54 protein-coding genes (1 of these 54 only partly in view) are annotated in these 57,671 nt (G+C 57.7%); 27 read left to right on the top strand and 27 right to left on the bottom strand.

The features are described 5' to 3' along the window. Nucleotides 1-757: the 3' portion of an ABC transporter substrate-binding protein gene (locus CR254_RS08970; RefSeq protein WP_097929499.1), read on the top strand. 404 nt of this gene lie to the left of the window's left edge; only the last 757 of its 1,161 coding nucleotides appear in the window; its start codon lies off the left edge, out of view; its stop codon occupies nt 755-757. Nucleotides 758-988: 231 nt separating this feature from the next. Beyond that, complete coding sequence (locus CR254_RS08965) at nt 989-2,101, top strand: TauD/TfdA family dioxygenase (protein WP_097929498.1); 1,113 nt, start codon at nt 989-991, stop codon at nt 2,099-2,101. Between the two features lie 192 nt (nt 2,102-2,293). Here CR254_RS08965 and CR254_RS08960 read toward each other — a convergent pair whose 3' ends face one another. After that, nucleotides 2,294-2,701, bottom strand: a complete 408-nt coding sequence (locus tag CR254_RS08960; RefSeq protein ID WP_245851525.1) for an excalibur calcium-binding domain-containing protein — start codon at nt 2,699-2,701, stop codon at nt 2,294-2,296. Nucleotides 2,702-2,940: 239 nt separating this feature from the next. Then, nucleotides 2,941-4,968 carry an ASKHA domain-containing protein gene (locus tag CR254_RS08955; RefSeq protein ID WP_097929496.1) on the bottom strand — a complete coding sequence of 676 codons (2,028 nt, stop codon included), beginning with the start codon at nt 4,966-4,968 and terminating at the stop codon, nt 2,941-2,943. Nucleotides 4,969-5,179: 211 nt separating this feature from the next. Between CR254_RS08955 and CR254_RS08950 the strand changes: the two genes are divergently transcribed. Continuing rightward, nucleotides 5,180-5,827 (top strand): hypothetical protein, encoded by a 648-nt coding sequence (locus tag CR254_RS08950; protein WP_097929495.1) that lies wholly within the window; start codon nt 5,180-5,182, stop codon nt 5,825-5,827. 46 nt (nt 5,828-5,873) lie between these two features. Here CR254_RS08950 and CR254_RS08945 read toward each other — a convergent pair whose 3' ends face one another. From CR254_RS08945 to CR254_RS08935, 3 genes are read right to left on the bottom strand one after another with little or no spacing between them, the layout of a single operon-like run. After that, on the bottom strand, nt 5,874-6,830 hold the full coding sequence (locus tag CR254_RS08945; protein WP_097929494.1) for a methyltetrahydrofolate cobalamin methyltransferase: 957 nt from the start codon (nt 6,828-6,830) through the stop codon (nt 5,874-5,876). A gap of 19 nt (nt 6,831-6,849) precedes the next feature. After that, the gene (locus tag CR254_RS08940) at nt 6,850-7,773 is read right to left on the bottom strand and encodes a methylenetetrahydrofolate reductase (RefSeq protein ID WP_097929493.1); all 924 of its coding nucleotides are present in this window, start codon (nt 7,771-7,773) and stop codon (nt 6,850-6,852) included. Between the two features lie 51 nt (nt 7,774-7,824). Then, complete coding sequence (locus CR254_RS08935) at nt 7,825-8,121, bottom strand: virulence factor (protein ID WP_097929492.1); 297 nt, start codon at nt 8,119-8,121, stop codon at nt 7,825-7,827. A gap of 210 nt (nt 8,122-8,331) precedes the next feature. Between CR254_RS08935 and metF the strand changes: the two genes are divergently transcribed. From metF to CR254_RS08915, 4 genes are all read left to right on the top strand, one after another. Next, on the top strand, nt 8,332-9,204 hold the full coding sequence (gene metF, locus CR254_RS08930) for a methylenetetrahydrofolate reductase [NAD(P)H] (RefSeq protein ID WP_097929491.1): 873 nt from the start codon (nt 8,332-8,334) through the stop codon (nt 9,202-9,204). A gap of 52 nt (nt 9,205-9,256) precedes the next feature. Further along, entirely contained in the window at nt 9,257-9,619 is a 363-nt protein-coding gene (locus tag CR254_RS08925; RefSeq protein WP_097929490.1) for a DUF1304 domain-containing protein, read from the top strand. Between the two features lie 254 nt (nt 9,620-9,873). Beyond that, on the top strand, nt 9,874-11,010 hold the full coding sequence (locus CR254_RS08920) for a Ppx/GppA phosphatase family protein (RefSeq protein WP_097929489.1): 1,137 nt from the start codon (nt 9,874-9,876) through the stop codon (nt 11,008-11,010). Next, nucleotides 11,003-11,749 (top strand): RlmE family RNA methyltransferase, encoded by a 747-nt coding sequence (locus CR254_RS08915; protein WP_180955947.1) that lies wholly within the window; start codon nt 11,003-11,005, stop codon nt 11,747-11,749. Before CR254_RS08920 ends, CR254_RS08915 begins: the two co-directional genes overlap by 8 nt. Here CR254_RS08915 and CR254_RS08910 read toward each other — a convergent pair. The 4 genes from CR254_RS08910 to CR254_RS08895 are packed head-to-tail and all read right to left on the bottom strand — an operon-like array spanning nt 11,746 to nt 16,559. Then, the gene (locus CR254_RS08910; protein WP_097929487.1) at nt 11,746-13,395 is read right to left on the bottom strand and encodes an ABC transporter substrate-binding protein; all 1,650 of its coding nucleotides are present in this window, start codon (nt 13,393-13,395) and stop codon (nt 11,746-11,748) included. The genes CR254_RS08915 and CR254_RS08910 overlap by 4 nt on opposite strands. 59 nt (nt 13,396-13,454) lie before the next feature. Continuing rightward, nucleotides 13,455-14,651: a cytochrome P450 gene (locus CR254_RS08905; RefSeq protein WP_342744478.1), complete on the bottom strand. Its 1,197-nt coding sequence runs from the start codon at nt 14,649-14,651 to the stop codon at nt 13,455-13,457. Then, nucleotides 14,648-15,799: a trans-sulfuration enzyme family protein gene (locus CR254_RS08900; RefSeq protein WP_097929486.1), complete on the bottom strand. Its 1,152-nt coding sequence runs from the start codon at nt 15,797-15,799 to the stop codon at nt 14,648-14,650. The genes CR254_RS08905 and CR254_RS08900 overlap by 4 nt, the downstream gene beginning before the upstream one ends. A 55-nt stretch (nt 15,800-15,854) precedes the next feature. After that, nucleotides 15,855-16,559, bottom strand: a complete 705-nt coding sequence (locus CR254_RS08895) for a GntR family transcriptional regulator (protein ID WP_180955946.1) — start codon at nt 16,557-16,559, stop codon at nt 15,855-15,857. Nucleotides 16,560-16,640: 81 nt separating this feature from the next. Between CR254_RS08895 and CR254_RS08890 the strand changes: the two genes are divergently transcribed. From CR254_RS08890 to CR254_RS08880, 3 genes are all read left to right on the top strand, one after another. Then, nucleotides 16,641-16,928 (top strand): UxaA family hydrolase, encoded by a 288-nt coding sequence (locus CR254_RS08890; protein ID WP_097929307.1) that lies wholly within the window; start codon nt 16,641-16,643, stop codon nt 16,926-16,928. 11 nt (nt 16,929-16,939) lie between these two features. After that, the gene (locus CR254_RS08885) at nt 16,940-18,118 is read left to right on the top strand and encodes a UxaA family hydrolase (protein WP_097929306.1); all 1,179 of its coding nucleotides are present in this window, start codon (nt 16,940-16,942) and stop codon (nt 18,116-18,118) included. Between the two features lie 83 nt (nt 18,119-18,201). Further along, a complete protein-coding gene (locus CR254_RS08880) occupies nt 18,202-19,233 on the top strand; it encodes a YeiH family protein (RefSeq protein WP_097929484.1) in 1,032 nt (343 codons plus the stop codon). Nucleotides 19,234-19,270: 37 nt separating this feature from the next. Here CR254_RS08880 and CR254_RS08875 read toward each other — a convergent pair whose 3' ends face one another. From CR254_RS08875 to CR254_RS08860, 4 genes are all read right to left on the bottom strand, one after another. After that, a complete protein-coding gene (locus CR254_RS08875) occupies nt 19,271-20,029 on the bottom strand; it encodes an ABC transporter permease (RefSeq protein ID WP_097929483.1) in 759 nt (252 codons plus the stop codon). After that, entirely contained in the window at nt 20,026-20,826 is an 801-nt protein-coding gene (locus tag CR254_RS08870; RefSeq protein WP_097929482.1) for an ABC transporter ATP-binding protein, read from the bottom strand. Before CR254_RS08870 ends, CR254_RS08875 begins: the two co-directional genes overlap by 4 nt. Further along, on the bottom strand, nt 20,823-21,824 hold the full coding sequence (locus CR254_RS08865; RefSeq protein WP_097929481.1) for an ABC transporter substrate-binding protein: 1,002 nt from the start codon (nt 21,822-21,824) through the stop codon (nt 20,823-20,825). Before CR254_RS08865 ends, CR254_RS08870 begins: the two co-directional genes overlap by 4 nt. A 165-nt stretch (nt 21,825-21,989) precedes the next feature. Beyond that, nucleotides 21,990-22,907 (bottom strand): LysR family transcriptional regulator, encoded by a 918-nt coding sequence (locus CR254_RS08860; protein ID WP_180955945.1) that lies wholly within the window; start codon nt 22,905-22,907, stop codon nt 21,990-21,992. Between the two features lie 103 nt (nt 22,908-23,010). Here CR254_RS08860 and CR254_RS08855 point away from each other — a divergent pair, with 103 nt between their 5' ends. Both CR254_RS08855 and CR254_RS08850 read left to right on the top strand, forming a co-directional pair. After that, on the top strand, nt 23,011-23,490 hold the full coding sequence (locus CR254_RS08855) for a CMD domain-containing protein (RefSeq protein WP_097929479.1): 480 nt from the start codon (nt 23,011-23,013) through the stop codon (nt 23,488-23,490). Then, entirely contained in the window at nt 23,487-24,050 is a 564-nt protein-coding gene (locus CR254_RS08850; protein ID WP_097929478.1) for a peroxidase-related enzyme, read from the top strand. The genes CR254_RS08855 and CR254_RS08850 overlap by 4 nt, the downstream gene beginning before the upstream one ends. A gap of 60 nt (nt 24,051-24,110) precedes the next feature. Here the strand turns inward: CR254_RS08850 and CR254_RS08845 are convergent, their stop codons facing one another. Genes CR254_RS08845 through CR254_RS08835 form a run of 3 tightly spaced genes read right to left on the bottom strand, consistent with a single transcriptional unit; the run spans nt 24,111 to nt 26,970 of the window. Continuing rightward, the gene (locus CR254_RS08845) at nt 24,111-25,400 is read right to left on the bottom strand and encodes a TRAP transporter large permease (RefSeq protein WP_097929477.1); all 1,290 of its coding nucleotides are present in this window, start codon (nt 25,398-25,400) and stop codon (nt 24,111-24,113) included. Next, complete coding sequence (locus CR254_RS08840) at nt 25,397-25,966, bottom strand: TRAP transporter small permease (protein WP_097929476.1); 570 nt, start codon at nt 25,964-25,966, stop codon at nt 25,397-25,399. The genes CR254_RS08845 and CR254_RS08840 overlap by 4 nt, the downstream gene beginning before the upstream one ends. A gap of 8 nt (nt 25,967-25,974) precedes the next feature. Further along, nucleotides 25,975-26,970: a TRAP transporter substrate-binding protein gene (locus CR254_RS08835; RefSeq protein ID WP_097929475.1), complete on the bottom strand. Its 996-nt coding sequence runs from the start codon at nt 26,968-26,970 to the stop codon at nt 25,975-25,977. 275 nt (nt 26,971-27,245) lie between these two features. Here CR254_RS08835 and CR254_RS08830 point away from each other — a divergent pair, with 275 nt between their 5' ends. The 4 genes from CR254_RS08830 (at nt 27,246) to CR254_RS08815 (ending at nt 32,980) form a co-directional block, all read left to right on the top strand. Beyond that, on the top strand, nt 27,246-28,682 hold the full coding sequence (locus CR254_RS08830) for a flavin-containing monooxygenase (RefSeq protein ID WP_097929474.1): 1,437 nt from the start codon (nt 27,246-27,248) through the stop codon (nt 28,680-28,682). 21 nt (nt 28,683-28,703) lie between these two features. Then, nucleotides 28,704-29,690: a dipeptidase gene (locus CR254_RS08825; RefSeq protein ID WP_097929473.1), complete on the top strand. Its 987-nt coding sequence runs from the start codon at nt 28,704-28,706 to the stop codon at nt 29,688-29,690. Nucleotides 29,691-29,903: 213 nt separating this feature from the next. Next, nucleotides 29,904-32,066: an esterase-like activity of phytase family protein gene (locus CR254_RS08820; RefSeq protein ID WP_097929472.1), complete on the top strand. Its 2,163-nt coding sequence runs from the start codon at nt 29,904-29,906 to the stop codon at nt 32,064-32,066. Between the two features lie 185 nt (nt 32,067-32,251). Then, the gene (locus CR254_RS08815; RefSeq protein WP_097929471.1) at nt 32,252-32,980 is read left to right on the top strand and encodes a FadR/GntR family transcriptional regulator; all 729 of its coding nucleotides are present in this window, start codon (nt 32,252-32,254) and stop codon (nt 32,978-32,980) included. 104 nt (nt 32,981-33,084) lie between these two features. Here CR254_RS08815 and CR254_RS08810 read toward each other — a convergent pair whose 3' ends face one another. From CR254_RS08810 to CR254_RS08800, 3 genes are all read right to left on the bottom strand, one after another. Continuing rightward, entirely contained in the window at nt 33,085-34,395 is a 1,311-nt protein-coding gene (locus CR254_RS08810) for a TRAP transporter large permease (protein WP_097929470.1), read from the bottom strand. Next, nucleotides 34,392-34,883 (bottom strand): TRAP transporter small permease, encoded by a 492-nt coding sequence (locus CR254_RS08805; RefSeq protein WP_245851517.1) that lies wholly within the window; start codon nt 34,881-34,883, stop codon nt 34,392-34,394. Before CR254_RS08805 ends, CR254_RS08810 begins: the two co-directional genes overlap by 4 nt. Before the next feature lie 88 nt (nt 34,884-34,971). Continuing rightward, nucleotides 34,972-35,961, bottom strand: coding sequence for a TRAP transporter substrate-binding protein (locus CR254_RS08800; protein ID WP_097929468.1), 990 nt, complete (start codon nt 35,959-35,961; stop codon nt 34,972-34,974). A 543-nt stretch (nt 35,962-36,504) separates the two neighbouring features. On the opposite strand from CR254_RS08800, the gene CR254_RS08790 reads away from it, so the two are divergent. From CR254_RS08790 to CR254_RS08780, 3 genes are all read left to right on the top strand, one after another. Then, the gene (locus CR254_RS08790; protein WP_097929466.1) at nt 36,505-37,791 is read left to right on the top strand and encodes a sulfatase-like hydrolase/transferase; all 1,287 of its coding nucleotides are present in this window, start codon (nt 36,505-36,507) and stop codon (nt 37,789-37,791) included. 96 nt (nt 37,792-37,887) lie between these two features. Beyond that, on the top strand, nt 37,888-38,427 hold the full coding sequence (locus CR254_RS08785) for a cytochrome b (protein WP_097929465.1): 540 nt from the start codon (nt 37,888-37,890) through the stop codon (nt 38,425-38,427). Nucleotides 38,428-38,503: 76 nt separating this feature from the next. Next, the gene (locus CR254_RS08780) at nt 38,504-39,709 is read left to right on the top strand and encodes a Bcr/CflA family efflux MFS transporter (RefSeq protein WP_097929464.1); all 1,206 of its coding nucleotides are present in this window, start codon (nt 38,504-38,506) and stop codon (nt 39,707-39,709) included. A 4-nt stretch (nt 39,710-39,713) separates the two neighbouring features. Here the strand turns inward: CR254_RS08780 and CR254_RS08775 are convergent, their stop codons facing one another. Then, on the bottom strand, nt 39,714-40,148 hold the full coding sequence (locus CR254_RS08775; protein ID WP_097929463.1) for a MarR family winged helix-turn-helix transcriptional regulator: 435 nt from the start codon (nt 40,146-40,148) through the stop codon (nt 39,714-39,716). Between the two features lie 127 nt (nt 40,149-40,275). On the opposite strand from CR254_RS08775, the gene hmgA reads away from it, so the two are divergent. Further along, nucleotides 40,276-41,628 (top strand): homogentisate 1,2-dioxygenase, encoded by a 1,353-nt coding sequence (hmgA, locus tag CR254_RS08770; protein WP_097929462.1) that lies wholly within the window; start codon nt 40,276-40,278, stop codon nt 41,626-41,628. A 41-nt stretch (nt 41,629-41,669) separates the two neighbouring features. On the opposite strand, the gene CR254_RS08765 is transcribed toward hmgA, so the two are convergent. Next, complete coding sequence (locus CR254_RS08765; protein WP_097929461.1) at nt 41,670-42,683, bottom strand: 1-aminocyclopropane-1-carboxylate deaminase; 1,014 nt, start codon at nt 42,681-42,683, stop codon at nt 41,670-41,672. A gap of 156 nt (nt 42,684-42,839) precedes the next feature. Here CR254_RS08765 and CR254_RS08760 point away from each other — a divergent pair, with 156 nt between their 5' ends. Continuing rightward, a complete protein-coding gene (locus tag CR254_RS08760) occupies nt 42,840-43,298 on the top strand; it encodes an Lrp/AsnC family transcriptional regulator (RefSeq protein WP_245851514.1) in 459 nt (152 codons plus the stop codon). Nucleotide 43,299: 1 nt separating this feature from the next. On the opposite strand, the gene CR254_RS08755 is transcribed toward CR254_RS08760, so the two are convergent. The 3 genes from CR254_RS08755 to CR254_RS08745 all read right to left on the bottom strand — a co-directional run bounded on the left by CR254_RS08755 (nt 43,300) and on the right by CR254_RS08745 (nt 48,780). Then, nucleotides 43,300-44,505: a Hint domain-containing protein gene (locus CR254_RS08755; RefSeq protein WP_180955944.1), complete on the bottom strand. Its 1,206-nt coding sequence runs from the start codon at nt 44,503-44,505 to the stop codon at nt 43,300-43,302. A 214-nt stretch (nt 44,506-44,719) separates the two neighbouring features. Continuing rightward, nucleotides 44,720-46,027: a short-chain fatty acid transporter gene (locus tag CR254_RS08750; RefSeq protein WP_097929458.1), complete on the bottom strand. Its 1,308-nt coding sequence runs from the start codon at nt 46,025-46,027 to the stop codon at nt 44,720-44,722. 239 nt (nt 46,028-46,266) lie between these two features. Beyond that, nucleotides 46,267-48,780, bottom strand: a complete 2,514-nt coding sequence (locus CR254_RS08745) for a cation:proton antiporter (protein ID WP_097929457.1) — start codon at nt 48,778-48,780, stop codon at nt 46,267-46,269. 143 nt (nt 48,781-48,923) lie between these two features. On the opposite strand from CR254_RS08745, the gene CR254_RS08740 reads away from it, so the two are divergent. Further along, nucleotides 48,924-49,571, top strand: coding sequence for a glutathione S-transferase (locus CR254_RS08740; protein WP_097929456.1), 648 nt, complete (start codon nt 48,924-48,926; stop codon nt 49,569-49,571). Here CR254_RS08740 and CR254_RS08735 read toward each other — a convergent pair whose 3' ends face one another. After that, entirely contained in the window at nt 49,572-51,173 is a 1,602-nt protein-coding gene (locus CR254_RS08735) for an AfsR/SARP family transcriptional regulator (RefSeq protein WP_097929455.1), read from the bottom strand. A 182-nt stretch (nt 51,174-51,355) separates the two neighbouring features. Between CR254_RS08735 and CR254_RS08730 the strand changes: the two genes are divergently transcribed. Next, nucleotides 51,356-52,453, top strand: coding sequence for a phosphatase PAP2 family protein (locus CR254_RS08730; RefSeq protein ID WP_097929454.1), 1,098 nt, complete (start codon nt 51,356-51,358; stop codon nt 52,451-52,453). Nucleotides 52,454-52,455: 2 nt separating this feature from the next. Here the strand turns inward: CR254_RS08730 and CR254_RS08725 are convergent, their stop codons facing one another. Next, on the bottom strand, nt 52,456-54,357 hold the full coding sequence (locus CR254_RS08725; RefSeq protein WP_097929453.1) for a S8 family serine peptidase: 1,902 nt from the start codon (nt 54,355-54,357) through the stop codon (nt 52,456-52,458). 218 nt (nt 54,358-54,575) lie between these two features. Here CR254_RS08725 and CR254_RS08720 point away from each other — a divergent pair, with 218 nt between their 5' ends. From CR254_RS08720 to CR254_RS08710, 3 genes are read left to right on the top strand one after another with little or no spacing between them, the layout of a single operon-like run. Beyond that, nucleotides 54,576-55,184 (top strand): hypothetical protein, encoded by a 609-nt coding sequence (locus tag CR254_RS08720; protein ID WP_145996726.1) that lies wholly within the window; start codon nt 54,576-54,578, stop codon nt 55,182-55,184. Next, on the top strand, nt 55,181-55,534 hold the full coding sequence (locus CR254_RS08715; RefSeq protein ID WP_097929451.1) for a hypothetical protein: 354 nt from the start codon (nt 55,181-55,183) through the stop codon (nt 55,532-55,534). The genes CR254_RS08720 and CR254_RS08715 overlap by 4 nt, the downstream gene beginning before the upstream one ends. Before the next feature lie 41 nt (nt 55,535-55,575). Further along, nucleotides 55,576-56,178 (top strand): hypothetical protein, encoded by a 603-nt coding sequence (locus CR254_RS08710; protein ID WP_097929450.1) that lies wholly within the window; start codon nt 55,576-55,578, stop codon nt 56,176-56,178. On the opposite strand, the gene ftrA is transcribed toward CR254_RS08710, so the two are convergent. Next, entirely contained in the window at nt 56,141-57,160 is a 1,020-nt protein-coding gene (gene ftrA, locus CR254_RS08705) for a transcriptional regulator FtrA (protein ID WP_097929449.1), read from the bottom strand. The genes CR254_RS08710 and ftrA overlap by 38 nt on opposite strands. Before the next feature lie 95 nt (nt 57,161-57,255). Between ftrA and CR254_RS08700 the strand changes: the two genes are divergently transcribed. After that, a complete protein-coding gene (locus CR254_RS08700) occupies nt 57,256-57,645 on the top strand; it encodes a nuclear transport factor 2 family protein (protein WP_097929448.1) in 390 nt (129 codons plus the stop codon). The last annotated feature ends 26 nt before the right edge of the window (nt 57,646-57,671 follow it).

Here is a 57,671-nt window from a genome sequence, read left to right as displayed (position 1 = left end):
CGAGGGGCCGGAGGAGTTGCGCTACACCGCGACCGCTTCGTATTATGATGGCGTGCGCGCCGCCGCCGGATTTCTGATCGAGGGGCAGGGGATCGAGACGGTGTGCTCCATGTATATCCCCTCCGATTTCGGTGAGGAAATCCATGAGGCGACCGTTGATGAGGCCGAAGCCCGTGGCGTGAACTACGCCGCCGAAACCACCCACCGCCCTGACGAGAGTGATTTCACCGGCGCGCTTGCCCGTCTGCGTGAGGCTGGGTGTGAGTTGATCACCGTCGCGCTGACCATCCGCCCGACAATTACGGTTGTCGCAACGGCCAAGCAAATGGGCTGGGACGACGCCCGGTTCCTCGTGTCCTCCGCCGGTTTCCACACTGCAATTGCAAAGGTGCCCGGCGGCATTACTGAGGGACTATATGCCGGTGCAGGTTGGCAGGATCTAGAGGCCCGCATGGAGACGCCAGAGGTTGCCGAATGGGTCGCCACGATGATGGACCGCACCGGAGAATTCCCGGGAACAGGTGCTTTGCTGGGGCAATCTGCGGCGCATGCTCTTGTTAACGCGCTCGAAATTGCGGGCCCTGATCTGACATTGGAGAGCTTTACCGCCGCGATGGAAACCTTGGATTATGATGATCCGATCGCTGGAAACCATATGCAGATGGGGCCGGGCGATCATGAGGGTGCGACTGAGATTTTCATCTCGCAGATTCAGGATGGCGGCTGGGTTCTGGTCGATACTGTCGAAACAGATTGATCCCGGGACAAGGCATTGCAGCGGCCCGTCTTGATGGCGGGCCGTTTCTACGCTTGCTGTGCGGGCGGTGGCTCCATAATGTCAGCCTATGAAAAAGGACGTTTCATATACTTTGCTAGGGGGCCGCGCTGCCGGTTCCCCCTATGGCAAAACGCAGGAGTGGTGGCCGCCGCCCCACCGTTGATTGACTGCAATCAACGTTCCAAACATATGAAACGATTAGGTTTTTAAATGACTGTTCAATCCTTGACGGTCCGCTCCACCACGCTTGACGTGATGTGGGCGGATGGTGCTATCTCGCAATTTCCCACGATATGGCTGCGCGACAATTGCCCCTCGGGCCTGCATCCGGAAACGCAAGAACGCATGCTGGATTTGCTGGCACTAGAAGATGAGCCAGAATTAATTTCAGCTGAGATCAATGAAAATATTGTCGATCTAAAATATGATGATGGTCACATCAGCTATATGCCGGTTGCGTTGCTTAGTACACATCGGCCTGGGCAGCGTGAATTTGATGCTGGTGATGTTCCTGCCAACCTTTGGCGTGGTGATTTAGGGAAGGTGGGCGTTCCCCGTCATACCGCGGCACCAGTTTTATCTGAAGATAGCGCCTTAAACGCATGGATGATGGATACTGCGAGTTTGGGCTTAGCTATTGTTGAGAATCTAGATGATAGAGTTGAGGCAGGTGTTGAGATAGCTCAGCGAATTGGCTTTCTGCGTCAGACTAACTTTGGAACGACATTTGAGGTCATAAACAAGCCTGATCCGAATAACTTGGCGTATACATCCGTTGCATTGCCGTTGCACACTGATTTGCCCAATCAAGAGGTTCCTCCGGGGTATCAGTTCTTGCACTGCCTCGCGAATGAGGCGACGGGTGGTGGATCGCTATTTGCGGATGGATTTGCGATGGCGGAGGATCTGCGGTTGGAGGATCCGGAGGCGTTCCGATTACTGTGTGAGGTGTCTATTCCGTTCCGGTTCCATGACGGTGATGCGGACATTCGGGTGCATAGGCCGGTCATCACTCTTGGTGCTGGCGGCGAGGTCATTGAAATCCGCTATAATGCTCATTTGGCTGGCATTTTTGATATGCCGACCGAGATTATGCCTGCATATTACCGCGCCTATCGGGCCTATATGGCGAAGACACGGGACGCGAAATATCGGGTCGAGCTAAAGCTGAAAGCGGGCGAGATGGTGGTGTTTGATAACCGCCGCGTGCTGCACGGACGGGACTCTTTTGACCCATCGACGGGCTTCCGCCATCTGCATGGATGCTACGTGGATCGCGGCGAATTTTTCTCCCGTCTACGGTTGCTGGCAAGTAATGGTTAGGGCTGCTTAGGTTCGAATACTTGATGCAAAAACAGGCTGGAAAGCGGCTGCTATGTGGCTGCTTTCTGGCTGGCAGATTTGGCGTTGGTGTCGGTACAGCCATACACCTTAAGTCGGTGAAAACCGATCAATCCCTTTTTGTAATGTGTGAATAAAAAAATGTAGAGCGTGCATATTTTTGCTCACTGCCTGCTAGCACCCTCCATAGTTTCGGTTTCCGCTGGCAGTTATTGTATAACGACCACCCCTTGGACCGGTGTAACATCTTGAGCTTGAGGACCTTGGTCGAACTGGCGTTATTTCTGGCGGACGATAAGTGGATAATTGTCTGGCTTGCGTACCCCATTCACATGCTAAGCCGTCACCGTCGCTATCCAAATTGTTGGGGTCTCTTGTGGGTCCACCATTGGCCAAAAAGAAACTTTGTGCCTGCGCGCCGCTGGAAAAATCATCACAGTTTCGAAGATCACTGGGTGAAGTCGGATATGATGCGTTGGGTCGGGGATAAAGTGCTAACCCAATATTCGCAGCGCTGTAAGTACCGTAGTTTGCTCCCAAACACTGTCTTTGGTTGCGTGCAGCAAGCTCAGTTTCAATCATCAATTTTGTTCGATTTGGAACAGCTTCGCTCCGATAGGCACTACATAGGGTCGAAGATGATTGCGTTGTGATGTCAGGCCAACTGGCTGTTGGTGTGTGAGATTCTAAAATCGCACTACATGACGTCAATAATATAAGTGCCGGATAAATTGACTTCATCATATATAATCCAATAATGTTTCGGTATTATTGGAGTATATAAAAATGAAATCAATGGGCGTATGCGGTTTCATTGGGCTCTAACCCCGCCGACGTCTGCGCCGACCGCCTTCCTCGCCATTTGTGTTGAAGCTTACATCAGGCAGTGGCGCAATCGCGCGTAGTTTTGCGTAGGCGTCTGTTGCGTGGGGGATGTTGCTGGCGGCTACGAAGTGTTCCTGGAATCTTGGCTCGACGGCTGTTTCAACCTTTACGATTTGGCGGACGGTGCTTTCGACCTCGCGGCGGGCGGCGGCGTTGAGTAGGGCGATGCGGGCGCCGGTTCCGGCGGCGTTTCCGGCGCTGGTTACTTTCTCGACATCACAATCGGGGATCATGCCCAGTACCATGGCGTGTTTGGGCGAGATATGCGCGCCGAAGGCACCGGCCAGCACGACGCGGTCTACTTCATCTACGCCCATCTGGTCCATCAGCAGGCGGGCACCGGCATAGAGGGCTGCCTTGGCCAACTGAATTGCGCGCACGTCGCCATTGGTGACGGTGATGCGGGGTGAGGTTCCGTCGCCCTCAAATAGTACATATTCATGGGTGCGGCCATTGGGCATACAGCGTTCTGTGCCGGTTTGCGCGGCAGAGCCGATCAAGCCGCTAGGATCGACGAGGCCCGCCATCCGCATTTCTGCAATCGCCTCGATAATGCCGGAACCGCAGATGCCGGTGATGGTTCCGGCTTCCTCGGTGAAGCCGTCCTCATCCGACCATTTTTCGGAGCCGATCACGCGGAAGCGGGGTTCCTTGGTCACGGGGTTAATCTCCACTCGCTCGATTGCACCGGGGGCGGCGCGTTGGCCGGATGAGATTTGTGCGCCCTCAAATGCGGGACCGGTGGGGGACGAGCAGGCGAGAACCTTATGCTTGTTCCCCAGCAGGATTTCCGCGTTGGTGCCGACATCCACGATCAGGACGAGGTCCTCGGACCGGTTCGGAGCTTCGGATAATGCAACGGCGGCGGCGTCTGCGCCCACATGGCCCGCGATGCAGGGCAGGATGTAAATGCTGGCCGAGGGATGCATGGTCAGGTCGAGCTCGGACGCCCACAGGGTCATACTGTCGGAAGTGGCCAGCGCGAAGGGAGCTTGCCCCAGCTCAACCGGATCAATGCCCAGCAGCAGGTGGTGCATGACGGGGTTGGCGACGAAGACAGCCTCAACAATCAGGGCAGGGTCAATGATCGCCTCTGCGGCGACGGTGTTAACCAAAGCTTGCAGCGCGGTGCGCACGGCGGTTGTCATCTCGGCCGCGCCGCCGGGATTCATCATGGAATAGCTGACGCGGCTCATCAAATCCTCACCAAAGCGGATTTGCGGGTTCATGATGCCCGAGGAGGTCAGCACTTTGCCGGTTTGCAGATCGCATAGATGCGCCGCGATAGTGGTTGAGCCGAGGTCGATGGCGAGGCCGTAAATCGTGCCCTCGTAATAGCCCGGCCAGACGTGAATGATGCGCGCCTCGCCCAGGCCCTTGCCCTGATAAACGGCGACTGTGACCTTCCATTTACCCTGCCGCAGCGCAGGTTGCAGGTGTTGCATGATCCGCAGGTCGGAGGTGGTGTTGGGCAGGTTCCATTGTTCGGCCAATGCCTTGCTCAACCGCTCCAGATCGCCGGAGGGTTCGTGCATATCCGGCTCCTCAACCTCAACGTAGTAAAGGCGGGTGGCAGGGTCGAGCACGATCTCACGCGTATCGGCGGATTTACGGACGACCTGTTTGTGCACTTGGCTTTCAGGGGGGACGTCGATGACAACATCGCCATTGACCTGCGCCTGACAGCCCAGACGGCGACCGTCGATCAGGCCGCGAATGGATTTGTACCGCTCCTCAACCGCGTTCCAATCGCTGAGCGCGTCGGGCTGCGAGGTAATCCCGTGCTTGGAGAAATCCCCAAAGGACGGCTGCACCTGACATTTCGAGCAGATGCCCCGTCCGCCGCACACAGAGTCGAGGTCAACGCCAAGCTGGCGCGCCGCGTCCAGCACCTTCGTTCCATTGGGGAAATGCCCCCGCTTACCAGAGGGCGTGAAGATTACGAGTGGATCATTCTGGGACATATCAGGGGCGCCTTTGCTGCACGTAATGCCTTGATATGCCAGCAGCGAGGGCTGTGAAAGGTGCAAGCCGTCGCAGGGCGGGGGAATTGCGACATTGGAGGCCGCAAGGGTGCAGCCTAAGCTTTATACCAAGGAATGAGATTATTTCTTCATCGAATATAGTTTGATGAAATAGGTGGTGTATATTGTGTCCCAATTTGGAGGTGGGTAAATGGCCGATAATTATCCAAAAATTGATAGCGTAGTCGGAGATTTAAGGATTTGCGCCGAAGCTGTTGCCAAATTGGGCGATAATATTGAATTTGAGAAATTATTTATCTTAGCTGCCATACGCAGAACGTTATCGTTAATAGAGGCGTTTCAGCATTCTGTTGAAGTTAGTAATGAGCAGATTTTAACGACGATATTGAGGCTGAATCTAGATACTTTGGCGAGATTTTACGCACTTTTTTGGGCTGAAGATACCGATGGAATGGATGCAGAAATTTTTGCCAAAAAGGTTTTTGATGGTGAGCGGATTAATCAAATGAAGCTTCGCAATCAAAACGAGAAGGCTACTGATGCATGGTTGATGAAACAGATCAAACCACTTGGGTCATGGATTGATCATGTTTACAAAAATTCTTCAGGAGCGGTGCACCTTTCAGATTTCCACATGAAGAGAGTCTACGCACAGATTTATGATAGAGAGACTGTGGAGGGTGTAGGGCTAAAAGTCAAAATGGCGTTCGGTGGGACGGAAAAAAACAGTAGTCCTGATGATTATCGAGACGCCGTATTGGGCTTTACGCATATATGCTTGCTGTTAGTTGATGCTATCAAGGATCGATGTGGATTGCTCGATCGCAGTGCAGAGTGAATAGCCCATAGATGGCGCAGCCCCGCAGGGCCGCGCCTAATGTATCTTACGCTGGCCGACGGCGGCGGCCACCTGCGCGGCGGCCGCGGGCGCCTGCTTCGGCTTCGCCCTCGGCTAGGACCGGTTTGTTGGCGCGGATCCATTCGGAGCCGTGCGCGTCGTTGTTCATCAGGAAGTTGGCGGCGCGGATCGCCTCCATTTCCTGCGGGCGCACGGGGTTCATAATGGCGGAGGTCATGCCCGACGCGATGGCCATGGGCAGGAACGCCGCGTTGATCCCGTGGCGGTTGGGCAGGCCGAACGAGACGTTGGACGCGCCGCAAGTGGTGTTGACGCCCAGCTCCTCACGCAAACGGCGAACCAGCGCGAAAACTTGCAGGCCAGCCGTGCCCATTGCACCGATTGGCATGACCAGCGGGTCAACCACGATGTCATGGGCGGGGATGCCGAAATCGGCTGCACGCTCGACGATTTTCTTGGCCACGGCGAAGCGGACATCGGGGTCCTCGGAGATGCCGGTATCGTCGTTGGAAATCGCCACGACAGGGACGTTATATTTCTTAACCAATGGCAGAACCAGTTCCAGCCGCTCCTCCTCGCCGGTGACGGAGTTCAGCAGGGGGCGACCCTCGCAGGCCTCCAACCCAGCCTCAAGCGCGCCGGGGACCGAGCTGTCGATGCACAGTGGCACATCGACCAGCGCCTGCACGCGGCGGATCAGTTCTGGCATCAGCATCGGCTCAACAAAGTTGTTGTCGGCGTAGCGTGCATCCTCGGCCATTTTGTTGGTGAAAACCGCGCCGGAATTCACGTCCAGCATGGTTGCGCCACAGGCCACTTGCTCCAGCGCGTCACGCTCAACGGTGGTGAAATCGCCAGCCTCCAATTCGGCAGCCAGTTTTTTGCGGCCTGTGGGGTTGATCCGCTCACCGATCACACAGAACGGCTGGTCGAAGCCGATGATCGTTGTCTTCGTCTTGGATTCGACAATGGTTCTGGTCATTTGGAGGAATTCCTTAAAGTTATGCGTTTGCGACGTGCGCAGCCGGTTGGCCGTGCAGGTCGGTATACTCGGCGGTCTTTTTGATGCCGCCAAGCGGGAATAGGTGGACGCTTTCAACGCCGAAGCCCGGATGCGTCGCCTTGTGCCGCGCCAGATCGGCGAGAAACTCATCCGGTGTAAAGGGCAGAACCAGTTTTGTCAGGTCCGCCGCGCGGCGTTGCAGCACGCGCAGCGACGCGCCAACGCCACAGGCCAGCGAGAATTTGATGAGGGTTTGCAGCTTGGCCGGACCCGCGACGCCGATATGGATCGGCAGGTCGATGCCCTCCGCTTGCAAGCGGTCGGCCCATTCGATGACGGGCTGGGCCTCGAAACAGAACTGGGTTGCGACGGCCATTTTAGCGTCGGTACGGTCCGAGAATTTCTGCTTCCACCGCAGGGCATCCATCACGTTGCGGTCGGAGCCGTCGGGGTCGATATCCTTGTTGCCCTCGGGATGACCACCGACATGCAGGCGATCAAAGCCGGCTGCATCGAACAGGCCGGTTTCCAGCAGATCCATCGAGCAGTGGAAATCGCCGCGCGGCTCGGTCACGCCGCCGGCAATCAACAATCCCTGATTAACGCCGATATCTGCATAGCGGCTGATCCATTCGGCCAGCGTTGCCTTGTCCGCGATGATGCGCGCCGGGAAGTGCGGCATGGCGGTAAAGCCCTGATCGGTTAGGCGCGCGGCGGTGGCGACCATGTCCTCGATCGGGGTGCCGTCAATATGGGCGATATAGACGCGGGTGGATTGGGGCAAAATGGCGCGGAAATCTTCGATCTTTTCCGCTGTACGGGGCATTACCTCGATCGAGAAGCCGTTCAGAAACGACGCGATTGAGGGGTCACCGGCGGTACTGGCCGGTTTGCGCCGCATGAACGAGAGGATGTTGCTCATTGTCTTCTCCACCAAAGCAGGGCGTCAGGCCCGCATCACCATGGCGGGCTGTCAGGCCCGACCTCCATTTGCGATCAGGGTCAGGATGCGGTCCTTGTCGTATTCAGCGTCGAGGCGCGCTGCCTCGGCCGCTGCGATTTCGGCCTGCTCACCGTCAACCACGTAGGGGTCCGCCTTGCGCCAATCGGCAAGGTAGTCATCCGTGGAGGCGGCGCCCGTTTTCATCGCGGCGCGGTCGATTGCCTGCTCGAAACGTTCGGGCAGTTGTACCTTGGCGGCGCGACGCCCTTTGCCAACGATGACCTGCGCAGGAATGTCGCGCCAGTAAACTATGGTCACATCGGGCATTGGGGGGCGTCCTTGTTTCTGATCCGTATAACCGTGATAGCGTGCACGGCACCGGTGGTGTGCATTGGCGCGACCTAGAATGCGTCATTCCCGACATAGATATGCATCGGAAGCTGTCGGAAAACAGCGCTGGTCGCTTTTTCATCTTGTTGCGTCGCATATAGTGCCTTAGTTCAGAGGGCAACTGGTGTGTTCACGAGGAAATTGAAAATGCGTCCGACACTGTCCTTCGAGTTTTTTCCGCCCATGTCGCCTGCGGCAAACCTGCGGCTGTGGACTTCGGTTGAGCGGCTGGCACCCTTGGCGCCCAATTTCGTCTCCGTGACTTATGGTGCGGGCGGTACAACCCGTGCGCGGACGCTGGCGGCGATTTCCACCATTCGTGAGCGTGCGCGGCTGAACGTTGCGGGCCACCTGACCTGTGTTGGCGCCACGCGTGACGAAACGCTGGAGGTTGCTCGCGGTTTCGCCAAGCAAGGCGTGCGCCGTATTGTTGCGCTGCGCGGTGATGCCCCAAAGGGCGCGGATAAGTTCGAGCCACATCCCGATGGTTTCGTCAGCGCGGCTGAACTGGTCGGGGCGCTGCGCGAGGAAGGGTTCCGCGATATCTCCGTTGCGGCCTATCCCGAGAAGCATCCAGAGGCGACGACGCTGGAAACCGACATCGATAACCTGAAGCGTAAGCTGGACGCTGGCGCGACCGATGCGATCACGCAGTTCTGCTTCGACACGGACACGTTCTTTCGCTTCCGCGATGCGGCGGCAAAGGCGGGCATTACCGCGCCAATCGTCCCCGGCATCCTGCCCGTTGAGAATTTCGCCAAGATGAAGAATTTCGCGGGCCGTTGCGCCGCAGCCGTTCCGGCGTGGATGGATCAGGCATTCGGCAACGTAGAAACCGACGCCGAGGCGCATTTGTTGAGCGTTTCAATCGCGGCGGAGCAATGTTCCGAGATGATGGCGCAGGGCGTGGATCACTTGCACTTCTACACGCTAAACAACCCCGATCTGACCTTTGACATCTGCACGGCCATCGGGATTGAGCCGATTGCGATGCAGGGTGTTGTTGGCGGAACTGCCTGACATAAGGGTTTTCGCGGTGTATGGGTGACGCCTGTTAACCGAAGGTGATCCCATGCCCACGCTTGCCATTGTCCTGATCGCGATCATCGCGGTGCTGCATTTGTATATCTGCTGGTTTGAAATGTTTGCGTGGGAATCGCGAGGGCCAAAGGTATTTCGCAGCTTTCCCAAGGGCCTATTCGCGCAGACCAAACCGATGGCGGCAAATCAGGGGCTGTATAATGCGTTCCTCGCAGCGGGTTTGATTTGGTCGCTGCTGATTGGTGATGCGGATTGGGCGGGTAATGTTGCGCTGTTCTTTCTTGGTTGCGTTACCATTGCGGGCGTTTATGGCGCGGCGACTGTGTCACGCTCCATCGCTTATGTGCAAACTGTGCCAGCTGTTTTAGCTATTGCCGCTGTTCTGTTTGGTTGAGTGATAATGCAGCGCGGTCACAAAAACGTTTGATTGCCAGATTCGCGGCAAAGTTCCGGTTTTAGGCGCTGCTTGCCGGAAAATGATGTGCAGGGCGGTGCATTGCGCACTGCCTAGCCTAGAATTTGTGCATTTAGCGGCAGATGCCGTGACGCAACGGCTGGGCGTGGCTTGCAGGTGGACCGGTGAAGGGATAAATCAGGTCAATGTCCGGCGTTTCTGTGCGTGGCATCAGAAATGGAGCACCTCTTCAAATGCGCGCCCAAGGCCACACTCACAACCGCAAAGGCGCGCGCGGCAAGGGCTTCGGCAAGGGTCGCGCTGCGCATGGCAGTGACCGGCCATTATATGCCGCGCTGGATCTGGGCACAAATTCCTGCCGAATGCTGATCGCCGCCCCGCATGAGGCAAGCTTTCGCATTGTTGATGCGTTTTCAAAATCCGTAAAGCTGGGCAAAGAGTTAGAGCGCACAGGATCGCTTTCCCAAGCGGCAATTGCGCGGACCTTGGGTGCATTACAGGTTTGCGCGACAAAATTGCGCCGCCACGGTGTAAAGCGGTTCCGGCTGGTCGCGACGGAGGCCTGTCGGCGGGCTGAAAATGGCGATGCGTTTCTAAAACAAGTCACGCGGCAGACCGGTTTGAAGCTGGAGCTGATCGATCCGGCGGAGGAAGCACGACTGGCTGTCGTTTCCTGCGCGCCGCTGGTCGATCCATCCGCGTCGCAGGTTTTGGTGATCGATATCGGCGGCGGCTCGACCGAACTGGTCTGGCTGGACATTGGCGATGTGCCGCCAGCCGAGCGGCGTGCCGCCATTATGAAGCTGCAATTGGCGCGTAAGCGCGGGGCGGATATCGCCCTAGCTGCCGGTCATTTGCGCGTTGTGGATTGGATCAGCGTACCGCTGGGCGTGGCCACATTGCATGAGCGGTTTTCGGATGTTGAGGATCGCCGATCCCGCTTTGCATTGATGAGTTGGTATTTCGAGGAGCAGATGGCGGAGTTCACGCCCTATATTGATGCGGAACTTCCTGACTACCTCGTGGGTTTCCAGATGATAGGAACATCCGGCACCGTCACAACCGTTGGCGCGGCGCATCTGGGGTTAACCCGTTATGATCGCACCGCCGTTGATGGGATGAGCCTGACGGGTGATGAGATTAACACCGTGATTGACGGTTTTCTGGGACAGGGGTTCCAGACCCGCATTGGTAAGCTGGGAATTGGATTGGATCGTGCGGATCTGGTCATTTCCGGCTCTGCCATATTACAAACTTTGTTGCGCATTTGGCCGACTGATCGGTTGAGCGTGGCGGACCGAGGACTGCGCGAGGGGATGCTCTACGCGATGATGAGCGCCGATGGTGTGCTCACCCAGGAGGATGGCTAACATGCCAGCGAAAAAACCAGGCGGAAACACCTCAGGGCGCGGAACGCGCGACCTGCATGTGAAGGTGAAAACCGCAAAGGGCCGTAAGATCAGCTCGAAACTATGGCTGGAACGCCAGTTGAACGACCCCTATGTCGTGGCGGCGCGCCGTGACGGGTATCGTGGGCGTGCGGCATATAAGATTCTGGAGCTGGACGATAAGTTCCGCTTCCTCGTCCCCGGTGCACGGGTTGTCGATCTGGGCAGTGCGCCCGGCGGCTGGGCACAGGTTGCGGTACGGCGGGTCAATGCGCTGGCCGACCGGAAGTCCAAATTGCAGGGCACCGTTCTGGGCATCGATTTGCAAATGATCGACCCTATCCCCGGTGCGGAACTGCATGTCCTTGATTTCCTCGAGGATGATGCAGATGAGAAGGTGAAGGGCTGGCTGGGCGGTCAGGCCGATGTTGTCATGTCCGACATGGCGGCCAGTGCGTCGGGACATAAGCAGACCGACCACCTGCGCATCATGTCATTGTGCGAGGCCGCGGCCTATTTCGCCATCGACGTTTTGGACGAGGGTGGCACATTCGTGGCCAAGGTTCTGGCCGGTGGTGCCGAAAACGACCTGCTGAATATGCTCAAGAAAAACTTCACCAAGACGATGCACGTTAAGCCGCCATCCTCGCGGTCGGATAGCTCTGAGAAGTTCGTGATTGCCACCGGCTTTAAGGGCCGCCCGGATCAGGGCGAGGGTTAAGCCTCGGGCTCCAACCAAACGTTATTCAGGTGCATCTCCAGCAGGGGGTGCACCGTATAATTGTGCACGTTTTGCGCGCTATGGGCAAAAACCGACCGCCAATAGGGCTGGATGATAACGCCAGAATCCTGCAACTTACGCTCCACCCCGGCCATAATAACCCGCCGCTGATCCGCATCGGGCAGGGCGAGAGCGGCGTTGAGCAGCGCGTCAAATTCCTCATCAGCATAGCCGGTTTCGTTCCACGCCTCACCACTGCGATAGGCCAGCGCGAGGTTTTGCACGCCCAGTGGACGGTGGTTCCAGTCCGTCGTGGAAAACGGGTAATTCGCCCAGTTTTGCGCATAGGCATTGCCCGAAATGATCGTCCGTTTCACCCGAATACCTGCGTCCATCAACTGGGCGGCAATCGCGTCAGAGGTCATGGTGCGCCAATCCCCATCGGTTGAGATCAGCTCGAATTCGGTGTTCAGATGACCCGCTTGCACCAACATAGCGCGGGCGCGGTCGGGATTTGGGGCAATTCGGGGCAGCGCGGCATATTCAGGGTGCATCGGCCCAACGTGGTGGTTCTCCGCCGGAGTACCGTAATTTCCGTGTCCCAACTCCAGCACGATTGCATTATTGACGGCCAGTTGCAGGGCGTTGCGCACGATCTTGTTGTCATAGGGCGGGTGCGTGACATTCATGCGGGCGACAATTGTCGCGGCGGTGTCGATATGGGTGCGGGCGAAACCGGCCTGATCCAGACGCTCAACAAATTCGTGCTGAGTCTGATCGTTTACGTCAACCTCACCGGCGAGGAAGCCCTCAAGCTGCGCAGTTTTGTCGGCGCCGTAATCGCGCATCTCGATCCGGTCTAGGTATACTTCCTGCCCCCAATAGGTGGCGGGATCGCGTTTTTCAAAGGTCGCGTGATGGCCCACCGCCAGCTCGATCAGGCGGAAGGGGCCGGTGCCTATCGCGCCCTCGCTCAACGGGACGGACCCGTCAAAGGACCGGTGCACGATCAGCGCGGGATAGTCGGACATGCCCGGGATCAGCGTGATATCAGGGCGGGGCAGGGTCAGCGTGATGGTATAGGCGTCCTCAACCCGCATCACTCCATCGGCCAGCTGGTTGGTGTCGGGATCAATCAGCGTGCCCATGCGCGCCGCCATTGAATTGCCTGCTGCGTTGCGGTCGCACCAGCGGCGGATATTGTGGGCGACATCCTGCGCGTCAAAGGTGGAGCCGTCAGACCACAGCACCCCCTCGCGAATATGCAGGACGTAGCGGGTTGCGTCCTCGTTCGCCTGCCAACTGTCCAGCAGCATGGGTTGGAAGGTCATGTCGTTGCTGTAACGGACAAGGGTTTCCAGCACTTGCCGACCTAGATTGCCCATATCAGGCCAGTCAAACAAGCGCGGATCGTCCATTTTCATGACGTTCATCGCGGCGCGCAATGTGCCGCCCATCCGGCCAGTGCGGGGCTGTGCCGCCATTGGTGTGGCACCGATCAGGCCATAGGCCGCTGCGCCGCTGACACCCAATGCGGTTGCTGTTGCCAGAAATTCCCGCCGCGATAACGTGCCCAGTCTCTCCTCACGCGCCAATTGTTTGGCACGGGGGTGAAGCGACGGCTGGGCGGTGCGGGGCGCTGGCATGTCGTGTCCTTCCTGACGGCTGGTGAGCAGGGTAGCATGCCCACCAGCCGCGATTGCTATCAAATGCCCGTCATTGCGGGTTTTTTAGTGGTGAATGTTGCGATCAACCGGTGCAGCCCGTGGAAGTGCCAGCGATCAGTAAATGTGGGTTCCTCGGTCAATGTCAGGTCCGGCAGACGTGCGATCAGGATTGGCAGCGCGATGGAGATTTCCAACCGTGCCAGCGGCCCGCCCACACAGAAATGCAGACCCGCGCCAAGCGCCAGTTGCGGACCCGGTTCGCGGGTCGCGTCAAAGCGGGTGGGATCGGTCCAGACGGCGGGATCACAATTTGCAGCGGCCAGCAGCAGGCCGACCTGTTCCCCCTTGGCAAAGTGATGGCCGAACACCTCCACGTCCTGCATCGCATAGCGCGAGAACAGGTGTAGGGGCGGGTCGTGGCGCAGGATTTCCTCGGTCAGTTTGGCGGGATCGTGGGCGTGCCATTGGCCGGTTTCGGTTAGCGTCTTGATCCCGTTGCCAAGCGCGTGGACTGTCGCCTCATGCCCCGCATTCAGCAGCAGGATGCAGGTCGCGATCAGTTCATCAGCGGAGAGCTTTTCGCCGCCTTCCTCCGCCGCGATCAGGGCGCTGATCAGGTCGTCACGTGGTGCCGCACGGCGTTCGGCCAGATAGGTTTCCAGAAACGCGCGGAACGCATTGGTGGCGGCAACGGCTGCATCCTCAATCGCGCGATCACGGCGGATTTGATACATCGCAACCATGTCATGCGACCACCGCAGCAGGTCGTCGGCGCGATCCTCTGGCACGCCCAATAGGCGGCAGATGACGATGACGGGCAAACGTTCGCAAAACTTGGCGAGCAGGTCGTCTCCCGGTTGAAGATCGTCGATTAGTTGATTGGTAAGGCTGAAGATATCAGGAGACATTCCCTCGACCGTGCGCGGGGTAAAGGCGCGGGTAATCAGGCGGCGCAGGCGCGTATGCTCGGGCGGTTCACGGTCCAGCAGGGACAACCGGTCGATGTCGTAGAACGGTGCGACATGGGGTGGAACCTCAACCGGAAACGGGTTTTCGCGGCCAAAGCGTCGGTCGCGCAGCAGGGCGTTTACCTGCTCGTGACCGGCGGCGACGGGCATCGAAAGCTCGTCCCACATGACCAGCGGACCGGCGGCGCGCAGGGTGTCATATGCTGGATACGGGTTCTGAACAAAGGCCGGATCAAGCGGGGATTGGGAGAAGGTCGGCAGGCTCATGGTGCGTTCTCCAGCGCTTGCTCCAGATCCGCGATCAGGTCGGAAACGGACTCGATGCCGATGGACAGGCGCAGCAGCTCGGGCGCGACGACGCTATGCGGCCCTTCAACCGCGATGCGGTGCTCGATCAGGCTCTCGACTCCCCCCAGCGAGGTGGCAGGAATAAAGACCTGTGTGTGGGTCGCGACGTGGTGCGCTGCCTCACGGCTGAGGGCGACCAGCGACAGCATTCCGCCAAAGCCGTTGGTCATTTGCCGCGCCGCAATTGCGTGGCCAGGATGCGAGGGCAGGCCGGGGAACAGCACGGCGGACAGTTTGGGGTGGTTTTCGAAATGCTTGGCAATTGCCATCGCGCTCTCGCTCGCACGCTCAAACCGCAGATGCAGGGTGCGCAGGCCACGGATTAGCAACCACGCCTCGAACGCGGCCATAACGGTGCCCTGCAAGGTGCGGATCATCCGCAGCTCATCCGCAAAGGGACCTGTTTCGGACAGGGACAGCACGCCACCAGTAATGTCGGAGTGGCCGTTCATATATTTGGTGGCTGAGTGAAAGGCGATATCCGCGCCCAGTTCTAGCGCCTGTGTGGTACAGGGCGAGGCAACGGTGCAATCCACGGCCAGTTTTGCTCCGGCGGCGTGGGCTAGCTCCGCTGCCTCTGCAATGTCGGTGATGTCCCAATTGGGGTTGGTCGGCGTTTCGATCCACACGATTTTCGTATCGGGGGTGATTGCCGCCGCCAGCGCGCCGTCTTGCGTCGCGTCGTAGAAGGTCGCCTTGACCCCCCGCTTTTCAACCAAGCGGTGCAGCCAGCCAATGGTGCCGTGGTAGCCGACGATGGGGCAGGTGACGTGATCGCCCGCCTCCAGCGTTTCGAACAGGGCGACGGCTGCGCTCATCCCCGAGGTGAACAGCAGTGAGGACGCAGCCCCGTCCAGATCAGCGAGGATCGCCTCCGCATGTTCAACGGTCGGGCCGCCATCGCGGGCGTAAACCGCGTTGCCGATGGGCATGTAGTCGCCATCGCGGGCAAAGGTCGAGGCCGGCTCAATCCCCGGCACAACGGCGCCATGCACCGGATTGATGAAGTGCAGGGCCTGAGCGGTGCGTGTGGCCGGTGAAAGGCTGAGTTGGCTGGGCTTCTTCATTGGGCACTCCTAAATATGTCACCCGTGTTATTACGTAGGGCGCAAAGGGGTGCAATCACCTGAGTGTTACGGAATACCCAAAACCGTCCGTTCTGAAATAACTCTCACGGGTTTCGGCCAAACGGCCCGACAGATCGAACGCATCGCGGCGCACCAACAGGACCGGACCACCGACCGGAATGCCAATCGCCTCAGCCACGTGATCGGGGGCTGCGACGGCACTGATGAAATCCTCGGCCCGCACGATAGAGACGGAATAACTGCGCTGGTAATGGGTGTAGAGCGCGTTGGGCAATGGTTGCCCGTCCGCAGGCAGGGGCAGGTGTTTCGGGTCCAGCCAAACGTCCTCCAACGTGGAGGTCACACCGTTCAGCGCGCGCACCCGCCGGATTCGCACAGCAGGTGCCGAGGTCGAAATTTCAAGGCGCTGTGCAATACGTTTCGGTGCAGGACGACGTGAAATTTCCTCGCTTACCGGCTCGGGTATCAGGCTTTCCCCATTGGTGCCGGTTAGGCGGAAAAACTGGAATAGGGCGCGTTCGGTTGTTGTTTCGGGAACAAAGGTGCCAAGCCCCTGACGACGCATAACCAAATTATCATTTGCAAGCGTGTCCAGTGCCTTACGAACTGTTCCCTGGCTAACGTCCAGCTCCTTTGCCAGTGCAAATTCCGAGGGTAGCGGCTGCCCGGGGCGGAATGTTCCGTCGGCCATGCGGGCCAGCAATGTCTCACGAATTTGAAGGTAGAGTGGTTTTGGCATCTGAAAATCTCTTGCAACTCTTCTATAAGACATCTTATATAAGACTTAATGAAAACACAAACCTGAATGTGAGGAACATCCATGTCTCATCCACATCTTCTGGTCCATGACCGGGCTGACAATGTCGGTGTTGTAGTTGTTGAGGGTCTGACGGCGGGCACCGAGATGCTGTGCGTTGTCACCCATGACAATTCCGACTTCACGCTGACTGTTAAGGCGGACATTCCGATCGGCCATAAGGTCGCTCTGAAGGATCTGGTCGAGGGCGATACCGTCATGAAATACGGCGAAGATATCGGCAAGATGGTTGGCCCTGCCGAAATCGGCGGCCACGTTCATACCCAAAACTGCAAAACCAAGCGTTGGTAAGGAGACCGATCATGCTCGATTCAGCAAATCAGACTGTAATGGCGTGGCGTCGTGAAAACGGCCGCGTCGGTGTTCGTAACAACGTGGTGATCCTGCCGGTTGACGATATCTCGAATGCGGCATGTGAGGCCGTCTCGAATAACGTCAAAGGCACGCTGGCCCTGCCGCACGCCTATGGCCGCCTGCAATTCGGCGCGGATCTTGACCTGCACTTCCGCACGATGATCGGCACAGGTTCCAACCCCAACGTGGCCGCTGTGGTCGTGATCGGGATTGAGCCGGAGTGGACCAAGGTTATCGCCGACGGCATCCGCAAAACCGGTAAGCCTGTTGCCGAATTCTCCATCGAGCAGAAGGGTGATTTCGAGACGATCCGCGCCGCGTCGTGGAAAGCCAAGGAATTCGTCCACTGGGCGTCCGAGCTGCAAAAGGAAGAATGCCCGATCACCGATCTGTGGGTTTCGACCAAATGCGGTGAATCCGACACGACAACCGGCCTGTCCTCATGCCCGACCGTCGGCAACATGTACGACAAGCTGATCCCCCACGGCCTGTACGGCGTGTTCGGTGAGACATCCGAAATCACCGGCGCCGAGCATATCTGTGAAAAGCGTGCCGCAACGCCAGAAGCAGCCGAGAAGTTCATGAAGATCTTCAAGGCCTATTCCGACGACGTGATCTTCGCACACCAGACCGACGATCTGTCCGACAGCCAGCCGACCAAGGGCAACATCCTGGGTGGTCTGACCACGATCGAGGAAAAAGCGCTCGGCAATCTGGAGAAGATCGGCCGCGAATGTACCTATATCGACGCGCTGGATGCAGCCGAAGCACCTGAAAAGGGCAACGGCCTGTACTTCATGGACACGTCCTCGGCTGCTGCGGAATGCATCACACTGATGGCGGCTGCGGGCTACGTCATCCACACCTTCCCAACTGGGCAAGGCAACGTGGTCGGCAACCCGATCGTTCCGGTCATCAAAATCTCGGGCAACCCGCGCACCCTGCGCACCATGTCCGAGCATATCGATCTGGACGTCACAGGCGTACTGACCCGCGAGCAGACCATCGACCAGGCCGGCGACGCCCTGATCGACATGATCCGCCGCACCGCAAACGGACGCGCAACAGCCGCAGAAGCCCTCGGCCACCGCGAATTCGTTATGACCAAGCTATACCGCTCAGCTTAAATTTATTGCATTAAGGCGGCGCGCATATTTTGCGCGCCGCCTTTCCATTTAAAAATACATTCCCCCATCATCAAGGATTAGCCATGACTGCGCTGGCCACTCGTATAACCGCCGGATTTGCACTGGGACGCGCCGTTGCACCGGGCCTTGTTCTGGCAAGCACGGTAGCGCTCGCAAGCCTATTTATCTCCGAGCATTACGGCGCACCGTCCATGTTGTTGGCATTGCTGCTGGGCATTGCATTGAATTTTCTGTCCGATGATGTGCGCTGCGCACCAGGCATCGCCTTTGGCGCGCGTACGGTTTTACGCATTGGCGTGGCCTTGCTGGGCCTGCGCATCAGCTTTGACATGGCGTTGGATCTGGGCTGGCCCGTTGTGATTATGGTCGTAGGCGGCGTTTTCGCAACAATTGCATTTGGTATGTTTATCGCGCGTTTCTTTGGCTTTGGCCCGCGCTTTGCTGTGTTGTCCTCAGGCTCAGTGGCGATTTGTGGGGCGTCTGCGGCGCTGGCCATTGCGGCGGTGCTGCCGCAGGATAAAAACTCGCAGGATCAACTGGTATTTACCGTGGTTGGCGTGACTATCCTGTCCACGCTTGCCATGATCATCTACCCGATCCTCGGCTCCTTTGTTGCGCCGACCGATACCACCATTGGCATCTATCTGGGGGCAACGATCCACGATGTGGCACAGGTTGTGGGTGCCGGCTTTTCCGTATCCGAAACGGCGGGTGAAACGGCGACCCTCGTCAAGCTGATCCGTGTTGCCATGCTGGCCCCCGTTGTGGTTGTGATCGCGTTGGTTGTACGCAGCAAGATGGGCGCAGGCGCTGAAACCATGGGGGCCAGCCAGCCGATCGTGCCGTTCTTTCTGATCGGTTTTATCGTGCTGGCCACGCTGAATTCACTGGTCACCTTGCCCGAGGCAGTCACCACACTGGCCGCCGATGCATCGCGCACATTGTTGCTCGTGGCGATTGCGGCTGTTGGCCTGAAAACCATACCCAAAGATTTGTTGAAGGTTGGTAAAGTCGCCGCGCTGCTGCTGGTGGTGGAAACGGTGTTTCTGGCGACCTTCACATGGGTTGGTCTGATGATGATCGGCGCTATCTAAGGGTTTGGGCCGCCACATTATGCGGCGGCCCAAACTTTTAAACCGTGCGGTCCGCCCAACCTGCAAAGGTTTTTTCCAGCGCGACCACGAGGTAGTATAAAACGATCCCCAAAAACGCGAGCGCGATGAGAACCGCAAACATCAGCGGGTAATCCGAGTTCGTCTTGCCACTATCAAACAACGCACCCAGACCACGCCCGTGGGGGGATACGATCTCCATCAGATTGGTGCCGATAAAGGCCAGCGTGACCGATACCTTTAGCGCGCCAAAGAATTCCGGCAGGGTTTTGGGCAGGGCAATTTTCCAGAAAATCGTGGCTTGCGATGCGCCTAGCGACCGCAAGATATCCCGATACTCCGGCTCCAACGTGCTGAGGCCAATCGAGACAGACACCGCAATCGGGAAAAAGCTGATGATGAACGCAATCAGCACCGTATTGAAATCGTGCCAGCCCACAAACATTAGCGCCACAATCGGCACCACTGTCGCCTTTGGCACCGCATTGAACCCGACCAGTAGCGGATAGAGCGCATCACGCATCGTGCGCGAAAAGCCCATGACCATTCCCAGCGCAGTGCCAAAGATCACGGCCAGAACCAGCCCGACAACTGTGCGCCATAGGGTTTGCCAGCCCATGGTCAGGAACAGGCCCCAATACCGCTCATATGCCGGCAACAAATCACTAGGCGAGGCCATTTTGTAATTGGGCCAGCCCATGCTCCAGACCAAAGCCTCCCACGCGATCAGGAACACAATTACCGCGACCAAGGGGACGAGGATTTGACGCAGCTTCATGTAACAGCCTCCGCGGGGATGCGCCCTTGGGCGACCTCGATCTGATGGCGCAGGATGTTCAATCTCTCCGCCGCGATGGGCGTGTATAGATCATCCAGGGTGCGCAGGCCGGTATCGGGAATATCCAACACGAATTGCGTTTTTGCAGGACGACCGGACAGCACAACCACCTGATCGGCGAGGAAGATCGACTCGCGCAAATCATGGGTGATCAGGATACCGGTAAAGGGTTCCTCCGCCTTGACCCGATGCATGATCTGCCACAAATCCTCGCGGGTGAAGGCATCCAGCGCGCCGAATGGCTCATCAAGGATCAGCACCTCGGGCGAATGGATCAGTGCACGGCACAGCGAGGCGCGTTGCTTCATACCACCGGATAGCTCGGAGGGGCGTTTGTTCTCGAAGCCCTCCAACCCGACAAGAGCCAGCAGCTTGCGCGCGCGCGCCTCACCTTCGGCCTTGGTCAATTTGGTCGGTACGATTTCCAGCGGCAACAGCACGTTTTGCAGGATCGTGCGCCATTCCAGCAAAACCGGATTTTGAAACGCCATGCCCACATTGGAACGCGGCGCGGTGATGCGGCTGCCATGCACCCGCACCTCGCCCTCATCCGGGATCAGCAACCCGGCCACCAGCCGGGTTAGCGTAGATTTCCCGCAGCCGGACGGCCCGACGACGGCGACGAAGCCGCCCTCGGGTACGCTCAGCTCCAACCCGTCCAAGACAGGCAACGGGCCGGAGGCGGTGCGGTAGGAATGCCGCACCGCCTGAATGTCAATCAAAGCGTCTGACATCATTCGCCCAGATCGAACCCGCCCTCGGGCAGATAGGCATCGGTGAAATACAGCGATGCATCAGGCGTGGTCGCAAATTCGTAAGTCGTTGCGATTTGCTCCAACGCGCCGGCCATGCGGGCGTCGTCAATGATGCCAAAGCCGTTTTCCAGAACCCATTCTGTCGCCACGTTATCGGTGATGGACAGTTCCAGACGGCGCTGCTCCAGCTCCGGATCGGCGGCAGGGTTACGCTCGATCAGCATCGGGATCACGGCGGCAGGATCAGCGATCGCAGCGGTCCAACCCTCAGCCACACCGGCTAGGAAGTTGCTGATAACCTCGGGATTCTCAGCCGCATATTCAGTGTTCACAATGATGACGTTGCCGTACAGATCAACGCCATAATCAGCCATCAGAATGGTTACCAGATCGTCCTCTGGCACGCCCAGACGGGCCGCGTTCAGATAGGATGTGAACGAGAAGCCGGTGATCGCGTCAACCACGCCCTCGGCCAGCATCGGCTCACGTGTCGGGAAGCCAACAGGCTCAACCGTGATCAGGCCCATATCCAGACCGTTTTCTGCGGCAAAGATCGGGAACTGCGCCCATGCGCCATCGGGCGGAGGCGCGCCGAGGATGTGACCCTGCAAGCTGGCCGGATCGGAGATACCCTGCGAAGCGCGGCCGATGACAGCAAAGGGCGGCTTGTCATAGATCATCATCGCGCCGATGACGGGGGCACCGGGGTTCTGGTCGAGGAATTTGATCAGGCTGTTAATATCCGCCATGCCGACAGGATAGGCGCCCGTCGCAACCTTTGGAATCGCGTCGAGCGAGCCGTTGCCCGCCTCTACCGTTACCGACAGGTCATATGCGCCGAAGTAACCGTTATCCACGGCGGCGAAATAGGGGGCTGCGGGGCCTTCGAATTTCCAATCCAGCGCGAATGGCAGTTCGGTTTGTGCGTGTACGGCGCTGGCCCCCAACAGGGTCATCGCGATCAGGCTGCGAGTGAACATCGGTTATCCTTCCTTAAAATTTTAGTTCACATCATTGTGTGAGGTGCGCGCCCCATCGCGCCACTCAAAACGTCAGCTATCACCGTAGACGAAGTCGATTCCAAAGCGAGTGCTTAATTTTCGTACAATTTGCACAATGCAGCAGCACGGCAGAACTTCGCCAAGTCAGGAGCCATCCACGACTCCGCCCAGTTGCTGTGCCACACGCCGGAATTGCGCCATTAGCGGGGCATCCAGTTCAGGCGTCTCAGCCTGCGTGCGCCGGAACAATCCCCACTCATAGGGAATGCGCACATCCACCGGCAGCGCCTTAACCCCCTGCAAACCGATCCCCATAGCTGAAACAGGGTCCACCAGTGCGACGCCCAGATCGGCAGCGGCAGCCGCCATCGCATTCAGCGAGTTATTCGTCACCAGCTCGGCCAGTGGCTCGATGCCCGCCTGTGTTAGCGCCGCATCAATCTTGTGCCGGATGCGATAGCTGTTGCCCAATGTCAGCAATCGCGTTGACCGAAATGTTGACAGGGAAACGCGGTCCTCGGGGTAGGAGTCCGGCACGACTGCGAACAACTCTCCCCGTGCCATTTCCAGACAGTCCAGCCCAGCATGCGATAGTGGCAGCGCGGATAACCCGTATTCCGCCTCACCCGATTGCAATGCCTGCGCCAGATGCTCTGCGTCCATCGTTGTGACTGTCACCAGCTCGGGCAAGTCAGCCGCAAGCTGCTGCATCATCTTGGGCAACATTCCTGCCGCCATGGTCGGCGTTGCAGCCAAGGTGATGGATTTGGCCCGCGCCCCGCGCAGCGTCGCCGCACGCTGCGCCACATGGGCATAGCTGGTCAGCAGCCGCTTGGCGTCCTCGTGAAACAGTACGCCCTTTTGCGTCGGGGAAATGCGAGGGCCGTTACGCTCAAACACGGTGAAGCCCAGCACTCCCTCCAGATCGCGCACCAGCCGCGTGATGGCCGGCTGTCCGATGCCCAACCGTTTCGCCGCCGCCGTCATGGAGCCTGATGCCATGACAGCAACAAAGGCTTCGATCCCGCGCATGTCCGGCCTGTCAGTATTCTTAATTGACATATTCGAGCCCTCATGATTTTTGTTTAGCATCAAGCATTGCTAATTATGCATTTTCTGAATGTAGGCATAGCCGCTTACTGCGGTGCAGAGCAAAGAGGTTATTTTGACACACAGACCCGATGCCATCAGTTTGGCCGCAGGGCTGGCAAATGACAGCCCCCTACATACCGTCCGTTCCTTTCGTCCCGAATTTGTTGAGGGCGCGCAGGCCTGTCGTGCGGCTGTTTTGACACCCGAGGACGATCTGGGCCTGAATCCCGAGCTGCGCAACGCAATTGCACGTCGTGTTGCATTGGGCGCGGATAATCCCGAATTGCTCAGCGGCTATCCCATGCCGAAAACAGCCGAGCTGGCCGCGTTGGCACAGGGGCGTATCGTCACCACGCCCGCCTTGATCGCGCTGGCCCATCATACTGATATGATCGCCGCAAATCCGGGTAAGGCCACCGCCGCCGATCTGAACACTTTGCAACAGGTCGGGTATAGCACTGCGCAAATCGTCGCGCTGTCGGAATTGCTGGCCTATGTCTGCTTTCAAATCCGCGTTGCCCATGGCTTGAAGCTGCTGGAGCGCACAAAATGACGGCTATTCCGCAAATCACGCTCAAGCCTTTGAAATGGACGCCCCACCTGCCACCGGTTGAGATGGCTGATGCTACACCACGTCAACTGGCCGCGATGCAGGTCACACCCTCGGCCAAGAAGGTGTCGGCCTATGTGCGCACCCTCGCCCATGATCCGGACAGTTATGTCGCCCGCACTACATTGTTCAACGCGATCATGTACGCGCAGGACGGTCTGCCGCGTGAGGATCGGGAGCTGGGTGCACTAGGCGCGTCCCTTATCAATGGCTGTCGCTATTGCGCCAATGTCCATGCCCGTCAGCACGCGCGGTTGTCAGGCTCTACGGCTGTTATCTCGGCGCTCTATGCCGGTCGTCGTGATGGGCTGTCGGAACGTGATGCTGCAATCCTGACCTTTGCCGAGGCATTGACCGCCACGCCCCCTACCGCCGATGCCAGCCATATCGCCGCCCTGCGCGATGCAGGCATGGATGATGTGCAAATCACCGACCTGATCCACGCCATCGCGATTTTCGGCTGGGCGAACCGGCTAATGCACCCGCTAGGCCATTCCGACTAAACATAACAGTCGCGCATAAAAAACGCCGGAGTTTGCATCGCAGGCTCCGGCGTTTTTGGTTTAGCGTGGACCCATTACCAGATCCGGTAGCCACAGTGTAATTTCCGGTATGCTGGCAATCAGGATCAGCACAATGATCGGCGGGATCAGCAACGGCAGGATCGCCACCGCCAGCTTTTCAAATCGAACGCCAGACACGGCGGACATCAGGTACAGCCCAACCCCCAGCGGTGGTGTGGCAATACCCAGCAGCAGTGCCAGCGTGATAACCATACCGAACTGCACCCGATCAATCCCGAACGCATCAGCGGCGGGCAGCAGCAGGGGCAGCAGGATGATCTTGGCCGGTGATGCCTCCATAAAGCAGCCGATCAGCACCAGCAGCACGATGGTGAAGGCCATGAAGACCCAGCGCTGATTGATCGTCTCCAGAATACCCGAGGCAAAGGCCTGCGGAACCTGCTCGAACGCGAACAGCCAGCCCATAATCTGCGAAAACCCGATAATCATCATGATCAGCGCCGACAGGATTGCGCTTTCCTCCAGCGCCTTCCACGTGCCTGACCATGACACCGTGCGGTAAAACAGCCCGATCAGGATCGAGTATCCGCAAGCAATCACCCCTGCCTCTGTCGCAGTGGCAAAGCCGAAGATGATCGCGCCTAGAATGATACCGGGGGCAACAATCGCGGGCAGCCCCTCGATCACCGCTTGGCGAAATTCCTTGAGCGTCGCGCGTGGCTCACGCGGCATGGGCGTCCATGTGGACACAACGCGGATATATAGAATGAACGACAACGCCACCAAAATACCCGGTACGATGCCCGCTAAAAAAAGTCGCGCCACGGATTCGTTGGCCAGCCACGCATAGACAATCAAACTGATCGAGGGCGGCACGATTGGTCCCACCAGCGATGTCGCCACCGTCAGCGCCGCCGAGAATTCCGGGGAATAGCCACGCGCGCGCATGGCCTTGACCTCCAACTGCCCCAACCCAGCAATATCCGCCGTCGCAGCGCCGGAAACACCTGCGAATAGCAGCGAGGCGATGACATTCACATAGGCCAGACCTGCCCGAAAATGCCCCACAAAGGCCAGGCACAGATTGAAAATCCGATCCGTCAAACCGACCGAGTTCATCAGATTGCCCGCAAGGATAAAGAACGGGATCGCCAGCAGCGCAGGCTTGGCCGCGCCGTCCAGAATTTGCTGGGGCACCACAATCACCAGATCGCCAAAGCCCGCAAAGTAGAGCCCGCCAATCGCACTGGCCGCAATGGCCATGGTGACAGGCACGCCCAGCAGCATCAGCAGGACGAAACCACCGATCACGATGAAACCAAGGATCATTCGATTGCTCCCTTTTCAACGGCATCGTCTTGGCGTGGAAATGCCTCGACCCAACCACAGGCGATACAGATGAAATCAAGCGTGAAGTGCAGCAGGATCAGCGCCGCCGCGATGAACAGCGGCAGCGAGCGCACATAAATCGGCAGGTCGATTGTATCCATCATCGCGGTTTGCAACTGCAACAGTGCAGGTGCCCCGCGCAGGATAGCCAGCATGACCGCTATCCCGACTACACAGGTAAACAGCCCCGCCACCCGCCGCAGCATCGCAGGCAGTCGCGCCATAAAGATGTCCACGACCACATCGCGCCTATGCCGGATAAAGACGTACAAACCCAGCAGCAGCATCCACGCAAAAATCAGCATGGTCCAACTAAATATCCAGCCATAGGCCACGCCGAAAACCGAGCGTGAGATCACATTATACAGGTTCAGCACGACCATCACGGCAAGGCAGGCAGAAATCGCCACCTTGAACACAAATGCAATACCGTCGAGCCAACGGTTCAGCGCCCTGACCAAACGGGGTAATTCGGTTAGGGCTGAGGAGGTGGAGGGCTGCTGCACGCCGGACCCTATTCGGCGCGTGCGGCGTCAACCGCGCTCATCAAGCCTTCAGGCAATTCACCCTCTGCGTCCCGCTCCATATAAAACGTCTGCATTTTGGTGACGAGGGATGAGGCGTCGAAGTCAAAATTCACGGTCACGCCGTCTTTGCTCTCCAAATCAGTCTGCAACGTGGCCGAAGCCTCGGCCAGCAATTCGCGCGCATAGGCTGCGGCATCCTGATGGGCGCGGGTCATCGCGTCCTGCAATTCCGGCGTCAGCGCATTCCATGCCGCATCATTCATCATCCACGCAACAGCCTGCGGGTATTCGTCGGTGCGCACGATATAGGGCGCAACCTCGTAAAAACGCATCGATTCAATGGATTCCGCAGGGGCCGTTACGGCATCAACGATACCGCGATTGATGCCGTCATAGACCTCACCCCACGGCAGAACGCGAACCTCAGCACCCAGATGGGTCCATGCATCAATTACCAGATCATTCTGGAATTGACGGATTTTCAGGCCCTCAATATCGGCGGCGCTTTCAATCGGAGTGTCGGTCAGCAGCGTGCGGAACGAGCCGCGCGGCATGTCCGGAATCTCGCCCAGGATCGAGATATTCGATTCAGCCGTGACTGTTTCCATCCACGATGAGAAGAGCGGGCCGTTGATAAAGCTGGACCAGTGGTCATAGCCGTCGAACAGGAACGGCGCGCCGGCATAGGTGATGCTAGGCTCCCACCGCGACATGAACGACACGGCAGATGGGGCGAGCTGGATCACGCCTTGGCTCAATTGCTCGACCACGGAATCCATCGAGCCGATTTGCTCGTTCGGATAAATGCGAACGTCGATCTCGCCCTCTGTATATTCCTCAACCAGATCAGCGAATTTCTGATAGGCCATCCCCTCGAAACTATCGGGTGTCATCATCGAGCTAAGGCGCCACGTATCGGCATGGGCGGGGAACGCGGCAGCAACCAAGAATGTTGCACCAGTTAGGCGGGCAATGAGGGACATAGCGGAACTCCTGTTGTCGGGACGCGCCTGTTTGGACGCTGCGGCTGGAAGGCGTTTAGCGATTTCTACAATCCCATATTCTGGGGTTGCTACCACACGTAATTTGGATAATAGTTGCATCATAATGTCAACAACGAATAATAAAACTTCTACGCAAGGGGTTTGCATACTAATACATAGCCCCAAAACTCGCCTAGCAGGCAACATGGTGCGCGCAATGTGCCCCTCACTGCAAAACTGCTGGCACCGAGCGAATTTATGCTGAGGACCCGATCATGACATCACCCACCGGCCTTGCCTCGCTTGAGGTGGATCTCAAGCGTCAATTCGAGCTGCTCAATCTGCCGCCAAAGCCATGGTTGCCGCAGGTTCGCGGCCCGCAGGACGCTCCGGTACTGGATGTTGCGATTATCGGCGCGGGCCTATGCGGGTTGGCCGCAAACACCGCCCTATGGATGGAGGGCATCAGCAATGTGCGCCTGTTCGACCGCGCCCCGCAGGGACGTGAGGGACCGTGGATCACCTATGCGCGGATGGAAACCCTGCGCACATCCAAGGAGACAGCAGGCCCCGCCATGGGCGTACCGGCGCTAACCTTCCGCGCGTGGTTCGAGGCGCAATGGGGCACGCAAGCATGGCAGGATATGGGGCTGGCCCCCCGTCCGATGTGGATGGACTATATGCTGTGGTACCGGCAGGTCACCAATGCCGATATCGTCAATGATTGCGACGTGACGGCGATCACTCCCATCGCAACACCGAACGGCATGTTGATGCGCCTGACCACAACCACCGGCAGCTATTATGCCCGCCGCGTTGTGATCGCCACAGGTCTGGACGCCATCGGCGCACCCCGCCTGCCCGCTGCGGCGCAGGGCATTGCCAAGGGGTTGGTCTATCATTCCGCCGATGAGTTCGATGAGGCGACGCTGACCGGAAAACGGGTTGTGGTGGTGGGGGCTGGTGCCTCCGCCATGGATAATGCCGCCGCCGCGCTAGAGGCTGGTTGCGCGCGGATGGACCTGATGGTGCGTCGCCCCAAAATCCCCACTGTTGATAAATTCAGCGGCACATCGTCCCGCGGCATGGCCGCAGGCTTTGTCGCACTGCCGGATTCCACGAAATGGGCCATTATGGATGCAGGCGATCACGCCCCCGTGCCGCCGCCCAAACATTCGGTAAAGCGGGTGATCCGTCACCAAAACGCCCACCTGCATGTGAACGCATCCGTCGATAAGGTTGAGGAGATCAACGGCGCCCTGCGCATCACCACCCCCCACCGCGTGATAGAGGCGGATGTCGCGATTTTCGCCACCGGTTTTGGCGTCGCGATGGAGGAACGGCCAGAGCTTGCCACCTTTGCCCCGCATATTCGCACATGGGGCGATGTAATGGGACCGCAGACCGCCGCCACCAACCCGTCGCTGGCCTCCTATCCCTATCTGGACGTGGACTTCACCTTTACCGAGAAGGTCGCCGGCACCTGCCCTGCATTGGCGCATGTCACCTGCTTTGCCTTTGCCGCGACGCCCACCCACGGCAAGGTCACGTCGGGCATTCCATCCTCAACCGAGGGTGCGCGCCGTCTGGCCACGGGGCTGACCCGCTCACTGTTTGCCGAAGATGCCGAAATCCATCTGGCGCGGTTCAACGATTACGAGACTCCCGACATGCCCGACAACATCTGGCTGCCCGACAGCCCCGCCTGCTGAACTGATCCCGAAGGATTCGCCATGACCGATCTGCACACAAATTCCATCATTATCGACGCGCTGCAAAGCTCCGATTTCAACCGCGAGATTTTGCTGGAGGCACAAAGCGGCGGCGTCACCGCGATCTCCGCGTCCTCCGTTTTATGGGAGAATTTCGAGGGCGGCATGGAGTACATCACCATGTGGCGCGAGAAACTGGCGGAAAACGCCGATATCGCCATGCTGATCCGCACCACCGCCGATATTGAGCGGGCCAAGGCCGAGGGCAAGGTGGGCATCATGCTGGCATGGCAAAACACTTCGCCGATCGAGGATCGCCTGGACTATTTCGCGATTTTCAAGGATCTGGGCGTCAACATCATGCAGTTGACCTACAATACCCAGAACTTCTTTGGCGCGGGCTATCTGGAGCAAAACGATAGCGGCCTGACAGGTTTCGGGCGTGAGGCAGTGGACGCCATGGCGCAGGCGGGCATCCTGATCGATCTCAGCCATGTTGGCATCAAAACCTCTCTGGACACCATCGCCTATTCCAGCAAGCCGGTTGCCATCACGCATTGCCTGCCCAGTGCGCTAAAGGATGTGCCTCGCAACAAACCCGATGAGGTGTTCAAGGCCTGCGCCGAAAAGGGTGGCGTGATCGGCACCTCGCTATTCGCCCCCGGTCTGGCCGCAGGAAACGATGCCACCGTGGCCGACGTTATCGACGCGATGCAGCACACGCTGGATTTGGTGGGTGAAGATCACGTCGCAATCGGCACCGACTTCAACCACAACCGCGCCCGCCCCGGCCCATGGTTGCTATGGGCGAACAAGGATAAGGGCACTGGCCGCACCCTGACCGAATTTGGCTCGTCCAAGATCAGTAAGCCTGAGGGCATCCGCCACAACAACGAATTCCCCGCCCTGACCGCCGAAATGCAGCGCCGTGGCTGGAGTGATGCGCGGATTGCCAAGATCCTCGGCAGGAACTGGATGCGCCTGTTCGGGCAAACTTGGGGCGCGTAACCCCCACTGGCGGGCCGCATCAGGCCCGCCGCCACGACCAGCTTCACAAAACTGATACAGGCCCCGCATAGGCCTACGCCCAGACGCATCACACGCTGGGATCGACTATGCACATGACAGCCCCTTCCCACATGGCTGCACCCATCTATGGCGACGTGAATGTGTTTGTCCTTGGTTCCACGCGGAACCGGTTATCCCTCAAAGGAAACGAACATGAAAATCGCTAATCTTGGCTTGACCTCGGCGCTGGCGCTGTTTGCGGCAACGGCTGTAACGGCACAGGAAATGTCGTTTAACCGCATCGCGTCCTTCCCTGTTGCGTCGAATTCCGATGGCGCAGCGGAAACCTCGTCCGAGATCATTACCGCGTCGGGCGACGGCATGACGCTGATCTATTCCGACAGCCCGCTGGGTGTGATCGGCTTTATCGACATTACCGACGCGGCCAACCCTGCACCGCTGGGCACAATCACCATGGACGGTGAGCCGACTGCCGTGTCCGCCGTGGGCAACAGCGTAATCGCAGGCGTGAATACGTCCGAGAGCTATTCCGCCCCGTCCGGCTTCGCCGCCTCCTTCGCCATCGACACGATGGGCGAGACAGCGCGCTGCGATCTGGCCGGTCAGCCCGACAGCACCGCAGTCGCCAAGGACGGCTCGTTCATCGCCATCGCGATTGAAAACGAGCGGGACGAGGATGCAGGCGACGGCCGTATCGGCCAGATGCCCGGTGGCACCGTCGCCCTGATCGATCTGGATGCAGATGGCGTGCTGGTCTGCGACACCATCCGCTTTGCCGAAGTAACCGGTCTGGCTGAAATCGGCGCAGATGATCCAGAGCCTGAATTTGTTGACATCAACGATTTAGGCGAAGTTGTTGTTACCATGCAGGAAAACAACCACATCGTTGTTCTGGATCGTGACGCGGCTGTCATCAGCCATTTCTCCGCAGGCACCGTTGATCTGACCGGCATTGACGCCACGGATGAGCGCGCAGCGATGATCTTCACCGAATCCCGTTCCGACATCGCGCGTGAGCCGGACGGCGTGCAATGGATCGATGACACCTATCTCGCCATGGCCAACGAGGGCGATATGGACGGCGGTACCCGCGGCTGGTCCGTGTTCCATAAGGATGGCACGCTGGTTTGGGACAGCGGCACCTCGTTCGAATATGCAGTGATCGAAGCAGGCCACTACCCCGACAAACGCTCCGACGCCAAGGGTGGTGAGCCCGAGGGCATGGAATTCGCCACCATCAACGGCACCCCAATGGTGTTCATCCTGTCCGAGCGTGGTTCGCTGGTTGGCGTTTACGACGTGACTGACCCGACCAACCCAGTTCTGACCCAGCTGCTGCCATCGGGCGTTGCACCCGAGGGCGCTGTTGCGATCCCGTCGCGCAACCTGCTGGTCACCGCGAACGAGGCCGATTTAGCCGAGGATGGCGGCGCACGCAGCCATGTTATGCTGTTTGAATTTGCTGAGGGCGCGGCGAGCTATCCGCACCTGACCTCTGCCGGTGCGGATGAGCTGATCGGCTGGTCCGCGCTGTCCGGTTTGGCGGCTGATCCTGAGCAGAACGGTACGTTCTACGCCGTGAACGATAGCTTCTATGGCTATCAGCCCACGATCTTTACCATCGACGCGACGCAGACACCGGCCCGCATCACCGATGCCCTGCCCGTCACCCGTGGCGGTCATCCTGCGCAAAAGCTGGATATGGAAGGCATCACCACCGATGGTGAGGGCGGATTCTGGATCGCCTCCGAGGGACGCACCGACCGTATGATCCCGCACGGCATCTACCACGTTGATGCCGAGGGTGAGATCACGACCGAAATCCCCTTCCCCGCTGAATTGCTGGCGGTCGAGGCGCGCTTCGGCTCCGAAGGCATCACCATGATCGGGTCGCAGCTGTGGATCGCGATCCAGCGCAACTGGGCTGATGATGCGGATAATATGGTCAAGCTGGTCTCCTACGATCTGGAGACCGAGGAGTGGGGCGCGGTGTTGTACGAGCGTACGGTCCCCGAAACCGGCTGGGTTGGCCTGTCGGAAATTGTTGCCCATGGTGATTACGTTTACCTGATCGAACGTGACAACCAGATCGGCGATAATGCCGTGACCAAGCTGATTACCCGCGTGCCAATGTCCGAAATGGTCGCCGCCCCGTTGGGTAGCGAACTGCCGGTCGTCAGCCACGAAGTTGTTCTGGACCTGATCCCCGCCCTGTCCGCCACCGGCGGTTATGTCGTGGATAAGATCGAGGGCATGGCCTTTGACGCCGATGGCAATGCATGGATCGTCACCGATAATGACGGTGTTGATGACAGCTCAGGCGAGACATTGTTCCTGAACCTTGGTGAAATGTAATCACCCTGCTCCCTAGCGGGGGCGAATAGATTGCCAAAAGCACCCCTCATCGCAGGGGTGCTTTTTCGTTTCTGACCGCCGCGTCAGCGCATTGACAATCCCGACCAGAATTTTACAAAATATTACAAATGCTGGCATGTGCATCACAACACCTCCCGCAGCTAATAAGCATCAAAGGCAGACCCATGCGCGACAATCCCGCCAGCACTTTTGAAAACGATGTTGGCGGTCGTGACCGGACCCTTGCCGATCAGGCCTATGAGCGGATTTTGTCAATGATCGTCGATGGCACGATCCCCGTCGGTGGCAAGTTGCCCACTGAACACAAGCTGAGCCAGCAATTCCAGATGTCGCGCCCCGTACTACGCCAAGCGTTAAAGCAACTGCGCGAGGATGAGGTGATCGTCTCACGTCAGGGCTCCGGCTCCTATGTGATGCGTCGCCCTGATGGCGCGGTGCTGGACTTTGCCCCTATCGGATCAATTGCCGATATCCAGCGCACCTTTGAGTTTCGCGCCGCAGTTGAGGGTGAGGCCGCCTTTCTGGCCGCGAAACGACGCTCGGATGCCGATATAACGCGCATGCGCGACGCGTTACAGGAACTGGATCGCTGCATAGCAGCGGGGGAATTGGGCGTTGATGCGGATGAGGCATTCCACGCCGTAATCTGCGGGGCGTCAGATAATCAGTATTTCGTAACCGCCCGCACCTCCATGACGCAAAACATCACCACCGGCATGAACCTGACGCGCAGCCTGTCCCTGACCAAGACGCATGACCGCCTCGCATTGGTACAGGCGGAGCATTACGCGATCTTCGAAGCGTTGCGAAATCAGGATCAAAATGCAGCCCGAACCGCGATGCGGGCGCATATCGAGAATGCGCGCAAACGGATTTTTGACGGCACGCTCTAAGCCCCCTCCAAATTAAAACGCCCACCCACAGAAAACCTGTGAGCGGGCGTTTCGTTTAGGTCAGATCGCGCGGGCAATGGTGGCCCAAACATCCCGCGCTGCTCTTACCTGAACGAGTCCGGCATGATCGCCTTGGGCAACCACAGCACCATTTCGGGGAACAGAATGATCAGGATCAGGATCACCAGCATCGGAATCAGGATAATCACCACATCCCGCAGCACTTGCACCACATTCACCCCACCAATCGCCGCTGATATCAACAAACACAGCCCATAGGGCGGCGTGACCAGTCCAAAGGCCAGCGAGACGATACCGATAATCGCAAACACCACCGGATGAATATCCGCCGCCGCCGCAACCGGCATTAGCACCGTGCCTAGGATGATAATCGTCGGGATCGCATCAATGAACAGGCCGAAAAACAGGAACAGGAAGGCAATAATCAGCGCCGTGCCAAATGGCCCCAGATGTGCACTGGTCATCACATCCACAATCAGGCGCGGCACGTTGAAAAACGCCAACATCCAGCCGAAGGCAGACGCCGTTCCAATGGCGAACAGAGAGATTGAGGCAAAGCGCCCCGTCTCGTACAAAATGCCACCCAGATCACGCACACTGACCGTGCGATAGACAAACATGCCTAGGAACAATGCATAGGCCGCCGCGATAATCGCGCTTTCCGTTGGGGTAACGATACCGCCAACGATACCGCCAATCACCAACATTGGTGTTAACATGGCCAGTGCAGCGCCCTTGAACGCGCGCCAAAATTCGCCCAGATCAGGACGGCCCGCCGTGGGATAGCCATAAACCTTGGCATAACCATACACCGTGCCCATCAGCGCCAGACCGATCAGCAGCCCAGGCAATGCACCCGCCAAAAACAGCGCCCCGACGGAGATTTGCATAACCCCGCCCCAGACAACCATCAGGATCGAGGGCGGGATAATCACCCCCATCACGGACGAACAGGCCGTAATCGCCACGGCAAAGCGGGTGTCATATCCCTCCTTAACCATTGCGGGGATCAGGATTTTACCACACCCCGCCGCATCAGCGGTGGAGGAGCCGGAGATACCTGCAAACAGCATCGACACAGCCACGTTCACATGACCCAAACCGCCCGGCATCCAGCCGGTTAGGACACGGGCCAGCTCAATCAATCTGTCGGTAATCTTACCCGAATTCATCAGGTTTGCCGCCAGCAGGAAAAACGGAACCGCCAGCAAAATAAACGAGTTATAGGACTGGAACATCCGGTCCATCACGATAAACGGCGTCAGCCGGACATCCAGAACCACGATCGGCAGGGTCGCAATACCCAGCGCGAATGCTACCGGCACGCGGATCAAAACCAGCGCGATAAACCCGCCAACCAGAATTGCGCAGGCCATAACGGTAGAGATAATCATGCCTCCGCTCCCTTTGTATTACGATAAATAGCGATCAGCTCATATAGGCGGTACAGCGCGAAAACGGTCCACACGACGCCTGCGATTGGTACGGAAATATAGGTCACCATCAGATTGGCGCGCATCATCACGGATCGTTGGATGCCGCCAAATTCGGCGTAATCAATGCCGTACCATGCGAACAGCAATGCAAAGATCGCAATCAGCACCAGCACAACACCCTTTTGGATCAGCAGCATCAGGGGATTACGGGCATCCGGTATGACCTGCACATCGAAATGGGTGCCGTCCCAAACCGCCACCATGGACCCGATCATCACCACCCAGACGAAGATGAAAGTCGAGAGTTCCTCGGTCCACAAGTAGACAGGGATCAGATCCGTGTAGCGGGAAATAACCTGCATCGCGACGGGAATGGCCAGCGAGCCGACCAACACACCCAGCAGAACGCGCAGCGCCTTGCAAAAGGTCTCGAGTATATAGCCCACGGCCATACCACCTGAATTGAAATGGGCCGCAGCCCGCAACAGAAATACGGTCCCTACCCGCTGGCAGGGACCGCACACTCATCGGCGATTACATGCCACGGATGGATTCGAGCAGCTCGGTCGCGCCCAGTTCGGCCGCATAGGCGTCCTGTACCGGAACAACCATTTCGAGCAGTGCTTCACGTCCCTCGAACTCGTTAACGAAGACCTGACCCGCATCGATCATTTCCTGCAACTTCTCACCATCTTCGCCGGATTCCAGCGCGCGGCCAAAGGCACCTGCCTCGCTACCAGCAGCCATAACCGCTTCCTGCAAGTCGGCTGGCAGGTCGCGATATGTCTTACCGCTCATCACGATTGGGCGCACGGTGATGGTGTGACGTGTCAGGGTCACGTAGGGGGCAACTTCATAGAACTTCAGGTTCTGGATCGAGGCTGCTTCGTTCTCGAAACCAGCAATAACGCCGGTCTGGATCGCGTTGTAAACTTCGCTGTACGAAATCGCGGATGGGGCCGCCGTCAACGCTGCAAAGATTTGCGCCTGAATTGGGGCACCCATAACCCGCATGCGGTGGCCGTTCAACTCGTCCAGATTCGCAATCGGCTCGGACGAAACCAGGTTGCGCACGCCGCCACCTGTATAGCCGAGGATTACGATATCAGCGGTTTCAAGCAGCTCAGCCTCCAGCGGGGCAAGCGCGTCGCTGGACAGAACCGCATTCCAGTGATCCAGATCGCGGAACAGGAACGGCATGTCCATCAGCGGGATCGAGGGCGAGAAGCGCGCCATGTTGGACGGTGCCATGATAGTGTAGTCGATGGCCACGCCCTGGTTCAGGTAAGTGACGTAATCGGACTCTACGCCCAGCTCACCATTCAGGCGCAGGTCGAACTCAACCTCACCGTCATAATTTTCCTCAACCAGTTCTGCGAAACGCACCATCGTTTTGGTGAATGCGTGGTCATTGTCGAACATACTGGCGCCGCGCAGGGTAGTTTGTGCGCTGGCTGCACCGGTCAAAAGAGCTGCAAGGGTCGCGCCCTTAAGCAGAGTCGTGGTGGTCTTCATAAATGTCATTTTCGTCTCCCTAGATATGTGCCGCAGCGGTTCAATCCGCCGTCAATCGTGATGCCGTACTCAAGTGTTATTATTTGTTTGAGGTCAACATAAATATGTAAAATGTTGTTATTCTGAGTGCCATTTTGGCGAAAATTAGTGAGCCTCAACAAGGGTCTAGGCCGTTTGGTTACGGCGTGATCCCAGCGGCATTTCTCCCTATTTTGCCCCTGGATTTTGGGCGAATTTTTGCAACTAAATACTAGTATACACAATTGCTTACCGCATCCAAGTTCAGCGACAATTCCGACCATTCGAGGCAGTAATTTTGCACGACTTGGCACCAGCATTCTGTCGTGAGAAATGGCGGAGAAAAAAATTACGGCAATCCGCATGCACCAGCCGCAATTTCGCTGTTATCCCGAGCGCAACCTCCACAACCCTGGGGTGAGCAAAGAGATTCTCACCATCAATGCGCCGGAAAACATTCGGCCGACCGTACCAATACATGATCGTCAATCGCTGGAAATGCGACGCACCCATGCACTGAATTGAGAGACCTAGATGAAGAACTTTCTCACCCTGCTGGTGCTGGCCCTACCTGCCGCGACGCCAATTCAGGCTGCGCCAAATGTGTTGATTATCATTGCCGATGATATGGGATTGGACGCCTCCCGCTGTTACGCCGTCGGGCAACAGCAGGCCACCATGCCCAATATCGAGGCGCTGTGCGATACCGGTGTCGTCTTCGAAAATGCCTACGCTGCGCCGGTATGCTCCCCCACTCGGGCGACGATAATGACCGGCCAATACGGGTTTCGCACCGGTGTTGGTGCGACAGTTTCACGGAATGGCGAAAACGGTCTGTCCTCGGATATGACCAGTCTGTTTGATGTGGTTTCCGGCGCTGGCTATAGCAGCAATCTGATCGGGAAATGGCACCTTGCCGGCGCAGAGGCTGGGCTGGATCATCCCAGCGAATTTGGCGTGTCCGACTATTGGGGCCTGTTTTCAGGAACTGCGCGGAATTATTCGCGCTGGACCAGCGTGGCGAATGAGGCGGAGGTGCGGGTAAATGAATATTCGACCACCGCCTTTACCAACCGCGCGATAGATTGGATCGGCGCACAGGATGGCCCGTGGTTCCTGTGGTTGGCCTATAATGCGCCCCATGCGCCATTCCACTTGCCCCCAGCGGAATTGCACACAGCCCATGATTTGCTCGATAGCCGTGATGCCATCGCGGCGAACCCATTGCCCTATTACAACGCCATGTTGCAGGCGCTGGATACCGAGATTGGACGGCTTTTTGCCTCAATGGACCCTGAAACCCGAGAGAATACGATAGTGATTTTTCTGGGCGACAACGGCTCTCCTAACCAAGTGACGCGGGGATTTTATGGAGATCATCGCGCAAAGGGCTCGATTTACGAGGGCGGCACCCATGTTCCCCTGATCGTCGCGGGCCCAGATGTGCAGGCGGGCCGTAGCGATGATTTTGTCACTACCACTGATCTGTTCGCGACGATTGCGGGCCTGACAGGGGCGCAGGTGTCGATGCCGGACTCCTATGATTTCGGCCCTGTCCTGACCGGCGGGCAGAGTGCACGTGACTACATCTATGTTGAGCACTTTGCACAGGACGGCCCCTCACGCGGGGATATGTTTGGCCATGCGCTGCGTCAAAACGATTACAAACTGGTGCTGGAACAAGGCGCGCAGCCGGAGCTGTATAACCTGGCCATCGATCCCCGCGAAGCAACCGATCTGTTGGCCGATGGCGTTTCTGCTGATGAGGCCGCCATCGTTGCGCGACTAACCGCTCGGATTGATGTGATCCGCGGTGAATAGTCACCTAACGCATTCGTGTATCTGACATCGAGTGATTTGGTTGCACATAATTGATAGCATGCTAACTATATTGAAACAAATGCTGAGGAGCATCCGATGAGCACCCTTACCGACACACCGCAACGCTATGGCCGCATCAGTCGCATCCTGCATTGGGGAATGGCCGCGCTATTCGCCGCACAATTTCTGTCAGCCATTCTACACTGGGCATTGCCACGTGGAAATGAGCTGCGCGAACTGCTCTGGAGCTATCACACCAATCTAGGCGCGACACTGTTTTTGCTGGTGATGCTGCGCGGAATTTGGGGCCTGATGAATATCCCCCGCCGCCCCCATCATACGGGCCTAGCCGGACGACTAATAGTTACAGGTCATGTCGCGCTATACGCGCTGATGGTCGCTGTTCCAGCCGTTCGTCTGCTGGCCGCAGCAACAGATACGCGCGGGTTCAGCTATTTCGGCGTTCAAATCTTCTCGGGCCGTGAAACGGCACTCGCATGGGCGCAGGCTCCTGCCGAATGGCATGGTGAGATGGGGTGGATACTGGCGCTGTTGGTTGTTGGACACATCGCACTTGCAACACTTTGGCATGGTATGATCAAACGTGACGGCACATTAAAACGTATGGTTGGCTGAACGTTCGGCCCCCAATGTACACCTAGTAAATTCAGTAAATGCAGCGCGTTTCGGCTGCGCGACAGGACCACCGCAGATGAAAGTTGAACAACCCTCACTTGGCAAACGGGGCACCTTGTTGCTGCTGGTTGCGCTTGGTGCATTTCCTCCGCTGACGATGGACCTTTACCTGCCTGCGCTGCCGCACATGACCGACACGTTTGCCACCAGCCGGGCAATGGTGAATATGACCTTGGGCGCATACATGGCCGCCTTTGCCATCGGCATGTTGTTCTGGGGGCCGCTCAGCGAACGTACAGGTCGCAAGCCGATCCTGTTCACCACGCTTGCGATATATATCACTGCCAGCATTTTATGTGCGCTGTCATTCAACGTTGAGGCGCTGATTGGCGCACGGATATTGCAGGGCCTAGCAGGCGGTGGCGTAACAGTTGTTGGCACCACAATCGTCAAGGATCTGTTCGACGGGCGCGAGCGGGAGCGCGTTATGGCGCTGGTCATGTCACTGGTCATCATTGCACCAATGGTCGCGCCGGTTCTGGGGGCATTCCTGCTTAAAATCGCCTCATGGCACATGATGTTTGTCGCATTGGCTATCTTCGCCAGTCTGGCCGTCATTCTGGTGTGCTTTTACCGCGAAACCCTCGCTGAAAAATCCACGGGGTCGCTGGTGAAATCATGGGGTCGGCTGGGCGTGGTGTTGATGAACCCGCGCTTTGCCTACCTGCTGTTGATCTTTTCAGCGGCGCCAATGTGCCTGATGGCATTTTTGGGCATCGCCGCATATGTCTATGTCGATGGCTTTGGCATGTCCGAGCAAGCCTTCAGCTTTATCTTTGCAATGAACGCCGCTTGCGCCACGTTAGGCCCTGTGCTGTACCTACGGCTATCGCGGGTTCTGCCGGTGCAAAGCATCATACTGGGCTGCTTTTGCGTTATGGTGTTGGGCGGTGCTGTCATGCTGCTCTATGGTGCACAATCGCCGTGGCTGTTTGCTGCTGTTGCTGCGGCGAGCACAATTTCCGTGATTACCGTGCGTGTCCCAGGAACGAACCTGTTGCTGGATCAACAAACCCGCGACACAGGCTCCGCCGCTGCGTTGATCCAATGCAGCGTGACAGCCATGGGCGCGGTTGGCATCCACCTCGTATCCCTGAACGAGAATGACCTGATCCGTAATTATGGCATATTGCTGATGAGTATCGGTGCGACCTGCGCCGTTCTATGGCTGCTGGTGCTGCGGCGTCCCTTTGTCGCCGAAAACATCTCTCAACCGCAGTAGTAAATTACCCCTGCAATGTATCGATGGCGCGATGCAGATTTTCAGCCTCTGCGCCGAGCTTTGCCTCTAGCATAGATTGAAACGCAATCGCCTTTGGCAGTAGTTGCGCCATCAACTCGCGGCCCGCATCAGTCAAGCGCAGGGCGACCAAGCGACCATCTGAACGGTCCACACCCTTGCCCACCAAGCCACGCTGCTGCAAATGCGCAGCCGCGCGACTTACCTTGGATTTTTCCAGTGATACCTGCTGTTCGATATCGCGAACAGAGACGCTTTCGGATTGGCTCAAATGAACCATAACCCGCCATTGTGCGGTGGTTAGGCCAGCATCCTCATAGCTCGCCTGCAACTCACAACTCAACTGATTGGCAACCTGAGACAGACGATAAGGCAGGAAATGAGCCAGATCGAACCGGGGTAAATCGGTGGATCGTGCCATTGGATCACCCCTTACTACGGTGCAGCTCGACAGAGATTTTGTTGCATTTGCAACGAAAATACGGAATATCATTGCAAATGCAACGATATAATGCGCCCGCTCAACCGGCATCGGCAGGAGGAACACTATGACCCGAACCACAGCGATGACTCACGCGCCTAGTCCAGACGGGCCAAATAAAGGTTATATGCCCGGTTTCGGAAATGATTTTGAAACTGAGGCCCTGCCAAATGCGCTGCCACAGGGGCAGAACAGCCCGCAAAAATGTGCTTATGGTTTGTATGCAGAGCAGCTATCCGGAACAGCCTTTACTGCGCCACGCGGACAAAATGAGCGGACATGGTGCTATCGCATACGACCCTCGGTTAAGCATGTCAGTAAGTTCACCAAAATTGACGTTCCCTATTGGAAAAGCGCGCCGGAAATTGATCCCGATGTCATATCGCTGGGCCAATATCGCTGGGATCCGGTTCCACATTCGACCGAACCGCTGACATGGCTCACCGGTATGCGCACGATTACCACCGCCGGTGACGTAAATACACAGGTCGGCATGGCGACCCATGTGTATCTGGTGAATGCCTCGATGCAGGATGAGTATTTCTATTCTGCGGATAGTGAGATGCTGGTCGTCCCTCAGGATGGACGCCTGCGGTTCAGCACCGAACTGGGTGTGATCGATGTCGAGCCGCGCGAAATTGCGATCCTCCCTCGTGGCTTGGTATACCGCGTTGAGGTGCTAGAGGGCCCCGCCCGTGGTTTCGTATGTGAGAACTACGGACAGAAATTCGATCTGCCGGATCGCGGCCCAATCGGGGCAAACTGCCTTGCCAATCCCCGTGACTTCAAATGCCCTGTCGCCGCCTTTGAGGATCGGGATGCCCACAGCCGCGTGGTGATCAAGTGGTGCGGCCAATTTCATGAGACTTTCATCGACCACTCACCGCTGGATGTGGTTGCCTGGCACGGGAATTATTGCGCCTATAAATATGATCTACGCACGTATTCGCCGGTTGGCGCGGTGTTGTTTGACCACCCCGATCCCTCGATCTTTACCGTGCTAACCGCCCCCTCCGGTCAGGAAGGCACAGCAAATATCGATTTCGTGCTGTTCCGAGAACGCTGGATGGTCGCCGAAAACACCTTCCGCCCGCCATGGTATCACAAGAACATCATGTCAGAGATGATGGGCAACATTTACGGAATATATGATGCCAAGCCCAAAGGGTTCGTGCCCGGAGGCATCAGCCTGCACAATATGATGCTGCCGCACGGCCCGGACCGTGCGGCCTTCGAGCATGGCTCAACAGAACCGATGGAACCTGTTTTGCAAAAGAACACCATGCAGTTCATGTTCGAAACCCGCTTCCCCCAACATCTAACCCCCTTCGCTGCCAATGAGGCCCCGTTGCAGGATGATTACGTGGATTGCTGGACCAGCATCGAAAAGAAATTCGACGGAACGCCAGAGTGTAAGTAACCCGGAAATCGGGCGGAATGGGTCAGGGTCAGCCCGTTGTGTTAACCGTTGCGGTAGGTGTAGCTGTAGCCGTTCAATGCGGGCTGACCGCCCAGATGCGCATAAAGCACCTTCGAACCCGCGGGGAAGAAGCCCTTTTTCACCAGATCGATCATGCCCTGCATCGACTTACCCTCATAAACGGGATCGGTGATCATCGCCTCGGTTTTAGCGGCCAGGCGAATAGCATCATTGGTTTCCGCACTCGGAACACCATAGGCGGGATAGGCGTAGTCGGGGTTGATGTGGATGTCCTCATCCTCGATCGAGTATCCGCACTCGATCAAATTGCAGGTTTTGTTCGCGATATCCTTAACCTGTGCGCGGGTCTGATCCACGGTACCTGATGCATCAATACCGATGACACGATTTGCGCGACCGTCCTTTTTAAACCCGACAATCATGCCGCCCTGTGTGGAGCCAGTGACGACACAAACGACGATGTAGTCGAATTGGAAACCCAGTTCGGCCTCCTGCTCACGCACTTCCTCAGCAAAGCCGACATAGCCCAGACAACCATGCGGGTGGACCGAGGCACCGGCGGGAATGCCGTATGGCTTGCCGCCGTCGCGTTTCACATCCTCGATAGCTTCCTCATAACTGGTGCGAATGCCGATATCGAAACCTTCCTCGACAAGGCGGCTATCCGCGCCCATCAGGCGGGTCATCAGGATGTTGCCGACACGATCATAAACAGCGTCATCATGTGGCACCCATGCCTCCTGAACCAAGCGGCACTTCATCCCGATCTTGGCCGCCGTTGCAGCAACCATACGGGTGTGGTTGGATTGAACACCCCCGATAGATACCAGCGTATCCGCACCGGATTTGATCGCGTCTGGCACGATATATTCCAGCTTTCTCAGCTTGTTACCGCCCTGCGCTAGACCGGAATTACAGTCCTCACGCTTCGCATATACCTCTACCTCACCACCTAGGGCTTCAGTCAGGCGCGGTAGGTGCTCGATCGGGGTTTTACCAAAGGTCAGCGGATAGCGTTCAAATTTATCTAACATAGAGGCTCCTGCGGTTTGAGGTGAACACAGGGTAGCGACCTAGGGTTGAGGGGTGCTCTCTAATTGACCTCAAATATCTTTCGATAATTTGGTAAACATTACAAAAATTGCTGACTAATATGAACTGAACTCACCAATACGGAAGATTCTCTCACCTTGGCCCTAGATCGAATCGACAAACGAATGTTGCGCCTGCTGCAAAATGACGGGCGACTGACCAATGCCGATCTGGCCGCAAAGGTGAATGTCAGCCCTGCCACATGCCATAGGCGCACCCAACGCTTGTTCAATGAGGGGTACATCCAGACCGTGCGGGCCATCGTAAACCCCGAGGCTGTCGGACTAGGTGCGATTGCGATGGTTGGCGTGGTTCTGGACCGCTCCACACCAGAGAGTTTCGCGAATTTTGAAAACGCGATCCGTGACTTACCAATGGTTCTGGATTGCCATCTGGTTGCGGGAGATTTCGATTACCTGCTGAAAATCCGCATGGCAGATATGGCCGATTTCAACCGCCTGCACGGCGAAGTGCTGATCGCATTGCCCGAGGTCCGACAGGCCCGCACGTTCTTCGTCATGAAGGAGGTTAAGGACGGGGCTCCGCTAAACTTTTAAATCAGCGTAGTCGCATCAGAGGTTTCGCGTTCCGTTGATGCCGAACGATCAAGTTCCGGCCCTGCCGAACAGAGGCCAAATGGCGTGCGGGTTTAACATGGCTGTTTCGTATTTGCTCACGCGTTAAGCCCAGTACATCCAGCGCATCCTGTAGCAATTCATCCGGAATCGTGTTCAGCGCCTGCGGCCCCAGATACAGGCTTTCGCTCCACAGGCCCTCAGCCGAAAGGACCTGATGGGCATCAAGCATGATGTGGTAATAGGATACCGGCTGCCGGGGCTGCTCAACATAGATGCCGGGCAAAGCCAGCAATGCCTTTGCAGGGACCAAAACTTGCGCCGCACCGAACATGCGTTGAGAAATTGGTCCCTCAACCAGAATGCGATGGTGTTGCGATAGACGTAGGTCACGCTGCGGAACTCCATTACCGAACGCGCCCTGAGAGATGCAGATCGGCGCCAAATTCGGGGATGTGCACATCTGCTCTACAGACCAGCACTTAACGAAAATCCAACTAACTGGCACGGCGTCACCATCCAGGGTGGTGACCCGATCCCCGACGCGCAAATCCTCGACCGCGCGCAATCCGCCGGGCGTGGCTAACTGCGTACCATTCGCAAAGCAGATATTGGTCGCGCCCGGCGTCGGCTCGTCCGTAGTGAAAACATCTGCCCCGTCACCGGTGCGCTGCACCGATTGTCCATCCACATCATTGCCAAAATCCTCGCCCGAACCGATCCGGGACGCGGTCGAGGAAAAGCCGCTATAACCGCCCGCACCCAGTGTCGGGTCATCAAGGCTATCGCCATTGTACACCGCTTGGACAAAGGTATCGCTGGACGGATCATAAAGGGTGACATTGTCGCCGCCATTGTTGATCAGCGGCGCGCCCCGCCCTGCATCAAAGAACAAATCACCTGCCGCGCCCGATGGCAGACTGCCACCGGATTGGACGCCCGTCATTACCAAGGCGTGCCCACTGGGCGCCAGGACCGTGCCGGGTGGAAAAGTAAACCACTGCCCGATACCGGCATCCCACAACTCCAAACCGGAAATGTCGATCGAACTGGCAGAGGTGTTAAACAGCTCGATATACTCGTCGAGGTTATCCGCCGTACCGTTGCCATCAGTATCAAAATTATTGGCACCGTTTGGGTCAGCCAAAATCTCGTTGATGACAATACCGCCAATCAAAGCGTCAGCCATTATAGGCATCCGCACTGCTAGGCATCAGGTGTGCTTTGCAACAGATCGTAAGCATGCACCCCCCAAGGCAATCGCCGTAAATTTGCGGCACGCCAGATCTAAGGAGTTGCCCGTAAAGGAATAATATTTCGTGCAGGCGCACGATACAAGGCAATTACCGATACGCTGCGAATGCGGCGGGCGCAGAGCTTAACCTGCGCCCACCGTGTTTAGCTTAGATAAAGGACAGGCCCAGCGAGATGATGATGCCTGACAGGATCAGGTGAACCACGCAAAAGCCCATGATGTCCTTCGCGCGCAAACCCGCGATCCCGAGGATCGGAAGCGCCCAGAACGGCTGCACCATATTGGTCCATGCATCGCCCCACGCGACAGCCATTGTGGTACGCGCCAGATCCGCACCCAGTGCCTCCGCCGCGGGCAGGATAACCGGCGCCTGAACCGCCCACTGACCGCCACCCGACGGAACGAAGAAGTTCACGATACCGGCGGAGATGAACGACCAGAACGGCAGGGACGCCGCCGAGGCCAAGCCGACCAAGCCCTCGGAAATGCTCGCCGCCAGACCGGATTGCACCATGATCGCCATGATACCGGCATAAAACGGGAACTGGATTACGATGCCGGCGCCGCCTTTGACGGCCTCGGTCAGGGCGTTCAGCAGGTTACGCGGTGTACCGTGCAGCAGGATCGCCAGAGTCAGGAACAGGAAGTTGATCACGTTCAGCGACAGGCCATTGCCCGCAGCGAAATACTGGATCAGCCACGCAGCACCTGCACCACCGATCAGCATGGACAGGATAAAGCTGTTCTCCAACCGCTCCGCCGGCGTCGCGTTTTCAGGCTTTTCCGCAGTATCCTCAGCCAACAGGGCCGGATCGACGTAAACGGAGTCTTCCTCGTTGGGCAGCATCGCACGGTTGACCAGCGGCACCACGATGAACAGCGCAACAACAATCACCAGGTTAAAGGTCGAGAAGATCGTCTCGGATGTCGGGATAATACCTGTGATGCTGGCGAAGGGGTGCCCCTCGGTCGCGATGGACAGCGGGATCGACCCTGCCAAGCCGCCATGCCAGACGATGAAACCGGAATAGGCGGATGCGACCAGCAGGCGGTAATCAACGCGGATCGTGCGGGCCAGTTCACGCGCGAACAGCGCGCCAACGACCAGACCGAAACCCCAGTTGATCCACGATGCAGCCAGCGAAACAACGCTAACCAATAGAATTGCACTGCCGGGGCTGGAGGCAAGTTGCGCCAATGCAGATAGTCCGCGACGCACCAGTGGCGTAGAGGCCATCATGTAGCCCGTAACCAATACCAGCAACATTTGCATGGAGAAATTGAGCAGCGACCAGAATCCGTCGCCCCACATTGTTACAACTGCTACGGGGCTGGTCCCCTGCGTTCCAACCGCAGCCAGACCCGCAATCAGAGTTAGGATCAGAACGAATACGAATGGGTCCGGTAAGTATCGATCGACGATGCGAACCATCGGTCGCGATATAAATGTGAGCATGGGGGGACTCCCTATAGAGGTTAATCGCACCTTTGCCGCCACTCACTGGATTTGGAGGTGGAGCGTAGTGCTATATTTATGTGTTCAGTTTGTTCGTAATGTCAGCGCAGAGTAATTTAAGGCTGACATTTATGGCTGCCTTTTTGCGGCCGCAGCCGCTGCCCGATTAGCAAAATCTGAACCATGTGCCAATATTGGACCGTACAAATTTTAGGCTCGTTCGCTGAATTTTGTACCTGTCACTTTGTATCAGGCTGCTCGACGAACAGCAGCGCAGGGTCCACGCCACGTTGTTCCGCACTGGCCCGAACCGCATCCCGCAATGCGGAGCTGCGCGCAAGCAAGGTGCGAAAGCGTGCCTCATCCAGAACCAATAGCGTTGAGGGTGCAATTGCGCGCACCTCCACCCGTCGTGCCTTACCGATCAGAATGGCGAGCTGACCGAACATATCACCTCGACCCAAGCGCCATGTTTGACCCGCGCTTTCAAGTTCCACCGCGCCCGAGGCGATGAAAAAGGCGCTTTTTGCCGCGATATCCTTGCTCAGAATAACCTTGCCCGCCTCGACATATTTGGTCTTCAACGCGGCGCCCAGTTTTTTAAGAGCACGCTCATCAAGGTCCGAAAATAGCGGGAATTGCCGAACCAGATCGACCCGTTGCACGGCGATATCCAGACGGGGGCGGGCCTCGGCCAGGGTGCGGCGTGTGGCCAGATCCTGCATTAGTGCGGTATAAACCTCGGCCCCGATCAGGCCATCCTCGCGTATTGCGGTGTATTCACGTTCCTCAAGCCGCAGGGCGGTGCGGCGGATGAAGCGGCGCTCCAGCTCCTCCGCATATCCGGGATATTGCAGGCGCAGACCCTCCAGCGCGGTTCCGACCATCTCAATCCTGCGGGACAGCAATTCATGCAGCAGATCCGCAACGCGACGTCCGTGAATGCGCCGAATACGCCCGTCGATAAAGGTATCTAGGTCGCGCATAATCAGCCGCTGTGACAGCAGGCGCTCGAAGCGATCCGCAGTCATGCTGACCAGTGGCGATGACAGGCGGAACCGACTGTGCAGCATTACTGCCGTCCGAAAGGCCCGCCCATAGGCGACAGATCGTCGTGCCGCCCGCTGATACCCGCTGCGCCCGCCAACCCGAGCGCCCTCGATCAACCGGTCCGCATCGGACAAGATCGGTTCGGCCATCCGCGCAGAGATCGTCCGTTCACGCACGCGGTCCAGAATAGTATCCCGCTCAAAGCCAGCCAGCGCGATCAGACCCAACGTAATCCGGTCACGATCCGAGATATCGCCGCTATCCTCCGCGACCTTTACCGCGCCCTCCAGACGCTCACCGAACATCTTTGCCTCGGCGCGCACAATCTCATGAGTCAGGGCATATGCCTCGGTCGTGCGGGATACGTTTTCACGCACGCTTTGCAGGGCGACGGCGACGACCTGACGCGACATCGCCTCATCAATGGGGGACAGCCGGTCAAGGCCCAACCAGCCGATGACAGAGCGCAGCGTCGTACCCTGAACGATCAGAGTGAACAGCGTGAACCCCGTCGCAAGGATACCGACAAGGCGCTTTACCTCGATCGGCACGCGGAAACTCTCGGTCACAGCGAGGGCCAGCGCCAGCGTGACCGCACCGCGCAAGCCCCCCCACAGGATTGCAGTGCGGTAGGGGCGCTCCACCTCGGGCGATAATCGCAGGAAGGTCAGCAACGGCAACAGCCCGAACAGGATAACAGCACGCGCCGTGATAGCCGCCGCGACAACCACCGCGATCAGGATGAAATCGCTAAAGGTCACCCCCTCCAGCAATCGAGGGATCAGCAGCGCCGCGAGGATAAAGATCAACGCACCAGACCAATGCGCCAGCAGGTCCCAAACTTCGCGTAAGTTGATCCATGCCTGCGGCGGCAAACGGCCCGGACCGGTCAGGTTCAGCGTCAATCCCGCCACAACAACCGCGATCACACCAGACGCGCCGATGCTCTGCTCTGCCCCGATATAGGCCAGATAGGGCAGCGCGACAGAGATAGAAATCAGCGCAAGTTCGTGCCGCCCAAACAGCGCCATCACCCAGACCGCAACACGCGCCGCCAGCCAGCCGACCAGTGCGCCACCGCCAATCAGCACAGGGAATTGCGCCAGCGCCCCGCCAAGACTGGGGTCGGGCGCCCCCAGCATCACGAACCCCATGAACAAACCAAACAGCGCAATCGCCGCAGCATCGTTCAGCAGGCTTTCGCCCTCAATAATACGGGCCAGCCGGCGTGGCGCCGAAATCGAGCGAAAAATCGAGACCACAGCGGACGGATCTGTCGTCGAAACAATCGCTCCGATCAACAGACATGCGGCCAGTGGCAATGTACTTGCCCATGACAAGGCATACCCGACGCTCAACGTTGCGGCGACCACAGCAACAACGGCGAGGACCAGGATCGGCACCCAGTCATCCAGCATCCGGCGCAGGTTCATCCCCAACGTGGCCTGAAACAGCAAGGTCGGCAGGAAAACGTACAAAAACACGTTCGACCGGATCGGCAGCCCCAAAATCGCCTCTGCAACAGGATTCAGCGCATCGGTCAGCTCAGTGTGCAGAAAGAAAACAGCCCCCATGCCGATCAGAATGCCAAAAATAGCAAGGATCACGCTGTAGGGCAGCCGCAGACGCGCGGCTAACGGTTCAGCCGCGCCGATAACGATGAAAAGCGATGCAATGACCGCCGTGACGAGTACAATATCCATGATATGCGCATACCAGCTTTACAGGCTTTGAAAATATCGCATTTGATACAGCATCATAAAATGCGGCCAAATCGGCTGCAATGGGCGGTATTCGCACGTGATAAGCGATTGACCGCCTACCGCGATAATCCGTAACGTCCGGCATGGCTCAACACCCGATATTATGGACCTTCCGCCGCTGCCCCTACGCAATGCGGGCGCGCCTCGCCATCATGAGCGCAGGTATCACCGTTGAGTTGCGCGAAATTCTGCTGCGCGATAAACCAGCGCCGTTTCTGGCAACATCAGCAACCGGCACCGTTCCCGCGTTGCGCATGGCTGATGGGGTGCTGGATGAAAGCCTTGAGATTATGATCTGGGCCTTGAAGCAAAGTGACCCCCACGGCTTGCTAAATATGCCCGACGCAGGCTGGACCCTGATCGAGACAAGCGACGGTCCGTTTAAAACGGCATTGGACCACACCAAATACGCCGTCCGCTTTCCAGATCTGGATGCAAATTTTGAGCGGTCAAAGGCAGCCGCGTTCCTGATGGATTTGGATCAGCGGTTGCACGGTGGCACTCACCTGTTTGGCGACCGGATGACAATTGCCGATCTGGCGATTTTGCCATTTGTGCGCCAGTTCGCAAATACAGACCGCGATTGGTTCAACGCGCAACCATGGCCCGACTTGCTAAACTGGCTGAACAGATTCACTCAGGGACCGGCATTCGCGCAGATCATGCACAAGTTCACGCCATGGTCACAGGGCGATGCGCCCATCTGGTTTGGCTGCACCGACATCGCGTGATCACCGCAGGGTTAGTGGCGCGATCTGCATTTTGCGCAGAGTATGCGCGGGGTAATTATCATCCTCGCGCAGGCGCTCAATCTGGAAATCCGGCTCTAGCACGGCCAGTTTGCGCGCCATGCCGTGGGCGGCCTCGGCGTTGCCGGTTGCGTGATACAGGCACAGCAAATGCCGGATCGCAGAGCGGAAATGCGGGGCGCGCGCATGGGCCATTTCATAGTACTGGATCGCAATATCATACTCGCCAAGTGTCGTGGCAGACAGCCCGACCAACCCGTTAAACCAGTGGATATAGGGGGATCGACGCGCCAGACCGCTGGCACGAATGGCGGCGGATAATGCAACACGACCGCGCCCTGCACGCAGGGCCACCGTCGCCCATGCGCCATGGCTAAACGCATTATGCGGGCTGGCGGTCATCGCGTCGCGGGCCAGAACCTCGGATGCGGCAATGTCACCGTCCAGCATCACGCCCAGTTGCGCGACCAGCCCCAGAACCAGCGCATTTCCCTTACAGGTTTGCAAAGCTTCCGCGACAAACCGCTTTGCCTCCGCCGCCAAGCGTTCGCGGTCCGGCTCCGTCCGCTCCACAATCATGATTTGGCGCACCATACTGCGCCATGCGGCGGTCCGTGGTTCGGGCAGCAGGGTGTCCGCCTCGGCCAGAAAGCCCTCGGCCAATCGCAATTGCGCCGCGTCATAACTGAACATCGCTGCAACTGCGCGGGTGACCAGCCCATCGACCCGCCCGCGCAGTGGCTCTGGCTGTTCGGTATTGGAGTGTTTGGTCAGCATCACCTCTGCTGCCTCATAAATCAGCGAGGGCAGCTCCCCCTCGGACAAGCCCTGAGCATCACCAACGGGAATGGGTGAGTTTCGTGACCACAAAAGGCGTCCGGTTTTCTCCGCGCTGAGGCGGGCCAGAACCTGTGGGTTTCCGCCAAAATCCGATGTTCGTATGTCGAGTGATAGCGCATCGCCAAATTCCTCGAACCCGGTGGACACCGGAGGGTTCAGATAGACCTCCAGATCAGCGAAATCAGCCATCAAATGCGCAATGGCATCGCCGATTACCTGCCCGTGAAACGCCTCCGCGCTGTGACCATCCGCGATGCGCAGGATCAACGGACGGCCCCGGATCGGCTCTGCCGCGATGGAGCCGGCTTGCGCCATCCCCCCCAAACCACGCGATCGAAACTGCCGCCGTTCCGCGGTTAGCCACGCGACAAAAGCGGGATCGGTGACGCGAAGATCCTCTAACAGCATCCGCCCCTGCGTAATGGCCCGCAAGGTTTCAGCGGGGTGTTCCTCCAGATCGGTTTGATAGGGGCCTAGGGTGATTGACTGCCGGTCCGCCTTTAACCACGCCTGATTTGGCCCGAGCGCCTTGCGTATCTCGCTCAACGCTTGTCGCAAACTGCCGGCTGCTTGCTCACGCCCGCGATCCGACCACAGGCATCCCTCAAGAAAGGCACGGGACCGCGTGCCACCTAAAGTTCTGGCCAGAATAGCAATCATCGCCCGCGCTTTTGCCGATTTAGGAGTTAAATCAACACCATCAACATCAAGAAGGCGCATTTCACCAACCAATTGTATAAACATAGCGCCTCCCTGAAATCAAAATTCGTCCACGGTCACTGTAAAGAGAGCAGTGCAATTTGAAAGAGGGGTGAGCGATTGGTTGTCGCGTGAATTTACCGTGAAATGTGAGGTCGGGTAAAATACAGTCTATGAAATGGCCCCCCACAGGATCAAGTTGTTCCAAATATTAAGGGAGAATTTCGATGTCATATCTGGGGCAACATGGCCAACACGGACAGCATGGACAGCACGGGCAACACTCCGCCGGAACAGGGTCGCCGTTACTCTCCAGCGCATTGGCCATCACCGCCGAGGGGTTGATGGGAACATGGGATGGCACGGGGCATGAGCCGCAACGCGAATTCTCATCTGGCACTGACGACGTTGCGCTGCTGCAACGGTTGCAGAGCTTGGACCCATCCGCCCGCGCCGCCGTGATTGATGCGCACACTGCGGGCCTGTTTGGGGACGGGCCAACTGGTGATGCTGAAAACGGCTACACCCTGAAATCAGGCAAAGTTTCGATCACGCTGAAACCACCTAGCCCAACGGGGCTGAACCAGAACCAGCTCAAGTTTCTGCTGAGCGAGATGCAGCTGCGCAGCGACCGTATGCCAGAAATCCTGCAACAAATGGGCGATATGCTGTCCTTCTTTGGCACGCAGGTACGACTGGATGGTGCAGGGCGTCGCTGGACGATGGAGCTGCTCGCGCTGGTTTATCGCGCCATTTCCCGCCCCGAGATGCAGATGAAGTTCCTGTGCAATGCGCCGCGACCGATCGATTTCACGCCCAAGGTGCAGCCAATCATCCAGACCCCAACGCACAGCTCGTATCCCTCCGGCCACGCGACCGAGGCCTATACATTTGCAACGATCCTCTCGATCCTTGCACTGAAACAGCCGGACGCCCTGATCCTGCCCGATGGCGCAGTTTCAACCGACGCGCCATTGCAACAGATCATGGATTATCTGGACGAGCCTGACGGCAAGACCGGCACCGTTCCAATGCTGTTTTCACTGGCCGCGCGGATTGCCAATAACCGCACTGTGGCTGGCGTGCATTTTCCCGTGGATAGCGCCGATGGCGCGCTGCTGGGCGTTTGCATGGCGATGATGATGGCCAAGCCTCTGTTTGGGCAGCGGGCAAAGGTTAAGGTCAACGGTTGGGGCGACGCATGGACCAGTGCGTTCGAGCATGAGCAATGGACAGGCAATGCCGCCTTTGACGGGAGAGTGACGGAGGTCACCGGATCGGGTCTGCTGGCCGCCATCGGTGCCCGCGCACAGCAGGAATGGTAGGATCAGCGCCGCGGCAGGCGCTGCTCTCCCAACCGCAATGGTCCCTGCGGCCCGTCGATCTGATCCACGACGATTGGCGGGGGGCGGGGCACATTGCGGTGCTGCTGGACCAGATATGCCGTGACCTGTGGGGCGGCGACACTGCTGCCCGACAGGCGCGCATAACTACCGCTAAGGCGACCAGCGGCCCGAATGCCCCGCAACATCACACCGTCATCGCCCTGTGCGGACCAATCGGGTTTGTCGGTGGTGTCTGCCGCAGTTGGCTCCGCTGAATAGGAGGACGCTGTCACCACGTCACTTGTCCCGGTTTTCGGCCTAAAGGCACTAACCAGATGGATATGATCGTGCTGCACCCCGGCAAAGGATACGGCAGTGCCCTTGCGCGTGATCGGATTGTTCGGCGCCGGTGCAACATAGGCTCCCTGCTCCGCATCATAGATCCAGCCCGCCGGTGCATCGAGCGAGGATTGCCGCCCCAATTGCCAATACGTACCTGGCGTATCATCGCGTTGAACCTTGGCACTGAACTGGCAATCCACCACGCCACCATTGGTCAGCGAGACACCCCACCCACCGGACGGTGCATGGGCCGCGCCTTCATTAGACTTGGTCGGAGCCAAGGCTATCAAGACACTCGACTGCCCCGCACTGTCGCTATAGCCGTAAATCCCGCCGACAATTTTCCCACCCCGCAGCAATAGATGGCGATCGCCTGCCTGCGGCCATGCCCCCTGCCAGATATGTCCAGTACGATCCGGCGCGGTTAGTGTCAGCACCATGTCTGCCATCTGATCCGCGCGCAATTCGATCATGCTATCGCTGCGGTCATCGGGCTGCACACGCCATGTCAGTTGCAATGGATCGGTCGCCGAAACCACTCCCCGCGCAACCAACCGCTCCACTCGCGCATTGCCATAGGCCGCGACGATATCCATCCGCCCCGTGGTGTTGCTCAGCCGATCATAGCGGGCGATCTCATCCTTCATCCAGTTGCCCAAAAAGGTGCTATCGTCCCCCGCGCCGCCAAGCGCACCAAGGCTCAGATTAACCACCAAACCGGAATGTGCCGCCCCCGCCCGCAATGCCCCTGTCACGATCCAGCGCAATCCGGATGCAACATGCGTCTCCAGCCGTCGCCCCGACGTGGCGCGGATCGCCTCGGCTGGTAATTGCACGGCAAGGATGGGTAAATCCTGCGTACCCGCATTATTCGCGGCAAGGTCTAGAACATGCGTCCCATGGCTGACCCGCCGCCCCGTGACCATCGGGCGCGCTGCGGACAGGCGGGCGGCATGCTCGGCATAGATCTGGTGTTCGGACTTGGGCGACGCGATCTCTGCCTGAATATCATCGGTGTTGAGAATGATACCGCCCTGATCAACCGGCGCATTTGGAAACTCGGCCTGCATCCAGATTTCCAGAAAGCGGGTGCGCTGCGCCCTGCGAAAGCTGGCATTCAGATAGCCGATATCCCCATCAATGATCCCGATTATTGCGCCACCCTCGGGATGATTGCTGACATTACACGCGGGTGATTGGATAGGCGCGCCATGACCAGTTTTAACATTGCCAACCGACGCGCCAATATGGCGGATTTGCAGATGCTCGGGCAGTGGCTGCTGATGATCTGTTGGCCAATAGATCAGGCTGTGAAGACTGTCGAGCGATGCATCCTGTAGATAGCGCAGCTCACGCCGCAGCGTATCGACCTCCGCCTGCGAAATGTGGATCACGTCCGAATCCAGAATGCTGTTGATCCCATCGGATAGCGTGCCGCCCTCTGGCGCAAATATGTCCACAAATATCGGAACGTAATCGCCATAATCCGCGCCCAACAGATCACGCTCCCAACTTGGGTATCCGTGGAAGTTGCTATCATTCATCCAGTTCTGCGTGGTCATGCTGGCTCTCCGTTTTCTGAACCTACTCTGCCATCCAAAACCAGTCACGTCTGCGGTCATGGTCGGGCAATTAGTGGTTTCACGCAGTTTTCACGATCTGTCGCTTTCGATGGTTTTATTCACGGTTCTCTAACGGTGATTTCACGGTGGCCATCTGTTTTTACAGCACGGCTTCAATACGCTGACCCTGTCGTCATACATCAGTGAAAGGACGCGCCGTGCTCGCATCACATGTCCAAATAAAGCTCCGGCCGAACACACCGCTGATCCCGTATAAAATTGCAACATCAGCAACAGCGACGCAGATACTAAAAGCTTACCTTCAGGCTCTGCTAGCCCTTTACGCAACCCCGCGAGTGGAGGAGCTAAGCAACAGTGCCGCAGCGCTGCAATCAGCCTTTACCAATTATACAGGTAATGATCTGGAGCTATTGAACCGGATCGGCATCGCCGTGCCGCCTGAATTACCGGTATCACCTGCGGCAATGAGCTTTGCCGAACTGCGCCTTCGTGCCTATGCAATACGCAGAACCATGCGCTGTGCCAGCCCCGTCCTAAGCACATTGATCAACCGCCTGACGGTTATTCAAAACAATCCAAACACCGCATTTGATCCCCACCAAACGATCAGCACCACTCACCCCGCGGTGAGCCTTGTGCAACGAGCAGAGGCATCAACGCGTTTTCGTCGATTGACCTTTATCATCCGTCTACATGCCACCGTTCTTGCAGATTGCGAGCAGACTGGCCCACCGCATGACAAGCTGCGCCACATCATCACCCAAATATCCAATCTGGCAAATGCCCTAGGGGATCAGAGCACATGAGCGCCGCATCCGCGCAGCTATCTGGCAGCTTCCTCAGCCTGAAAATCTCGATCATCAACGCAATTGCCGAACTCGGCCTGCGAGCAGAGGCCGCCGAAAGGGACGGTGACGAGATGCAAAGGGCTGCTCTCTCACATGAATCTGTCAGATTGGCCATGGAGGCCACCACTCTACGGCGGGCGGAACTGGCCGCGAAAAACACCGAACTCAACGACCTGTTGGACGAGATGAAATCCATCGCCGCAGAGGCAAAGAAAGCATCCGCCTGCATTGATCGAACGGCAGACACTTTCACGCATGTGGAGGAGTTGATCACATTGATCGGGCGCACCGCCTTTCGATGTTCCTAACGCCCCAACGACAGCATCGCTTTCAGCCCAAGAGTATCAACATGTCCGACGCACTCACCGGCACGATCCAACCCATGATTAAATCGAAAGAGGGCCGGCACACCCTGGCTGATCGCGCAACGATATGGGGGCTGGTCAGCATGACGGTCATAATCATCGTGCTGTTTGTCATCTTCGTCGTGGCAACGGGCCTGTTGCACCACCAAATATCGGCGCGGTTGGGGCCGAACCCCTATGATCAAAACTACTTGCAGACTGCCGCGAATTACCGTGAGGAACGGATAAAACTGCTCGTCACTTACCGCACATTTATGGTTGCACTGGGGCTAACGGTCGGTTTGGCAATTTGCTCGATAGGAGCTCTGATTGCCATGCGCCATGTGCTTTCCCGCAGAAAATCCCCCCTGCATCTGACAAGTACGAGGCGGCTGTCCTTTGCGATTGCGGCAAACTCACCGGGGATCATTTTCATGCTGGCAGGCGTAACAACAATTTTCGTTGTGCAATGTCTAACCCCACCTATTGCAGATCCGCAGATTGCCCCCACAACTGAACATCGACTATGCTCAGATGATCCACAAAGCACCAATCTGGTATGCCGGACGCTTATGGAATTTCGAATTCCGCAGGAGCATCCGGAATAGCCAAAACCGGCCCGCCCAGCCGCTCCCGATACCGCACTGGCGGAACACCCATCGTTTTTCGGAACTCACGACGGAATGTTTCGGCTGATCCAAAACCGCAGGCCTCCCAAACATCGGATAGGGGGATCGCGCCATCCTCCAGCAATTCAGCAGCGCGTGATATGCGCTCACCTTTAAGCCAGTTCAACGGCGTGGTGCCCGCTTCCTCATGAAAACGCCGTGCAAGGGTGCGCCCACTGGTTGCCGAAAAATGCGCCATACGCTCAATCGGCCATTCCTCGTTAAGGGATGCGCGAATACGATCCTGTAACCCAGCTAGACCTGATCCAATGCGCGCCTTTGGATCGGGGCGCGGTACAAATTGGCGTTGTCCGCCATCCCGTTGCGCGGGCAAAACCAGTCGCCGCGCGACCGAGGCCGCGACCTGCGCACCGTAATCCTGTCGAATAATATGCAGGCCAAGGTCCAAACCTGCTGCGGACCCGGCCGAGGTAAAGACCCGCCCTGACTGTACAAATAAAACGTCAGGATCCACCGTCACATCGGAGAACCGCTGGGCGAGTTTATCTGTATAGCGCCAATGTGTTGTCGCGTTCCTGCCGCTCAGCAACCCAGCGGCCGCCAGAACAAAAACGCCCGAACAGATCGAGGCGATCCGCGCCCCGCCATCATATGCTGCGCGCAATGCAGCGCATAGCGGCTCAGGCACTGGCATATCTGCACCGCGCCACCCCGGCACGATAATCAAACTGGCCTGTTGCAGCAGATCGAGGTTTTCCTCTCCCTCCATCGTAATCCCACCAAGCGCCCGAACAGGCCCTGCCTCAGCCTTTACCGTGGTAAATCGATACCAGTTGTCAAATTCAGGTCGCGGCAGGGCAAACAATTCCACCGCTATCCCGAACTCGAATGTGCACAGACCGTCATAGGCGATTGCGCAAACCAGCGGGCGGTTCGTGGGTTGAGTGGCAAGTTTTGTCATATTGGCAGAATCCGACCGCACATTGTCTATTCAGACAGTATCGCGAATTATTCCAAGCTGACAAGTATCGACCATCAACTGATGGAGGCCCGCACATGACCATTCAATCCGAGCTACTCAACGCGATAGAAACCTATTTCGACGCAATTCATAACTGCGACATCCAGAAACTGAACGCAGTTTTCCACCCGCAATCCAGTTTGTTTGACGCAGATAACGGCACCGTTTTCGTGGAGCCGATTGAGAGCTTCAGTCGTGATGTCGCCGGTCGCGCCTCGCCCGCCAGCGCGGGTCAAACGCGCGAGGCAGAAATCTTGATGATCGACTTCCTATCGCCGATCAGCGCCACCGTAAAAATTCGCATTCGGGCACATCAGAGCATTTTCGTTGACCATCTTGGCTTCGTAAATGGTGCCGATGGCTGGCAGATCGTTTCCAAAATTTGGCATCTGGAGAACACCATTACGTCCAATATCGCACCATAACCCCCTATAATTAAAAGGATATCACC

This window comes from Pontivivens marinum (assembly GCF_900231835.1).
Taxonomy (GTDB): domain Bacteria; phylum Pseudomonadota; class Alphaproteobacteria; order Rhodobacterales; family Rhodobacteraceae; genus Pontivivens; species Pontivivens marinum.
Note: the sequence above shows the minus strand (reverse complement) of the source record. Positions and strands in the feature narration are given on the sequence as shown.

Excerpts from the sequence above, each read along its gene's own strand:
- CR254_RS08700 (WP_097929448.1), top strand. The coding sequence starts at position 57,256 with ATGACCATTCAATCCGAGCTACTCAACGCGATAGAAACCTATTTCGAC.
- CR254_RS08960 (WP_245851525.1), bottom strand. The coding sequence starts at position 2,701 with ATGATTGAAACTGAGCTTGCTGCACGCAACCAAAGACAGTGTTTGGGA.
- CR254_RS08890 (WP_097929307.1), top strand. The coding sequence starts at position 16,641 with ATGTCTCATCCACATCTTCTGGTCCATGACCGGGCTGACAATGTCGGT.
- CR254_RS08775 (WP_097929463.1), bottom strand. The coding sequence starts at position 40,148 with ATGGCACGATCCACCGATTTACCCCGGTTCGATCTGGCTCATTTCCTG.
- CR254_RS08820 (WP_097929472.1), top strand. The coding sequence starts at position 29,904 with ATGAAAATCGCTAATCTTGGCTTGACCTCGGCGCTGGCGCTGTTTGCG.
- CR254_RS08785 (WP_097929465.1), top strand. The coding sequence starts at position 37,888 with ATGAGCACCCTTACCGACACACCGCAACGCTATGGCCGCATCAGTCGC.
- CR254_RS08765 (WP_097929461.1), bottom strand. The coding sequence starts at position 42,683 with ATGTTAGATAAATTTGAACGCTATCCGCTGACCTTTGGTAAAACCCCG.
- CR254_RS08740 (WP_097929456.1), top strand. The coding sequence starts at position 48,924 with ATGGCTCAACACCCGATATTATGGACCTTCCGCCGCTGCCCCTACGCA.
- CR254_RS08865 (WP_097929481.1), bottom strand. The coding sequence starts at position 21,824 with ATGTTCACTCGCAGCCTGATCGCGATGACCCTGTTGGGGGCCAGCGCC.
- CR254_RS08875 (WP_097929483.1), bottom strand. The coding sequence starts at position 20,029 with ATGAAGCTGCGTCAAATCCTCGTCCCCTTGGTCGCGGTAATTGTGTTC.
- CR254_RS08815 (WP_097929471.1), top strand. The coding sequence starts at position 32,252 with ATGCGCGACAATCCCGCCAGCACTTTTGAAAACGATGTTGGCGGTCGT.
- CR254_RS08895 (WP_180955946.1), bottom strand. The coding sequence starts at position 16,559 with ATGCCAAAACCACTCTACCTTCAAATTCGTGAGACATTGCTGGCCCGC.
- CR254_RS08830 (WP_097929474.1), top strand. The coding sequence starts at position 27,246 with ATGACATCACCCACCGGCCTTGCCTCGCTTGAGGTGGATCTCAAGCGT.
- CR254_RS08745 (WP_097929457.1), bottom strand. The coding sequence starts at position 48,780 with ATGGATATTGTACTCGTCACGGCGGTCATTGCATCGCTTTTCATCGTT.
- CR254_RS08900 (WP_097929486.1), bottom strand. The coding sequence starts at position 15,799 with ATGAAGAAGCCCAGCCAACTCAGCCTTTCACCGGCCACACGCACCGCT.
- CR254_RS08835 (WP_097929475.1), bottom strand. The coding sequence starts at position 26,970 with ATGTCCCTCATTGCCCGCCTAACTGGTGCAACATTCTTGGTTGCTGCC.
- CR254_RS08950 (WP_097929495.1), top strand. The coding sequence starts at position 5,180 with ATGGCCGATAATTATCCAAAAATTGATAGCGTAGTCGGAGATTTAAGG.
- CR254_RS08860 (WP_180955945.1), bottom strand. The coding sequence starts at position 22,907 with ATGTCAATTAAGAATACTGACAGGCCGGACATGCGCGGGATCGAAGCC.
- CR254_RS08710 (WP_097929450.1), top strand. The coding sequence starts at position 55,576 with ATGTCCGACGCACTCACCGGCACGATCCAACCCATGATTAAATCGAAA.
- CR254_RS08965 (WP_097929498.1), top strand. The coding sequence starts at position 989 with ATGACTGTTCAATCCTTGACGGTCCGCTCCACCACGCTTGACGTGATG.
- CR254_RS08935 (WP_097929492.1), bottom strand. The coding sequence starts at position 8,121 with ATGCCCGATGTGACCATAGTTTACTGGCGCGACATTCCTGCGCAGGTC.
- CR254_RS08915 (WP_180955947.1), top strand. The coding sequence starts at position 11,003 with ATGGCTAACATGCCAGCGAAAAAACCAGGCGGAAACACCTCAGGGCGC.
- CR254_RS08790 (WP_097929466.1), top strand. The coding sequence starts at position 36,505 with ATGAAGAACTTTCTCACCCTGCTGGTGCTGGCCCTACCTGCCGCGACG.
- CR254_RS08885 (WP_097929306.1), top strand. The coding sequence starts at position 16,940 with ATGCTCGATTCAGCAAATCAGACTGTAATGGCGTGGCGTCGTGAAAAC.
- CR254_RS08800 (WP_097929468.1), bottom strand. The coding sequence starts at position 35,961 with ATGACATTTATGAAGACCACCACGACTCTGCTTAAGGGCGCGACCCTT.
- CR254_RS08880 (WP_097929484.1), top strand. The coding sequence starts at position 18,202 with ATGACTGCGCTGGCCACTCGTATAACCGCCGGATTTGCACTGGGACGC.
- CR254_RS08825 (WP_097929473.1), top strand. The coding sequence starts at position 28,704 with ATGACCGATCTGCACACAAATTCCATCATTATCGACGCGCTGCAAAGC.
- CR254_RS08910 (WP_097929487.1), bottom strand. The coding sequence starts at position 13,395 with ATGCCAGCGCCCCGCACCGCCCAGCCGTCGCTTCACCCCCGTGCCAAA.
- CR254_RS08940 (WP_097929493.1), bottom strand. The coding sequence starts at position 7,773 with ATGAGCAACATCCTCTCGTTCATGCGGCGCAAACCGGCCAGTACCGCC.
- CR254_RS08715 (WP_097929451.1), top strand. The coding sequence starts at position 55,181 with ATGAGCGCCGCATCCGCGCAGCTATCTGGCAGCTTCCTCAGCCTGAAA.
- CR254_RS08845 (WP_097929477.1), bottom strand. The coding sequence starts at position 25,400 with ATGATCCTTGGTTTCATCGTGATCGGTGGTTTCGTCCTGCTGATGCTG.
- CR254_RS08810 (WP_097929470.1), bottom strand. The coding sequence starts at position 34,395 with ATGATTATCTCTACCGTTATGGCCTGCGCAATTCTGGTTGGCGGGTTT.
- CR254_RS08955 (WP_097929496.1), bottom strand. The coding sequence starts at position 4,968 with ATGTCCCAGAATGATCCACTCGTAATCTTCACGCCCTCTGGTAAGCGG.
- CR254_RS08750 (WP_097929458.1), bottom strand. The coding sequence starts at position 46,027 with ATGCTCACATTTATATCGCGACCGATGGTTCGCATCGTCGATCGATAC.
- CR254_RS08920 (WP_097929489.1), top strand. The coding sequence starts at position 9,874 with ATGCGCGCCCAAGGCCACACTCACAACCGCAAAGGCGCGCGCGGCAAG.
- CR254_RS08725 (WP_097929453.1), bottom strand. The coding sequence starts at position 54,357 with ATGACCACGCAGAACTGGATGAATGATAGCAACTTCCACGGATACCCA.
- CR254_RS08905 (WP_342744478.1), bottom strand. The coding sequence starts at position 14,651 with ATGAGCCTGCCGACCTTCTCCCAATCCCCGCTTGATCCGGCCTTTGTT.
- CR254_RS08870 (WP_097929482.1), bottom strand. The coding sequence starts at position 20,826 with ATGATGTCAGACGCTTTGATTGACATTCAGGCGGTGCGGCATTCCTAC.
- CR254_RS08925 (WP_097929490.1), top strand. The coding sequence starts at position 9,257 with ATGCCCACGCTTGCCATTGTCCTGATCGCGATCATCGCGGTGCTGCAT.
- ftrA (WP_097929449.1), bottom strand. The coding sequence starts at position 57,160 with ATGACAAAACTTGCCACTCAACCCACGAACCGCCCGCTGGTTTGCGCA.
- CR254_RS08730 (WP_097929454.1), top strand. The coding sequence starts at position 51,356 with ATGTCATATCTGGGGCAACATGGCCAACACGGACAGCATGGACAGCAC.
- CR254_RS08755 (WP_180955944.1), bottom strand. The coding sequence starts at position 44,505 with ATGGCTGACGCTTTGATTGGCGGTATTGTCATCAACGAGATTTTGGCT.
- CR254_RS08735 (WP_097929455.1), bottom strand. The coding sequence starts at position 51,173 with ATGTTTATACAATTGGTTGGTGAAATGCGCCTTCTTGATGTTGATGGT.
- CR254_RS08780 (WP_097929464.1), top strand. The coding sequence starts at position 38,504 with ATGAAAGTTGAACAACCCTCACTTGGCAAACGGGGCACCTTGTTGCTG.
- hmgA (WP_097929462.1), top strand. The coding sequence starts at position 40,276 with ATGACCCGAACCACAGCGATGACTCACGCGCCTAGTCCAGACGGGCCA.
- metF (WP_097929491.1), top strand. The coding sequence starts at position 8,332 with ATGCGTCCGACACTGTCCTTCGAGTTTTTTCCGCCCATGTCGCCTGCG.
- CR254_RS08945 (WP_097929494.1), bottom strand. The coding sequence starts at position 6,830 with ATGACCAGAACCATTGTCGAATCCAAGACGAAGACAACGATCATCGGC.
- CR254_RS08850 (WP_097929478.1), top strand. The coding sequence starts at position 23,487 with ATGACGGCTATTCCGCAAATCACGCTCAAGCCTTTGAAATGGACGCCC.